Origin of the sequence: Rhizobium mongolense USDA 1844 (assembly GCF_000419765.1) — a bacterium.
GTDB lineage: Bacteria > Pseudomonadota > Alphaproteobacteria > Rhizobiales > Rhizobiaceae > Rhizobium > Rhizobium mongolense.
Genome location: NZ_ATTQ01000001.1, coordinates 504,887 through 562,557 on the forward strand (window position 1 = coordinate 504,887; position 57,671 = coordinate 562,557).

51 protein-coding genes and 4 pseudogenes (1 of these 55 cut by a window edge) are annotated in these 57,671 nt (G+C 59.8%); 38 read left to right on the forward strand and 17 right to left on the reverse strand.

Going from position 1 to position 57,671, the window contains the following annotated elements; all coding sequences use genetic code 11:
- Positions 1-180 precede the first annotated feature (180 nt).
- From A3C3_RS0102775 to A3C3_RS0102785, 3 genes are all read left to right on the forward strand, one after another.
- Positions 181-1,941, forward strand: coding sequence for an ATP-binding protein (locus tag A3C3_RS0102775; protein ID WP_022713094.1), 1,761 nt, complete (start codon positions 181-183; stop codon positions 1,939-1,941).
- Positions 1,942-2,159: 218 nt separating this feature from the next.
- Positions 2,160-2,792 (forward strand): tyrosine-type recombinase/integrase, encoded by a 633-nt coding sequence (locus tag A3C3_RS0102780; RefSeq protein WP_022713095.1) that lies wholly within the window; start codon positions 2,160-2,162, stop codon positions 2,790-2,792.
- 293 nt (positions 2,793-3,085) lie between these two features.
- Positions 3,086-3,619: a GNAT family N-acetyltransferase gene (locus A3C3_RS0102785; protein WP_022713096.1), complete on the forward strand. Its 534-nt coding sequence runs from the start codon at positions 3,086-3,088 to the stop codon at positions 3,617-3,619.
- Positions 3,620-4,358: 739 nt separating this feature from the next.
- On the opposite strand, the pseudogene aptA reads toward A3C3_RS0102785, so the two are convergent.
- Positions 4,359-5,694, reverse strand: a pseudogene (gene aptA / locus A3C3_RS41120) (omega-aminotransferase AptA).
- A 144-nt stretch (positions 5,695-5,838) separates the two neighbouring features.
- Here aptA and A3C3_RS0102795 point away from each other — a divergent pair.
- Complete coding sequence (locus A3C3_RS0102795; protein ID WP_022713097.1) at positions 5,839-6,387, forward strand: cupin domain-containing protein; 549 nt, start codon at positions 5,839-5,841, stop codon at positions 6,385-6,387.
- Here the strand turns inward: A3C3_RS0102795 and A3C3_RS0102800 are convergent.
- Together A3C3_RS0102800 and A3C3_RS0102805 are read right to left on the reverse strand one after the other, a co-directional pair.
- On the reverse strand, positions 6,384-7,169 hold the full coding sequence (locus tag A3C3_RS0102800; RefSeq protein ID WP_022713098.1) for a pyrroline-5-carboxylate reductase: 786 nt from the start codon (positions 7,167-7,169) through the stop codon (positions 6,384-6,386). The genes A3C3_RS0102795 and A3C3_RS0102800 overlap by 4 nt on opposite strands.
- Positions 7,170-7,173: 4 nt before the next feature.
- Positions 7,174-7,893, reverse strand: coding sequence for a GntR family transcriptional regulator (locus A3C3_RS0102805; protein WP_022713099.1), 720 nt, complete (start codon positions 7,891-7,893; stop codon positions 7,174-7,176).
- A 197-nt stretch (positions 7,894-8,090) separates the two neighbouring features.
- Between A3C3_RS0102805 and A3C3_RS0102810 the strand changes: the two genes are divergently transcribed.
- The 10 genes and pseudogenes from A3C3_RS0102810 to A3C3_RS41125 all read left to right on the forward strand — a co-directional run bounded on the left by A3C3_RS0102810 (position 8,091) and on the right by A3C3_RS41125 (position 17,410).
- Positions 8,091-8,924, forward strand: a complete 834-nt coding sequence (locus A3C3_RS0102810; RefSeq protein ID WP_028739347.1) for a substrate-binding periplasmic protein — start codon at positions 8,091-8,093, stop codon at positions 8,922-8,924.
- A gap of 63 nt (positions 8,925-8,987) precedes the next feature.
- Positions 8,988-9,764: an amino acid ABC transporter ATP-binding protein gene (locus tag A3C3_RS0102815; RefSeq protein ID WP_022713101.1), complete on the forward strand. Its 777-nt coding sequence runs from the start codon at positions 8,988-8,990 to the stop codon at positions 9,762-9,764.
- A 10-nt stretch (positions 9,765-9,774) separates the two neighbouring features.
- On the forward strand, positions 9,775-10,437 hold the full coding sequence (locus A3C3_RS0102820) for an amino acid ABC transporter permease (protein ID WP_022713102.1): 663 nt from the start codon (positions 9,775-9,777) through the stop codon (positions 10,435-10,437).
- 10 nt (positions 10,438-10,447) lie between these two features.
- Positions 10,448-11,113, forward strand: coding sequence for an amino acid ABC transporter permease (locus tag A3C3_RS0102825; RefSeq protein WP_033419539.1), 666 nt, complete (start codon positions 10,448-10,450; stop codon positions 11,111-11,113).
- 31 nt (positions 11,114-11,144) lie between these two features.
- Entirely contained in the window at positions 11,145-12,023 is an 879-nt protein-coding gene (locus A3C3_RS0102830; RefSeq protein WP_022713104.1) for a dihydrodipicolinate synthase family protein, read from the forward strand.
- A gap of 53 nt (positions 12,024-12,076) precedes the next feature.
- Entirely contained in the window at positions 12,077-13,315 is a 1,239-nt protein-coding gene (locus A3C3_RS0102835; RefSeq protein ID WP_028739350.1) for an NAD(P)/FAD-dependent oxidoreductase, read from the forward strand.
- A gap of 34 nt (positions 13,316-13,349) precedes the next feature.
- Positions 13,350-14,825 (forward strand): aldehyde dehydrogenase family protein, encoded by a 1,476-nt coding sequence (locus tag A3C3_RS0102840; protein ID WP_022713106.1) that lies wholly within the window; start codon positions 13,350-13,352, stop codon positions 14,823-14,825.
- An 11-nt stretch (positions 14,826-14,836) separates the two neighbouring features.
- A complete protein-coding gene (locus A3C3_RS0102845; protein WP_022713107.1) occupies positions 14,837-15,871 on the forward strand; it encodes a proline racemase family protein in 1,035 nt (344 codons plus the stop codon).
- 9 nt (positions 15,872-15,880) lie between these two features.
- Entirely contained in the window at positions 15,881-16,639 is a 759-nt protein-coding gene (locus A3C3_RS0102850) for an SDR family NAD(P)-dependent oxidoreductase (protein WP_022713108.1), read from the forward strand.
- Between the two features lie 16 nt (positions 16,640-16,655).
- Positions 16,656-17,410, forward strand: a pseudogene (locus A3C3_RS41125) (SDR family NAD(P)-dependent oxidoreductase).
- Positions 17,411-17,713: 303 nt separating this feature from the next.
- On the opposite strand, the gene A3C3_RS37610 reads toward A3C3_RS41125, so the two are convergent.
- Positions 17,714-17,929 (reverse strand): hypothetical protein, encoded by a 216-nt coding sequence (locus A3C3_RS37610; RefSeq protein WP_022713109.1) that lies wholly within the window; start codon positions 17,927-17,929, stop codon positions 17,714-17,716.
- Between the two features lie 302 nt (positions 17,930-18,231).
- On the opposite strand from A3C3_RS37610, the gene A3C3_RS0102865 reads away from it, so the two are divergent.
- Both A3C3_RS0102865 and A3C3_RS0102870 read left to right on the forward strand, forming a co-directional pair.
- Positions 18,232-18,921, forward strand: coding sequence for a winged helix-turn-helix transcriptional regulator (locus tag A3C3_RS0102865; RefSeq protein WP_022713110.1), 690 nt, complete (start codon positions 18,232-18,234; stop codon positions 18,919-18,921).
- Positions 18,922-19,041: 120 nt separating this feature from the next.
- Complete coding sequence (locus tag A3C3_RS0102870; protein WP_022713111.1) at positions 19,042-20,283, forward strand: 8-amino-7-oxononanoate synthase family protein; 1,242 nt, start codon at positions 19,042-19,044, stop codon at positions 20,281-20,283.
- Between the two features lie 34 nt (positions 20,284-20,317).
- On the opposite strand, the gene A3C3_RS0102875 is transcribed toward A3C3_RS0102870, so the two are convergent.
- From A3C3_RS0102875 to A3C3_RS43145, 4 genes and pseudogenes are all read right to left on the reverse strand, one after another.
- A complete protein-coding gene (locus A3C3_RS0102875; protein ID WP_022713112.1) occupies positions 20,318-21,361 on the reverse strand; it encodes an extracellular solute-binding protein in 1,044 nt (347 codons plus the stop codon).
- A 43-nt stretch (positions 21,362-21,404) separates the two neighbouring features.
- Entirely contained in the window at positions 21,405-22,124 is a 720-nt protein-coding gene (locus tag A3C3_RS0102880; protein WP_051154428.1) for an ABC transporter permease, read from the reverse strand.
- Positions 22,125-22,224: 100 nt separating this feature from the next.
- A complete protein-coding gene (locus A3C3_RS0102885) occupies positions 22,225-23,130 on the reverse strand; it encodes an ABC transporter permease (RefSeq protein ID WP_028739354.1) in 906 nt (301 codons plus the stop codon).
- Positions 23,131-23,138: 8 nt separating this feature from the next.
- Positions 23,139-24,235, reverse strand: a pseudogene (locus A3C3_RS43145) (ABC transporter ATP-binding protein).
- A gap of 215 nt (positions 24,236-24,450) precedes the next feature.
- On the opposite strand from A3C3_RS43145, the gene A3C3_RS0102900 reads away from it, so the two are divergent.
- From A3C3_RS0102900 to A3C3_RS0102930, 7 genes are all read left to right on the forward strand, one after another.
- Positions 24,451-25,161 (forward strand): GntR family transcriptional regulator, encoded by a 711-nt coding sequence (locus tag A3C3_RS0102900; RefSeq protein ID WP_022713117.1) that lies wholly within the window; start codon positions 24,451-24,453, stop codon positions 25,159-25,161.
- Positions 25,162-25,250: 89 nt separating this feature from the next.
- Entirely contained in the window at positions 25,251-26,612 is a 1,362-nt protein-coding gene (locus A3C3_RS0102905; protein ID WP_022713118.1) for an aspartate aminotransferase family protein, read from the forward strand.
- Positions 26,609-28,324 (forward strand): acetolactate synthase catalytic subunit, encoded by a 1,716-nt coding sequence (locus tag A3C3_RS0102910; RefSeq protein WP_028739355.1) that lies wholly within the window; start codon positions 26,609-26,611, stop codon positions 28,322-28,324. The genes A3C3_RS0102905 and A3C3_RS0102910 overlap by 4 nt, the downstream gene beginning before the upstream one ends.
- Positions 28,321-29,097 carry an SDR family NAD(P)-dependent oxidoreductase gene (locus A3C3_RS0102915; protein WP_022713120.1) on the forward strand — a complete coding sequence of 259 codons (777 nt, stop codon included), beginning with the start codon at positions 28,321-28,323 and terminating at the stop codon, positions 29,095-29,097. Before A3C3_RS0102910 ends, A3C3_RS0102915 begins: the two co-directional genes overlap by 4 nt.
- A gap of 14 nt (positions 29,098-29,111) precedes the next feature.
- Positions 29,112-29,831, forward strand: a complete 720-nt coding sequence (locus A3C3_RS37615; RefSeq protein WP_022713121.1) for a winged helix-turn-helix domain-containing protein — start codon at positions 29,112-29,114, stop codon at positions 29,829-29,831.
- Between the two features lie 228 nt (positions 29,832-30,059).
- Positions 30,060-30,431, forward strand: coding sequence for a DUF6984 family protein (locus tag A3C3_RS0102925; RefSeq protein WP_022713122.1), 372 nt, complete (start codon positions 30,060-30,062; stop codon positions 30,429-30,431).
- Positions 30,432-30,494: 63 nt separating this feature from the next.
- Positions 30,495-30,776 (forward strand): hypothetical protein, encoded by a 282-nt coding sequence (locus tag A3C3_RS0102930; RefSeq protein ID WP_022713123.1) that lies wholly within the window; start codon positions 30,495-30,497, stop codon positions 30,774-30,776.
- Between the two features lie 165 nt (positions 30,777-30,941).
- Here the strand turns inward: A3C3_RS0102930 and A3C3_RS0102935 are convergent, their stop codons facing one another.
- Complete coding sequence (locus A3C3_RS0102935) at positions 30,942-31,946, reverse strand: inorganic phosphate transporter (RefSeq protein WP_022713124.1); 1,005 nt, start codon at positions 31,944-31,946, stop codon at positions 30,942-30,944.
- Complete coding sequence (locus A3C3_RS0102940; protein WP_028739356.1) at positions 31,946-32,587, reverse strand: DUF47 domain-containing protein; 642 nt, start codon at positions 32,585-32,587, stop codon at positions 31,946-31,948. The genes A3C3_RS0102935 and A3C3_RS0102940 overlap by 1 nt, the downstream gene beginning before the upstream one ends.
- A 917-nt stretch (positions 32,588-33,504) precedes the next feature.
- Between A3C3_RS0102940 and A3C3_RS0102945 the strand changes: the two genes are divergently transcribed.
- Complete coding sequence (locus A3C3_RS0102945; protein ID WP_022713126.1) at positions 33,505-33,711, forward strand: cold-shock protein; 207 nt, start codon at positions 33,505-33,507, stop codon at positions 33,709-33,711.
- A 266-nt stretch (positions 33,712-33,977) separates the two neighbouring features.
- Here A3C3_RS0102945 and A3C3_RS0102950 read toward each other — a convergent pair whose 3' ends face one another.
- Positions 33,978-34,448: a ProQ/FINO family protein gene (locus A3C3_RS0102950; RefSeq protein ID WP_022713127.1), complete on the reverse strand. Its 471-nt coding sequence runs from the start codon at positions 34,446-34,448 to the stop codon at positions 33,978-33,980.
- Between the two features lie 211 nt (positions 34,449-34,659).
- Between A3C3_RS0102950 and A3C3_RS0102955 the strand changes: the two genes are divergently transcribed.
- Complete coding sequence (locus tag A3C3_RS0102955) at positions 34,660-34,926, forward strand: DUF2277 domain-containing protein (protein ID WP_022713128.1); 267 nt, start codon at positions 34,660-34,662, stop codon at positions 34,924-34,926.
- Positions 34,927-35,233: 307 nt separating this feature from the next.
- Here the strand turns inward: A3C3_RS0102955 and A3C3_RS0102965 are convergent, their stop codons facing one another.
- Positions 35,234-35,497, reverse strand: a complete 264-nt coding sequence (locus A3C3_RS0102965) for a hypothetical protein (RefSeq protein WP_145611689.1) — start codon at positions 35,495-35,497, stop codon at positions 35,234-35,236.
- Positions 35,498-35,806: 309 nt separating this feature from the next.
- Here A3C3_RS0102965 and A3C3_RS0102970 point away from each other — a divergent pair, with 309 nt between their 5' ends.
- Complete coding sequence (locus A3C3_RS0102970) at positions 35,807-36,730, forward strand: ArdC family protein (RefSeq protein ID WP_022713130.1); 924 nt, start codon at positions 35,807-35,809, stop codon at positions 36,728-36,730.
- Positions 36,731-37,637: 907 nt separating this feature from the next.
- Here the strand turns inward: A3C3_RS0102970 and A3C3_RS0102985 are convergent.
- Positions 37,638-38,450 carry an oxidoreductase gene (locus tag A3C3_RS0102985; protein ID WP_022713133.1) on the reverse strand — a complete coding sequence of 271 codons (813 nt, stop codon included), beginning with the start codon at positions 38,448-38,450 and terminating at the stop codon, positions 37,638-37,640.
- A 78-nt stretch (positions 38,451-38,528) separates the two neighbouring features.
- On the opposite strand from A3C3_RS0102985, the gene A3C3_RS0102990 reads away from it, so the two are divergent.
- Complete coding sequence (locus A3C3_RS0102990; RefSeq protein WP_028739357.1) at positions 38,529-38,984, forward strand: winged helix-turn-helix transcriptional regulator; 456 nt, start codon at positions 38,529-38,531, stop codon at positions 38,982-38,984.
- A gap of 48 nt (positions 38,985-39,032) precedes the next feature.
- On the opposite strand, the pseudogene A3C3_RS37620 reads toward A3C3_RS0102990, so the two are convergent.
- From A3C3_RS37620 to A3C3_RS0103010, 3 genes and pseudogenes are all read right to left on the reverse strand, one after another.
- Positions 39,033-39,488, reverse strand: a pseudogene (locus A3C3_RS37620) (RpiB/LacA/LacB family sugar-phosphate isomerase); the annotation flags it as partial.
- Positions 39,489-39,628: 140 nt separating this feature from the next.
- A complete protein-coding gene (locus A3C3_RS0103005; protein WP_022713137.1) occupies positions 39,629-41,116 on the reverse strand; it encodes a xylulokinase in 1,488 nt (495 codons plus the stop codon).
- A 104-nt stretch (positions 41,117-41,220) separates the two neighbouring features.
- The gene (locus A3C3_RS0103010) at positions 41,221-42,177 is read right to left on the reverse strand and encodes a sugar-binding transcriptional regulator (protein ID WP_022713138.1); all 957 of its coding nucleotides are present in this window, start codon (positions 42,175-42,177) and stop codon (positions 41,221-41,223) included.
- Between the two features lie 135 nt (positions 42,178-42,312).
- Here A3C3_RS0103010 and A3C3_RS0103015 point away from each other — a divergent pair, with 135 nt between their 5' ends.
- From A3C3_RS0103015 to A3C3_RS0103065, 11 genes are all read left to right on the forward strand, one after another.
- Entirely contained in the window at positions 42,313-43,668 is a 1,356-nt protein-coding gene (locus A3C3_RS0103015) for a sn-glycerol-1-phosphate dehydrogenase (RefSeq protein WP_022713139.1), read from the forward strand.
- A gap of 4 nt (positions 43,669-43,672) precedes the next feature.
- A complete protein-coding gene (locus A3C3_RS0103020; RefSeq protein ID WP_022713140.1) occupies positions 43,673-44,485 on the forward strand; it encodes an HAD-IIB family hydrolase in 813 nt (270 codons plus the stop codon).
- Entirely contained in the window at positions 44,482-46,029 is a 1,548-nt protein-coding gene (gene glpD / locus A3C3_RS0103025) for a glycerol-3-phosphate dehydrogenase (RefSeq protein WP_022713141.1), read from the forward strand. Before A3C3_RS0103020 ends, glpD begins: the two co-directional genes overlap by 4 nt.
- A 166-nt stretch (positions 46,030-46,195) precedes the next feature.
- Positions 46,196-47,083 (forward strand): carbohydrate ABC transporter permease, encoded by an 888-nt coding sequence (locus tag A3C3_RS0103030; RefSeq protein WP_022713142.1) that lies wholly within the window; start codon positions 46,196-46,198, stop codon positions 47,081-47,083.
- A 1-nt stretch (position 47,084) separates the two neighbouring features.
- Positions 47,085-47,966 carry a carbohydrate ABC transporter permease gene (locus A3C3_RS0103035; protein ID WP_028739358.1) on the forward strand — a complete coding sequence of 294 codons (882 nt, stop codon included), beginning with the start codon at positions 47,085-47,087 and terminating at the stop codon, positions 47,964-47,966.
- Positions 47,967-48,158: 192 nt separating this feature from the next.
- A complete protein-coding gene (locus tag A3C3_RS41130) occupies positions 48,159-49,535 on the forward strand; it encodes an ABC transporter substrate-binding protein (RefSeq protein WP_233450572.1) in 1,377 nt (458 codons plus the stop codon).
- 78 nt (positions 49,536-49,613) lie between these two features.
- On the forward strand, positions 49,614-50,339 hold the full coding sequence (locus A3C3_RS0103045) for an SDR family oxidoreductase (RefSeq protein WP_022713144.1): 726 nt from the start codon (positions 49,614-49,616) through the stop codon (positions 50,337-50,339).
- A 58-nt stretch (positions 50,340-50,397) separates the two neighbouring features.
- Complete coding sequence (locus A3C3_RS0103050; RefSeq protein WP_022713145.1) at positions 50,398-51,462, forward strand: ABC transporter ATP-binding protein; 1,065 nt, start codon at positions 50,398-50,400, stop codon at positions 51,460-51,462.
- Positions 51,463-51,532: 70 nt separating this feature from the next.
- Complete coding sequence (locus A3C3_RS0103055) at positions 51,533-53,581, forward strand: bifunctional aldolase/short-chain dehydrogenase (protein WP_022713146.1); 2,049 nt, start codon at positions 51,533-51,535, stop codon at positions 53,579-53,581.
- A gap of 45 nt (positions 53,582-53,626) precedes the next feature.
- On the forward strand, positions 53,627-54,667 hold the full coding sequence (locus A3C3_RS0103060; protein ID WP_022713147.1) for an NAD-dependent glycerol-3-phosphate dehydrogenase: 1,041 nt from the start codon (positions 53,627-53,629) through the stop codon (positions 54,665-54,667).
- A gap of 814 nt (positions 54,668-55,481) precedes the next feature.
- A complete protein-coding gene (locus A3C3_RS0103065; protein WP_022713148.1) occupies positions 55,482-56,918 on the forward strand; it encodes an adenylate/guanylate cyclase domain-containing protein in 1,437 nt (478 codons plus the stop codon).
- Positions 56,919-57,475: 557 nt separating this feature from the next.
- Here A3C3_RS0103065 and A3C3_RS0103070 read toward each other — a convergent pair.
- Positions 57,476-57,671: the 3' portion of a hypothetical protein gene (locus A3C3_RS0103070; RefSeq protein WP_022713149.1), read on the reverse strand. Its footprint extends 26 nt past the window's final position; 196 of the gene's 222 nt are visible here — the last part of the coding sequence; its start codon lies off the right edge, out of view — the gene reads right to left on this strand; its stop codon occupies positions 57,476-57,478.

The window sequence follows — 57,671 nt, forward strand, 5'->3', positions numbered from 1 at the left end:
TCGTCCAGCAGAAAACAGGACGCCCAGTCCAGTTCGAGATAACGGTCGACGTCAGGGTCAATTTACTTGCGTGGCTTAGCCGCGCCGCGCTGTTTCCTGTGGGGGCTTATCGACGAAAGGTTACAGAGACTTATTTCTTCTGCTACCTCTGATTTACATACGGGTTGGGGAACGCGTTTTATGGATGACGTGCATTTTTCGGTTAATACACGACTGACAAGACTTCTGGGTGAAACCTATCGATCGAGCGAAGCAGCCCTAAAGGAACTGGTCGACAACGCATGGGACGCTGACGCCAAAAATGTCTGGATCACATTGCCGACGCCTATGTCGTCTGATCCGATTATCGTCCGCGACGACGGTTCGGGAATGACATCTCTGGAAATGAGGAACGAATACCTGAACATCGCTAGCGATAAGCGAGCACGTACAGGCGAACGGACCCCTCTACTCAAGCGGAAGGTCAAGGGTCGCAAGGGCATCGGTAAGTTCGCTGGCCTGTCATTGGCAAGCCGGATGGATGTTTCAGCGGTCGCCCGAGGTCGGAAATGCAGCCTGACGATCGACAAGCTCGTCCTGGCCGAGAATGAGAATGACCTGGAAGCTGTGCCTCTACCATTCATCGAGGAAGATGCAGGCGAAGCTCATGCAGGCACGAAAATCATCCTGTCCGGTCTTGATAGCCGATTGAATTTCCCTACGCCCGATCGTTTTCGAGAAGTCCTCGTGCACGAATACGGCCGGGAGGATGCCTTCAAGGTATTCGTAAATGAGGCGCAGTTGTCGGTCGACGATGTTCCGGGCGTATTAAGGGAAGTCGAGAAGACCCTTACAGAGAGCGGCTCAGTTCGCTTGAAGTTTACGATTGCAGACGGCAAGAAAGCACCAAAATCACCGGGTATAGTGTTGAAGGTGGACGGGAAGGTCGTCGGGAAGCCGATGATGTTCGGCCTAGATGATGACGAGGAAATTCCCTTCAAGCTGTCGAAACGAGTCTACGGAGAGGTGGAGCTCGAGGGTAACGACCATTTCGTAACTGCCGATTGGGGCGGGGTGGTCGAGAACAGCAAGGCGTTCCAAGAAATCCAATCCTATGTGAAATCGATCGTCAAAGAAGGGCTTAGGGAGAGCCACTCTCGCGATATGAGCCTTCAGCTAGCTCGATTGAAGAAGCAGTTGGACGCTAGGCTGAAAGACCTCCCAGAACACCGCCGACGCTACGCTGAGGAAGCCCTCCACCGGATCCTGCAGCGATTCTATCGGGAAAGCGAAGACCGCATTGCGACGATCGCAGAGGTCGCGCTCGACGCCATGGAGCATGACGCCTACTGGGCCGTACTCGAGCGGATAAATGCCACCGACCGCACAGATGTCAGTTCCTTTGCAGCGGCGCTTGAAGATTTTGGTATGGTTGAGCTCTCTGGGATCGCTGCTCAAGCGACCAGACGAATGAGATTTCTGGACTACCTTGAGGAGCTTATCGACAACGAAGCGACCCTCGAAAAGGACGTCCATAAGGCCTTCGAGACGAATTTGTGGCTTCTTGGCCGCCAATACGCTCTGATGTCATCGAACATCACACTGAAACGGGTCATCGCGAACTATAGTGATAAGAAATTTACGGGCGAGCGGGCCTCGAAACGGCCTGATCTTCTGTTGTCGCAGGATCTAGCTGACAGCTATCTGCTGATTGAGTTCAAACGCCCCAACCATCCGATTTCTCGGGAAGACATTGCTCAAGCCGAGCAATATCGTGATGACTTGTCAGGGACCATCACCTCAAGCAGCCCGTTGAGGATCTTGATGATCGGTAAGGGCTCGGCAGCCTCTATGGACAAGAGATATGGGACGGACATGACGACCGTCAGTTCCTACGCAAGCGTGCTCTCGTCCGCTCGCACGGAACTCGACTGGCTGATTTCATCGCTAACCCGTCCGTAGATCGCCCGTTCGTTGAAGGCTCGGACGGTCAATATGTTAGTAAACCTTATTGCAGTATGGACGAGCTGTTGATCGACAGGGGCCAGCGCACGCCGCTGCTGTTGGCATCGTGTCAGCATACCCATCACCTATTGCCCAAAGCTGCCATTCCGCTCCCGGTCCCCTAAACCTAAAACTGCGCGCTTCCTACGGCCAATGGTGGCCAAAGGAGAACTGAAATGGGTATCGCACAATATGATCCTGCCGCACTGGGCCGACCGGCTAGGAACGCCGGACGACAAGTTGGCGTCAGGAAGCCCCTGAAGCAGCGCCAGATTTGGGCAATCCGCTTCTTCCTAGACCGAGAAGGGCGGATGAGAGATCGTGCGCTGTTCGATCTTGCCATCGACAGCAAGCTCCGCGGCTGCGATCTGGTCAAAATCAAAATCGGGACCCTCGTCACTGGTCAAGAAATTCGAACTCGTGCCATGGTCGTCCAGCAGAAGACTGGACGCCCCGTACAATTCGAGATTACGACCGAGGTCAGGGCGAGCCTGCTTGCCTGGCTTCAGCGAAGGGGAGGAACAGTCGATGACTATGCCTTTCCCAGCCGGGTTGATCATGCCGATCATCTCAGCACTCGCCAATACGCCAGGCTGGTCGATGAGTGGGTCACTGCGACTGGGCTGCGTCGTGAAAATTACGGCACGCACTCCCTTCGGCGCACGAAGGCTGCGATGATGTACAAGGCCACCGGCAACCTTCGCGCGATCCAGATCTTGCTCGGCCACACCAAGATCGAGAACACGGTCAGGTATCTTGGCGTTGACATAGAGGATGCGCTGGAACCGGCAGAGCATACTGAAATCTAAAGAGGTACGGCCCTGCGCAGGATGGGGCCGTGCACTTTGGCACGTGGGGCCTCCCCGAGGCAATCGATTGAGCGACTTTGCGCCCTGATGGCGGCATTCAATCGCTTTTTGCTAGCTCCTAAAATCGGAGATGACCATCGGGGTCTGCAAAGGGGTGGAAAGTTGACGGGCAAGTTTTGGCAGTGGTTGTCTAAAGGCGACCGTAAAAAGCGGGGAGATGGCATGACTGGACTGCGCTGGGCCAGAACGCTAGTACGGTAGCGAGGGTGAGCCCATTCACTTGGAGGGAGTGTATGATCGCGACAGACAGGTTAAAACTCAGGGCCTGGCGAGAGGCGGATAAGCCTCTGTTGGGCGTTATTCACGCCGATCCGGAAGTGATGCAGTTCCTCGGCGGCACGAAGACCACCTCCGAAACCAGCGACTTCGTCGAACATATGATGCGCCTTTCCGAAGCCAGACAGCCGATTTTCTGGGCCGCCGAGCGTGTCGACGACGGGGCGTTGCTTGGCGCGGTCGGCCTGCATCGCCTCGGGACCGATTTCCCTTTCGGCCCCGCCCTGGAGGTGGGTTGGCGGCTTGGTCGCGACCATTGGGGCAAGGGTTATGCGATCGAAGCCGCTCGCGCCGCCCTCGATTATGCATTTGGTAGCTTAAAGGCGCCGCGCGTTTACGCATTCACCGCATTGGCGAACAAACGGTCCGAAACTGTCATGCAGCGGTTGGGGATGAAGAAAATAGAGGGTGGCGAGTTCGCTCACCCTGACCTTCTGCCGACCGATCCGAGCTCAATTCACATGCTGTATGTCGCCGAAAAGACGGTGTAGCAGTCGGACATTTAGTCGAGGCCTGCCGTCCGGTATTAAATGTTATCGCTCACCGTCTAAGTGTCTGGTTTGAGGTTCGCTGGCAGTATCGCCTAAGGGCTGAAACGGGGTCGAGTGCAGCCGTCGCCTAATCTGAAGCCGAATGGCAGCTAATGTCTGGGCTAAAGAATCTGATGCAATTTTTGAAACTGTAACAACAGGGTCGTTGGTTCTGCTCCGTTCAAGGCGAACGCACTTAACTCACTTTGACGGACAATTTTGGATTAAGTTCAGGTGCTTGAGTCAAACGTCACGATGGCTGTCCGTCGCGGATCGCTTGAAGCGCTGCAAGGGGTGAAGTTGCGGCCTTGCTCGCCTCGACTGTAGCCTCCGGAGCGACGTCATATCCATGCGCTGCTAGGCTCATAACATGAAGGGCATTTCAAAACCCGTTCAGGGGTTTCGGGAGCAATGCCGAGCCGCAGTAATTCCGCCAGAATCGATCCAAAAGCCAGCGGACCGTTGGCTTCAGTTTGGCCGTTCCTGAGCAAGCGGGTCTCTCGCTCGATGCGCAGCTTCACGAATCAGTGGGAACTCGCGCGCAAACGCACGTTCAGTCGGTAGGCCCGCTCGCGTCGGTTAACGGAGAGCGGCTGAGAGCAACTGTTGCGCAACGCCCATGGGCTTCGTTGAACCTCGAAGTGCGTATTCAACAATTGCCCCACTCTTGCCTTTGCACCGGCGCCCGCTTTTTTCCGCTCTAAGCGGCGCGCTTGAGGGCGCCTGTCAGCTTCGAGACGATCGTGTCGATGTGCTCGCGCTCGACGACGAGCGGCGGAGAAAGCGCGATGATGTCGCCCGTCACGCGGATGAGCAGTCCCTTCTGGAAGCAATCGACGAAGACGTCATAGGCTCGCGTGCCTGGTGCTCCGTTGCGCGATGTAAGCTCTACGGCGCCGACCAGCCCGAGATTGCGGATGTCGACGACATTGGGCAGGCCTTTCAGCGAATGCAGGGCCTCCTGCCAGTAGTCGGCCAAATCCGCTGCGCGGGTCAGCAGGCCTTCTTCCTCGTAGATTTCCATCGTCGCAAGACCGGCGGCGCAGGCGACCGGATGGCCGGAATAAGTATAGCCGTGGAAGAGTTCGATCGCATTTTCCGGTCCGACCATCAGGCCGTCATAGACCTTGCGGCTGGCAAAGACGGCGCCCATCGGGACCGTACCGTTGGTGATGCCCTTTGCCGTGGTGACGAGGTCGGGCACGACGCCGAAATAGTCCGTCGCGAAGGGTGTGCCCAAGCGTCCAAAACCCGTGATGACCTCATCGAAGATCAAAAGGATGCCATACTTGTCTGCCGTCGCACGCAGTTTTTCCAGATAGCCCTTCGGCGGCAGGATGACGCCCGCCGATCCAGACATGGGTTCGACGATGACGGCGGCAATGGTTTCCGCGCCATGGAGAGCGACCAGGCGTTCCAAATCATCCGCAAGTTCAATGCCGTGCTGGGGGAGCCCTTTGGAAAACGCATTTCGTTCGATATCGAGCGTGTGGCGCATGTGATCGGCTGGAATCTGCGGGAAGACCCGGCGGTTGTTAACAAGGCCGCCGACCGAAATGCCGCCGAAGCCGACGCCGTGGTAGCCCTTCTCGCGTCCGATGATCCGGGTTCGCGTGCCCTGGCCGATGGCGCGCTGATAGGCGATGGCGATCTTGAGCGCCGTATCGACGGATTCGGAACCGGAACCGGTGAAAAACACCCTGTCGAGCTTGGCGTCAGCGCCGCCCGGCGCATTCGCGGCAAGCTTGGCGGCAAAGTCGAAGGCGATCGGATGACCCAATCTGGAAAGTCGGGGCGTAATCCAGAGCCGCGAGCTGGCGTTCGACAGCTTGGGCGATCTTTTTACGGCCGTGACCGGCGTTGCAGCACCAGAGGCCTGCCGTACCGTCCAGAACCTGATTGCCGTCGATATCGGTGTAGTACATGCCGTCGGCGGCGGTCAGCAGGCGGGGTGCGGCTTTGAACTGCCGGTTCGCCGTAAACGGCATCCAGAAATTGTCGAGAACGGGCGCGTTCGTTTTACTGACCTGATCCATGATGGCCACCTCCTTTGGGATGACAATCAGATCAGCGATTTCTTCATTTCAAACAAGTCCTTTTCTTTCTGACGATAACGCATTGAATATTATGAGCGTCAAAGATAACGTTTTCGCTATTTTGGACACAGGAACGATCCGCACATGTCCGTCGACATTGGCAGCCGCCTCCGTCACCTGCGCATTGCGCACAACCTTTCCCAGCGCGAACTCGCCAAGCGCACGGGCGTGCCGAATTCCACGATCTCTCTCATCGAGTCGAATTCCTCGAACCCATCGGTGGGCGCCTTGAAACGGATACTGGATGGCATCCCGATCGGTCTGGCCGAATTTTTCGCCTTCGAGCCCGTAAGTCCCAGGAAGGCGTTCTATGCCGCGGAAGAACTGGTGGAGATCGGCAAGGGCGCTATCTCGTACAGGCAGGTTGGAGAAAACCTGTTCGGACGCAGCCTGCAAATCCTTAAAGAGTGCTACCAGCCAGGCGCGGACACCGGAAAGGTTCCTCTCGTGCACGAAGGAGAGGAGGGCGGGATCGTCCTGACTGGAAGGCTCGAGGTCACGGTCGATGATGAGCGGAAAATCCTCGGGCCGGGCGATGCCTATTATTTCGAAAGCAGGCGACCGCACCGCTTCCGCTGCGTCGGGCCGGTGCCCTGCGAGGTCATCAGTGCCTGCACGCCGCCGACCTTCTAGGTCGTACGGCCCTCGATGCGGGCAAGCACGCCGTCGAGTGCGATGGTCAGCGCGGCAAGGCCGCCCTTCTTTTCGAAGTCGGAAAGAACCTGCTCGTTCAGTCCGCCCTTGGTCGCGAATTCGCGGCTGAGCGTGCTGAACGGCTCGGCGCCGGGCCCGCTCGCCTTCTGAGCAAGGCTTGCAAAGAGAGGGGCGATGTAGGCATGTCCCGTCGCCCTTTCTAGGCCGCTTCTTTCCAGCCAGGCCGCGACCGTTTCCATGATTCCGAAATAGGTCGACATCATCGCGCTCGCCGTCGCAAGAAGATCGTATTCCTTCCTCGACTGGCATTGGACAGCCGTTCCGAGGGTGTCGAACAGCGCTGAGACCGTGTCGTCGGAGGGATAGATGGCGGTTACGCCTTGCCGCCTCGCGACGAAGGGCAGAGGGATCGCCTGGAGGAGATGCACGTCGGCGCCGATCCAGTCGAGCAGGGCCTGGCGCTCCGTCGCCGCGACGACGCTGACGACCGTCTGCCCGTCCCTGAACGAAAGCTTCCGCACAACCTCCTCGGCGACCTGCGGCCGTATCGCCAGGAAGACGATGTCGCTGCGCTCGACGACATCCTGGTTATCCCGGGCAATTCGGACGGCGGCGAATTCGGCTGCCAGTGTCGCGGCGATGTGAGCGCTTCGAGGGGAAACGTGAATCTCGGAGGCATAGGTCGGCTCAGTGAGAAGCCCGCGAACCATCGCCTCGGTGATAACGCCAGTTCCGACGAATCCGATGCTTTTGACTTTCACCTGATCACTCCGCAGCTCGCAGCCGGCCCAGCGCCACGTCCGTCGTGTAGTTCTCGCGCATGAAGTTGATGAAATTGTCCTGGAACTGGCGCGTATGGGCGTGGGCGAGCTCATCGGCCAGGTCCACGTTCTTGTCCCGGATGGCGTCGAGCATGAGCGTATGCTCGTCGGTCAAAAGATAGCCCTCGTGGGTCCGCTCCAGATATTCGAAATGCAGATGGAGCATGCGCTGGCCCTGCGACAGCAGCTTTTCGTAGAACGAGGCCAGGTACTGGTTCTTGCCTGCATGGGCGATTGCCATATGGAATTCCTTGTTGGCTTCCGACATGGCCAGATGATTGCCGGTCTTGACTGCCGCCTCGAACTGTTTTTGGCGCTTGGCGATGATCTTCAGGTCGGTGTCCGTCCGCAGAGCGGCGGCCAGGCGCGTATTCATGCGCTGCGCGATGTCGAGCGCCTCCACGTATTTGGGGAACGTCGCGATCTCGATCGGAGCAACGATCGTGCTGCGGTTGGAAAGCGTCACGACCAGTTCGTCCGCGCCAAGTCGGATCAGCGCCTCACGCACCGGGGAGCGGGACATGTCGAAACGTTCTGCCAGCGTCATCTCATCGAGAAGCTGGCCGGGCGCCAGAGTGAGGGCCAGGATCTCATTGCGGAGCGTCTCGTAGACGTTTTTCCAGCCGGTACCCCGGGTTCGTTTCACTTCCGATTCTTCAGACACTTAGGTCCCTTTCTCTCGACGCGGCAGCATTGGGCCAGAAAAACAGCGTGTCGGCAACGTAATTTTTCCGCTTGACTTTGTCGACACGCTGTTGACAGTTATTAGCCAGTCGACATGTAGCCGACAGAAAAATCACAGAAACGGCTAAAGCCGACGAGTGGAACCGCGCGCTTCGCGCACAGCAAAGAGGAATGCCGATGCTTTCGAAGATGTTAACGTCCGCCTTGCGGGCGCTGCCCGCGCTCGCCCTCATGGGAGGTCTTTCCGTAACCGCCGCTCACGCCCAGACGGCCGAAGGATACTGGAAAGGAGTCCAGAAAGCGGGCGTCCTGCGTTGCGGCGCAGCAGTCGCGCCGCCCTATGTCATGCGCGATCCGGCGACCGGCGAGTACTCCGGTTTCTTCGCGGATCTCTGCAAGGAGTTCGCCGACGCATTGAAGGTGAAGCCTGAGTTCGTCGATACGACCTGGGACAACATCGTCGCTGGCCTGCAGGCCGGCAAATGGGACGTGTCCCTCGCCCTAAACCGCACGCCGGCGCGAGCCATGGCCGTACAGTTCTCGATCCCGGCGATGGAGTATCAGATCTCGCTCGCCTACAACAAGAATAACCCCAAAATTCCGGCGAGTGCCGCTGCCGTTGCAGATATTGACAAGGGCGGCGTGACGATCGCGGTGATGTCCGGCACAGCCCAGGACAAGGCGATCTCGGCGGCGGTGAAGAATGCCACGGTCTTGCGCCTTCCCGGCAACGACGAGACCCGCCTGGCGGTGACCTCCAAGCGCGCGGACATCCTGGTCGACGCCTCCGACACCAACCAGCTCTTTACGCAATCCAATCCAGACTGGGCGGTAGCATTGAACCCGACGCCCGCTCTTGCCAAGCAGGGCGTGGCATTCGGCCTGCCGCACAATCTTTCGGCCGCAGACGTCGAAGTCGTCAATATCTTCCTGGAAGAGAAGGTCGCCACCGGTCATGTGGACGAGTTGATCCGCAAGGCCGTCGACGAAGTCCTCAAGGGCGCGAAGTAAAGCCGCTGGCGTCGGCGCTTTGTCGTCGACGCCTCCTTTCGCTGCTACGAACCGAGCTCGGCCATGACCATGTCTCTCAGCCTTCCCCTCGTGAAAATGCAGAAGCTCCATAAGAGCTACGGTCCTATCCAGGTGCTCAAAGGCATCGACATCGAAATGAAGCCCGGCGAACGCGTCGTCGTCATCGGCCCCAGCGGCGGCGGCAAGAGCACGCTTCTTCGGGTGATGATGGGTCTCGAGAAGATCGACAGCGGGTCGATCAGCTTCGAGGGCAACTCCTACATCTCGTCGGAGGCCGCCGACCGGAAGACCCTGATCGACACCGAGGTCCGCCGGTCGATCGGGATGGTCTTTCAGCATTATACACTGTTCCCGCACCTGAACGTCCTGCAGAACCTCGTTCTCGCCCCTTGCAAGGTTCGAGGAGAGCCGAAGGCGAAGGCCGAAGCACGCGCTGAGGCTCTTCTCGATCGATTCGGCCTCGGCGCGAAAGCGAAAGCCTATCCGGCCCAGCTCTCCGGCGGACAAAAGCAGCGCGTTGCCATCGCCCGAGCGCTCATGCTGGATCCAAAGCTGATGCTGTTCGACGAGGTGACATCTGCGCTGGATCCTGAACTTGTCAGCGAAGTCGAGCACGTCATCCTGCAGCTTGCCGCTCAGAACATGCCGATGATGATCGTCACGCATGACATGTGGTTCGCAAAGAACATCGCGTCTCGCGTCATCTTCTGCGCCGGCGGTGTGGTGGTCGAGGACGGCCCTCCCGAACAGGTGCTCGGCGCGCCTCGAGAGGAGCGTACGAAGGAGTTCATCGATCGCGTCTTCCATATCAAGCAGTAGGGAGGGGATCGTGAACTATACCTTCGATTTCAACGCAATTTCCTTCGCGCCGCTGCTACAGGGGCTGTGGGTATCGCTGGAGTTGACGGTCGCGGCGAATGCCATAGGCATCGTCTTCGGCTTCGTGCTGGCACTCCTCATCATGAGCCCCATCAAGATCGTGCGGCTGCCGTTCATGCTGTTCGTGGAGTTCTTCCGCTGCACGCCGGCCATCGTCCAGATCGTCTGGATTTTCTACTGCGTGCCGATGCTGTTTGACGTCTTTCTCGACCCGATGACGATGGGGATATTGGCATTGGGGTTGAATCTCACGGCGTTTAACGCCGAGGCCTATCGGGCATCCATCCAGGCGGTTCCGCGCGAACAGCTCGACGCCGGGATCGCGCTCGGCCTCAACCCGCTCCAACGCGTTCTCTATATCGTCCTTCCCACCGCGTTCCGTGCGTCGATCCCGGTCCTCCTGACCAATGGTATCGGCATCTTTCAGCAGAGCGCCTTGGTGGCGATCGTCGCCCTGCAGGATCTCATGTACCAGGGCAAGTCGCTAGCGACTGAAACCTACCGGCCCATCGAGACCTTCACCGTGGTCGCGCTGATCTATTTCGCAGTCTCGTTCCCGATAACCCAGATCGTCGGCTTTCTTGAACGTCGACGCCAATTGCTCGTCAGTTAGGAGGCAGATCATGGAGCTCGATTTTTCGATCCTACTTCGTTTCCAGAACGCTCTGCTGCTCGGCCTCTGGATGACGATCAAGCTGACGGTGATCTGCGTCGTGCTCGGCTGCGCACTGGGCTTTCTCGTCGGACTTGCCCGGACGTCCCGCAGTGTAACTCTGCGTGCGGTCTCAAGCATTTATGTCGAATTCTTTCGCGGCACGCCGGTCCTGATCCAGCTATTCTGGATATTCTTCTGCCTGCCACTCATCCTCGGTGTCGAACTCTCGAATCTGACATCGGGCGTGATCGCGCTAACCCTTTATATGGGCGCGATCACCAGCGAGACCTTCCGGGCCAGTCTCAAGTCGATCGGTCCCGAGCAGTTGGATGCCTGTATCGCGCTCGGTCTGCCGTGGAATATCCAGGTGACCAACGTCGTGCTGCCTCAAGCCGTACTGCGCGCGATCCCGACGCTGCTTTCGAACTGCATCAGCCTGTTCAAGGAAAGCGCATTGGTGTCTGCCGTCGGCATGGCCGATCTCATGTTCGTTGGTCAAAACATCTCGAACAACACGGCAAGGCCCGTCGAGGTGCTGACGGTCGTCGCCCTGATCTACTTCGTGATCGCCTTTCCGCTGACGCGGGCGGTCTCCGTCATCGAGGGGCGGATCCTCAAGAAACTCGCGATCTAAAGAAATCAAATCCCAAGACAGGAGACATTCCATGAAACTCTCTGGCGTCATGCCCGCGCTCATTACTCCGTTCGACGCGAACAACAAGATCGATTTCAAGGCGTTCGAAAAGCACCTGACCGCGCTCAGGGCCGCGGGCGTCACCGGCTGGGTGCCGATGGGATCGACAGGCGAATACTTCTCCCTTTCGAACGCGGAGCGCGATGAGGTCCTGAGGTTCGTGAAGGACTTCGCCAATAAGGATGAAATCCTGATCGCCGGTACCAACGCGCCGGCGACCCGCGAGGTCATCGAGAACACCCTGCGCGCCAAGGAGATCGGATACAATACGGTCCTGCTGGCGACCCCATTCTACACGCGGCCAACCCAGGAGGAACTGCTGGCGCATTACCGGGCCGTTCTCGATGCCACCGATGTCAACCTCATCATGTACAACTACCCGCCGAAGGACGGCATCGAGATTTCCTTCGAGCTCATGGATGCGCTCGCCGACGATCCGCGGGTCATCGGCATCAAGGAAAGTTCGGGCGTCCTGCAACGTGCCGTGGATATCCACGCCCGTTACAAAGGCCGTATCGACCTCGTCTCGGGTTCGGACGATATCGCCCTCGATTTCATGTTCTGGGGCGCCGACTCCTGGATCTGCGGACCGGCCAACTGCATGGCAAAGGCCTGCGTCGATCTCGACCGCACATTCCGTTCCGGCGAGCTCGCAAAGGCGCGTGAAAAGATGACGGTCCTCTACCGCGCCATGAACATTCTGGAAAGCGGCAAGTTCGTCCAGAAGATCAAATATGGCTGCGAGCTCCAGGGCACGCCGGTTGGTGTCTGCCGCGCTCCGCTCGGCGAGCTCGCGTTTGAGGAAAAGGCCGATTTCAGGGCGGCCATGCAGCCGATCCTCAACTGGTGAATGGCTACGGGCGGCCGGGCCGCCCCGGCAAATTTCGAATTTACGAGGTCTTCGTGACATCCACTGTGGTCGTTGGTGCCGGAATTATCGGCATCGCAATCGCCTATGAACTTCAGCGTCGTGGCGATGCCGTCATACTGCTAGACAAGGATGCACCCGGCATGGGCGCATCCTATGGAAATATGGCAAGCATAGCGGTGACGGAGTTCATGCCGGCCTCGCGTCCCGGCATCTGGGCGCAAATGCCGAAATGGCTGCTCGACCCGGAGGGCCCGGTGCGCATCCGTCCCGGATACCTGCCGAAGCTGGCGCCATGGTTTCTGCGGTTCATTGCTGCAAGCCGGCCCTCGAAACTCAGGGAACTGGAAGCTGCAGGCGCCGTCCTTTGCGGCCGTGCTCTCGAAGACCTCAATGCGCTCCTGAAGGAGACCGGCCTTGCGCATATGCTGAGCGCCGAGGGCTGCCTTAGCCTGTATACAGACGAGGCCGAGTTCCGAGCCGACCGGGAGCACCTCGAGGTCCTGGAACGTTTCGATTTGCGCCACGAGGTGCTCGGCACGAACGCTATCCGAGACCTGGAGCCTGCGTTAACGACCAAGATCGGCAGGGCCGTCCTTTTCCCGGACAACCGTTCGCTCGCCGATCCATATAAGCTCGTCGTCGCGCTATCGGAGAAGTTCCAGGGATTGGGCGGGCGTATCGAGGAGGGCGACGTCTCCGGTTTCGAGCACCGTGAGGAAGGGGTTGCCGCGCTTCGGCTGGCGGACGGGCGCAGCCTTGCGGCAGACAGGGTGGTGCTTGCGGCCGGCGCCTTCACCGCCCGGCTTTCCGCGCTGCTGCGGGAACATATCCCCCTCGAAACCGAACGCGGCTACCACACCCAGATCATGGAGCCCGGCATCTCGATGCGTCATTCGATCATCTGGCCGGCGCGCGCCTTCATGGTCACACCGACGGCGGGCGGCATCCGGGTCGGCGGCACGATCGAGATGGCCGGTCTCGACGCGCCGCCGGACTACCGGCGCGCGAAGGTCCTGGTGAAGAGGGCTCAGGAGGCGTTGCCGGATCTAAAGGCCCGGCAGGCGACGCAGTGGATGGGGCATCGCCCGGCGCTGCCTGACACCGTCCCGGTCATGGGCCAATCCGCCAAGCGCCGCAACGTGTGGTACGCGACCGGCCACGGACATCTCGGCCTCACATATGCGGCTACGACAGGCCGCCTGATGGCTGATCTCATAACGGGCATCGAACCGCCCGTGGACATGAAACCCTATCGCGTCGACCGCTTCTAAGTGCGGTGTCGGCGCAAGCCGAAAGGGAGTGAATATGCGCAGCGAACTATACATCGACGGACAATGGGTTAAGCCGATCAAGGGCGGAACCTGCGAGGTGATCAATCCTGCAACCGAGGAGACTATCCAGACGATAGGCGCCGCAACGGCGGAAGACGTCGATGTCGCCGTCAAAGCCGCTCGTCGCGCCTTTGACAAGGATGGCTGGCCGAAGCTCTCGGGCGCTCAGCGCGCGAAGTACCTACGCGCTATCGCAAATGGCATTCGCGCGCGCCAGTCTGAGATCGCCCGGCTGGAGGTGCTGGACAACGGCAAGCCGTTTCCGGAGGCTGATTGGGACATCGCCGACGCTGCCGGTTGCTTCGACTTCTATGCAGGACTTGCCGAGCAGCTCGACAACAATCCGCAGGAGACGATCGTTCTTTCCGACGATCGCTTCATCTCCAAAGCGGTAAAAGAGCCCATCGGCGTTGCCGGTGCGATCATTCCTTGGAACTATCCGTTGCTCATGGCGGCCTGGAAGGTCGCACCGGCCCTTGCGGCAGGGTGCACGGTCGTCCTAAAGCCAGCGGAATTGACGTCGCTCACTGCGCTTGAGCTTGCCGCTGTCGCCGACGAGGCGGGATTGCCTGCCGGTGTCCTGAACATCGTCACCGGTGCGGGATCAGTGGCGGGTCAGGCGATCATCGATCACCAACAAGTCGACAAGCTGGCTTTCACGGGGTCCGGTCCGGTCGGCTCCAAGATCATGGCCGCGGCGGCCCGCGACATCAAGCGGGTCAGCCTCGAGCTCGGGGGCAAGTCGCCGTTCGTGGTGTTTGAAGACGCCGATATCGACGAGGCGGTCGAATGGGTCATGTTCGGTATCTTCTGGAATCAGGGCCAGGTCTGCTCGGCGACATCCCGCGTCCTCGTGCACGAGGCCATTTACGATCGGCTACTGGCGCGCCTGATCGAGGAGACGAACAAGATCAAGATCGGCAATGGCCTGGAGGAGGGCGTTCTTCTCGGACCATTGGTGTCGAAGCGTCAGTACGAACAGGTCATCGCAGCGATCGAGGGCGCGCGGAAAGCCGGAGCAACGGTCGCCTGCGGTGGTAGACGGCCGGACGGCTTCGACAAAGGCTATTATCTGCGCCCGGCGGTGCTGACCGATGTGCCGCTCGACAGCGACGCCTGGGTCGAGGAAATATTCGGACCGGTCGTCTGCGTCCGGCCCTTCAAGACTGAGGAAGAGGCGATTAAGCTTGCAAACGACAGTCGCTTCGGGCTTGCCGCAGCGGTCATGTCGAAGGACGATGTTCGCGTCGAGCGGGTGGCCGCGGCCTTCAGGGCCGGGATCGTCTGGATCAACTGCTCGCAACCGACCTTCACGGAAGCGCCCTGGGGCGGATACAAGGAATCCGGCATCGGCCGCGAGCTCGGCCGCTGGGGGCTGGAAAACTACCTCGAGACCAAGCAGATCACCAGGTACATCACCGACAAGCCGTGGGGCTGGTACATCAAATGAGGGGTGGCGATGTGCGCTTCGAAAGATCCCTCGACTTGCTTCTCGTCCACTGCCAGGGCGAACTTGGGCATGTGCTCGTCAGCGGTGCGCCGGAAATTCCCGGCGCGACGATGCTCGAAAAGATGAACTACATTAACACGGTCGACGACAGCCTGCGCCGCTTCATCACCTTCGAGCCACGGGCGAACGTAGCGATGTCGGTCAACCTGCTGATCGCGCCGACACGAAAAGACGCCGATGCCGGGTTTATCGTACTGCAGGCAGACCGGGCTCACCCGATGTCAGGCAGCAACTGCATCTGCGTTGTTACAGGACTTCTGGAAAGCGGGCGCGTTCCAATACAGGAGCCGGAAACCACGGTCCGGCTGGATACGCCGGCCGGGCTTATCGTTGCCCGCGCGCAATGCGAGAACGGTCGTTGCGTCGCGGTCAGCCTCGATAACGTCCCAAGCTTCGCCGAATTGCTCGACCACGAGATCGACACTGCACCGTGGGGAGCGATCAAGGTCGATGTCGCCTTCGGCGGCGTCTACTACGCGCTGGTGGACGTCAGTCAGATTGGATTGACGATCGAACCGGGTAACGCCCGCGAACTCCCCGAAGCGGGTATAGAACTCAAGCGGCTCCTTGCGGAGCAGGTCAGGGTCAAGCATCCCACGCTGCCGGGCGTCGACGAGATCGCCTATGTCATGTTCCGCGACAAGGAGCCGGACGGCGCTGTTCGGACCTGCACCACGCTCCAGCCCGGAAGGGTGGACCGTTCGCCTTGCGGTACCGGCAGCTCCGCCAATCTGGCGACGCTTTTCGCCCGCGGCCTGGTCGCAGTTGGCGACGTCCGTACGTCACGATCGATCATTGGCGGTGAGTTCCATGCCGAGGCGATCGGTGAGACGGAGATCGGCGGACGCAAAGCGGTCCTTCCTCGCATTACCGGACGCGGATATGTCTATGGACGCTCGCAGCTGCGTCTGTCCGAGAACGATCCTTTCATGACGGGCTTTGTGCTCTCCGATACCTGGGGGCCGCAGGTCGGCTTGTTGACGTGAGGAAACAGCATGAGCAAATCGCTTGAAGGACAGACTATTCTGGTCACGGGGGCGTCCGGCGGCATCGGGGCGGCGATCGTCGAAAGACTTGCTGCCGAAGGCGCTAAGCCGATCATCCACTTCGGCCACGACCGGAAGCGCGCCGAGGATCTGCTTGCCGGTATCGGCGGGCGAGGGTGGATCGCGCAGGCCGATTTGTCCACGTCAGAGGGACCGTTCGAGCTTTGGCGGCGTTCCCTAGAGGCGGCAGGACATGTGCATGGTCTTGTAAACAATGCGGGTATTCGCAGCGAGATCTCTATCGAGGCTTCCGAAGTGGACTGGAAAGCGGCCTGGCAGAAGGAGTTCCAGATCAACTTCTTCGCGGCGGCCGATCTAAGCAAGGAGGCCATCCGACACTTCAAGGCGAATGGCGGCGGTCGCATCGTCAATATGGCGAGCCGTGCCGGACAGCGCGGATACGCGGCGGATGCGATGCCATACGGCGCCACGAAGGCCGCTCTCGTCAATCTCACCAAGTCCATAGCCCGTAGCTTTGGAGCGGACGGGGTAACGGCGATCGCGATCGCTCCTGGATGGGTGAGAACAGAGATGGCGGAAGAATTTATCGCAGCCCACGGCAAGGCCTCGGCTGTCGCGGACATTCCGATCGGCGAGATGGCGCTGCCGACCGAGGTGGCCGAACTGGTCGCGTTCGTTCTGCGGCCAACACAGGTTTCTCTCAACGGCGCGACGCTCGACGTCAATGGCGGAAGCTACACTCGATAAACACAGGAACGTTGTCATGAAGCGGTTTGAAGGAAAAGTTGCGGTCGTCACCGGCGCGGGCGGCGGTATTGGTTCGGCGATCGCGCGACGCCTTTCGGCGGAAGGCGCTCTTGTCGTCGTCACCGATGTGAACACAGAGGCAGCCGCGGAAGTCGTGAGCGGCATCGAAGCGGAGGGTGGCAGGGCGGCCGCCATGACCGCGGACATCTCGAACAAGGCGGCATGCTTCGGACTTATCGAGCAGGCGTTCGCACTGCGCGGCCGCCTGGATGTCCTGGTCAATAACGCTGGCATCAACAGACGAGGCAATCTGCTATCCCTGTCGGACGAAGACTGGGACGTAAGCTTCGCTGTCAACTTGGACTCAATGTTCCATCTGTGCCGCGCCGTGCTTCCCCTTATGATCGCGGCCGGGGGCGGTGCGATCGTCAATACCGCCTCGCAATGGGCCTTTATCCGGCCCCCAACCACATTGCCTACAACACGACCAAAGCTGCGGTTGCCGCCTTCACGCAGAACCTCGCACGCGACTATGCGCCGGACAGGGTCCGCGTGAACGCCGTTTGCCCAGGCGAGATCCATACACCGATGCTCGAGGCGAGCGTCAAGCGTTCCGGACGTACGATCGCAGATCTCGATGAGCTTGTTCCGTTCGGCCGCATCGGCAAGCCGGACGAAGTTGCAGCCTTGGTCGCGTTTCTGGCGTCGGACGAAGCTGCATTCATGTGCGGATCTCTGGTTGAGATCACGGGCGCGCAGGCAGTGGCATAAGTTGATACCAGTCCCTACCGCCAATGAGTAAAATGCGAATGGGGAGGCTACGCGTCATATTGAGCGATGGACAACGGTGCCGTTATGCTGCGGGTCTCCGATAGCGGGGATCGTGGTTCTCAGGCGAGGCCATTCAAAGCGCCCCACCCTTCTTAAGCCGGCGAGATACCAGACGACCGGCGCCGGTCGTGCAATCGATTGCGCTCCTTCCCCCGAACACTCCGTCAAAGCAGCCCGTCATGGTGCGCATGCCGCTGCGGAAATTGGCTTTCACTCTCTACGATCCTCCAGGAGAACTTGGCGTTAGCCGTCGTCGCCAAGGTGGCGAAACACCCGGACCCAGAAGGCGAAATCGCCTCTGCGCCCATCACTGCGCGCGTGGATGGCGCACCAGGCGACAGCCGTTTTCGCGCAGGCGCCGTAGAGTGAGGCGGCGGCCGCCGCCGCGGCTTCGATTGTAATACCGGCGCCCAGCGCCGCTTCAAAACAACGTTGTTGCTTCAGAATCTTGTCACGCATCCACTCGTCCCGTCACCGTCCGGCGCGGGTTGATCGAAAGACGATTGCCGGACGTCAATCCCTGCGGGCCACGATCACGTGCCGTCCTTGGCAATCAGCTACGAGTGCTTGCGTTCAAGTAACGCGGCTCACATTATGTTGTAACATAAACAGAAGATCAAGCCTTTATGAATCACGTAAAACGTGTTTACTGGACCAGAATCTCGTTTATACGCCTATTGGAGGTGGTTTTGCCCCTGTCGTCCCTATATGATGTAACATCAAAAATGGCTTTTCATCGCAGGACGTCCGCGAGGGACCAAATGACACCCCGTATCGCAATCCTATCGACGGATGCGGACTACTACCTCATGCTGTCCCACGTTCTCTTGGCCGCAGGCTATTCGACAGTTCTGGCCGATGGATCCGAGGCAGCACTGGCATTGATCACCGAGAAAAAGATCGAAGTGCTGCTGATCGACTGCCAGCCGGCGTCCTCCATCCTTTCAGATATTACCGACCGGCTGAAGACGTCAGGTCATTCAACAGACGTGCTTCTCGTCGCGCTCGTTGCCGAAGGAGTTCCCTATATCGATATCCTCAAGGCTGAGGTCGATGAGAGTTTCATCCGCCCGATGAAGCCAGAATGGCTGCTATCTTACCTTCATGGCCGTCTTAAAGCAGGCCCCAATGACGCTGCCGGTCGCGCCGCCATTTCCGGTCCAGACGATCTTCGGCTCGATGCCGGAGCAAGACGCGCGCTTGCAAACGGCAAGCCGGTAGGCCTCAGCCCGATCGAATTCCGGATACTCAGCACTTTGATGAGCACACCCGGGCGGGTGTTTGGTCGGCCCGAATTGATCGAGGCAGTCTGGCCAAAGGCGAATTTCGTGGACCCGCGAACCGTCGACGTGCATGTGGCGAGATTGCGCCGCTCCTTGCACGAGGCTCTCGGCCGCGAGGTCATCCGGACCGTTCGCGGCGAGGGATATGCTGTCGAAACGAAGGAATGAACGTATCCAAGCCTTTCGGATCGTCACAGAATCTTAAGGAAAAATTCGGGCTGGCTTCGTTGTATGAAGGTGGGGCTCCTCCTTACGCTTAAGGGATCAGAAGCGCGCTGGGAGGGTCCCATGCAGAACGAACAACAGCACAATGCGCTGATGCCCACGCGGCATCGCAACACCGCGAGTCTCATCCATACCTCGGCGCCGCATTTTACCGCGGCACATTCGAAGGGCCTTATGGCGCTCTATGCGAGGCCGCTCGCAGGGCGAAAGGCCGAGATACGATCGGCAAAAGGCAAGACGAGAATTGTCACCGATTTCGTGCGGTGTTCCTATCTCGGGCTCGACAACCATCCGGTGATCGCGGCCGGTGCGATGGCAGCAGTCCTGGACTACGGGACCCTTCACTGGTCCTGCGCGCGAACGCGACTGAATTTTGCCGCGCTCGGCACCCTCGAGGAAGCCCTATCGGATCTGTTCGGTGCGCGTATCATTACATACACGACGGTGCTTGCCGCCAACATGAGTGCATTGCCACTGATCGCCTCGGGCGCGCTGACAGAGGGTGTGAAGCCCGTCATGGTTTTCGATCGTCTTGCCCATGCAACGCTCGCCTTTAACAAACCGGTCGTCGCCGAAGAGACAGATGTCCGCACGATCGCTCATAACGACCTTGCCGCGCTCGAAGAGATCTGCGAGGCACACCCATGCGTCGCCTATGTCTGCGACGGCGTCTATTCGATGGGTGGCAATGCGCCCATCGCCGAGCTTCTGGAACTCCAGCGGCGCTATGGATTGTTCCTTTATATCGACGATGCCCATGGCGTTTCGATCTTCGGCGAGAAGGGCGCGGGTTTTGCCCGTTCGCAGATGCCAGGTGGCCTTGGCGACCGGACAATCATTGCAGCCTCTCTCGGCAAGGGCTTCGGAGCTTCTGGCGGCGTCCTGATGCTCGGTACGGCGCCACAGGAGGAGATCTTTCGCCGTTTCGCCATTGCCCATGCCTTTTCGGCTTCGATCAATGTTGCCGCAATCGGGGCTGCCATGGCCTCTCAGAGGCTCCATCGCACGGATGAGCTCGGGCAGCGGCAGCAGAGGCTTGCAGCAAACATCGCACTCTTCGACGAACTGGTGCCGACCGCCCAGTCCGGATCGACACTCCCGATCCGCACCGTTCTCATCGGCGATGAATTGGCTGCGATCAACGCCGCAAGACGTGTTCTGGTCGCGGGCAGCTATGTGTCGGCCATCTTCTTTCCGACAGTTGCTTCCGGGCGGGCCGGCCTGCGCGTCTGCCCGACCGCCGATCATACTGTCGATGAGATCAGGGCGCTTGCCCTGGCAATCGACATGGCACTGGAGCTGTAGGGAAGCAAGCCGGATCTTTCGACCCGACACATCTTCACCGTATCCAGGCGTTCCAGCGCTCCAGCAGCAAGGCGGCATTGGCGTTGATCCATGCGGCGTCCGGGATGACGATATGGTCCCGGATGTCTTCCTCGCTCGGAAGCGCTGCACGGGCCGCCGGCGACATCGCCGTGATCGCCTTGCTGCTTGGCGGCGTGCACAGTAGCTCCTCGCAGACGTGCGCCTGCGCGTCCGGGCTGTTCAGCCAGAAGGCGATCAGCTTCAGGGCATTTTCCTTATTCGGCGCTCCCTTGATGACGGTCAGACGATCGCCGACCAGGAAGGACGCTTGATTGGACCAGCCGATGGCGCGACCCTCGGCCTTCAACGCATTGGCTCGCGTCAGCCAGATCTGGCCGATGCTGTAGTCGCCGTTGCGGAAGCCCTGGACACTCTGGTCGCCCGTCTTCCACCAGACGGAGATGTCGCCGCGAATGGTCTCGAGCTTGGCGAGCGCTCGATCGATATCGAGCGGGAAGAGCCTCTCCCGCGTTACACCGTCGGCAAGCAGGGCAGCCGCCATAACGCGCCAGGGATCGTCGAAATTCGGAAAGGCCCGCCCGCCCGCAAAGCGTTTCGTGTCCCACATGTCCGCCCATGTCGTCGGCGTTCCATCGGGGAACGCGTCGGATTTATAGGCCATCAACGTTGCCGTCGAAAAAAGCCTGGCACCGGCACCTGTGCAGGCGTCCTCAACGAGGTCCGGCCGATCCTTGAACGCCTCGCAGAACACAGCGAGGTCTTCCGATGTCGCCTTGTGATTGTCGGAATCCGCCTGGATTTCTCCATCGGGATAAAGATCCCAGGTCACATTGCCGGTTTTGACCATGGCCGTTGCCTTGGCGCGCATCTCGGCATTGGTCGCAGCCACCGAAACGACCTTGATCCCGGTGCTCGCGGTGAACGGATCGAACCAGAACTTCCTCAACGCAGCGTCATAAGAGCCACCCGTCGTTGCCACGACAACGCGCTCCTCGGCAACTGCCGGCGAAACAACGGCGAACTGCAGGGCAGCCATGCAGGCGGCGATAAATGTCATTGACCTCTTCATGTCTTTCCTCACGTGATGAAAGTTCGACCGCCTACTCCTCCCGGCGGCCCTTCAGGAGTTCGACCGAGCCCATCAACAAAAGCGAGATTGCGACCATGACGGTCGAGACCGCGGCTATGACGGGCGTCAGGTTGAAATCGATGTCTTCGAACATCTTCCGGCTGATCGTCTTGCCTCCCGTATCCGAGATGAAGAAGGCGACCGTCGCCTCGTCGAAGGAGGCGAGGAAGGCGAAGACGGCGGCCACTGCCACGGCAGGCGCGATGTTCGGCAGGACCACGCTGAAAAATGCCCGAGTTCGCGAAGCGCCGCAGCTGAGCGCCGCACGCTCGAGCGCCGGATCGAAACGTTCGAGTGCTGCGCTGACGGTAATCACCACATAGGGGATCGACAGGACGCAATGGGCAATCAGAAAGCCGCTGAAGTTGCCGGTCAGCCCGACCGGCGAGAAGACGAGATAAAGCGCGACGCCGAAGACAACATGGGGAACGATCATCGGGGCCATCGCCAACGCCTTCAGAGCGTCCCGGCCGGGCAGGCTCCCGCGCACGATCGCAAGCGACGCCAGCGTGCCTGTCGCAGTGGCTGCGACAGCGGTCGAAAGCGCAATCTTCAGACTGAAGATGGTGGCTGCCCGCCAGTCCGGATCGGCGAGATAATCGAAGTACCATTGCAGCGTCAGCCCGCGGGGCGGCAACTCGATATAGGCCGTTCCGTTGAGCGACATTGGAACGATGAGAAGCGTCGGCATCAGCAGGAAGAACAGGATGGCGCCGATTCCGACACCGCCCGCGAGCCGAACGATTGTCGTGCGGAGCGGATGGCCAATGGTTCTTGCTGCGACAGATTGATCAGGCGACACTGTTTATTCCTTTGCTGATCGAAAGTGCGCGGCGGAAGACGAGGACAAAGAGCAGCGTTACCAGGAGCAGGACGCTCGAAAGAGCTGCTGCAAACGGCCAGTCGAGAACGACCGTCGTCTGCTGGGCAATGAGGGTCGCCATGGTCATGGCTTCCGGTCCGCCGACGAGTGCTGGAGTGATGTAGAAGCCGATCGCCAGGATGAAACACATGACGCAGCCGGCAAACACGCCCGGCAGCGAGAGCGGCAGGACGACGCGCAGGAAAGTCGCAAGCGCACCGGCGCCAAGACTGCGGGCCGCGAGCGCATAGTCAGGGGAGATCGAGCGCAACGCATTGGCGATGGGCAGGATCATGAACGGCATCAATACATGCGTCATGGCCAGGATGACCGCGCCGTCGGTATAAAGCAATTTCAGCGGTGCGGCGATGAAACCGCTCTCGACCAGAAAGGCGTTGACCAGGCCGCTGCGCTGCAAGAGTACGATCCAGGCATAGGAGCGCACGAGCACCGACGTCCACAATGGAACGAGAACCGCCGCGGCAATGACGAGCGCCAGGCGGCCCCGCGCTTTGGACATCGCCAGAGCGACTGGATAGCCGAACATCAGGGCAAGCAGCGTGACGATAGCGGCAGTCGAGATCGTGCGCGACAAGACGCCGAGGTAAAGCGGTGTCGCAAAGATGCGCCGGTATTGCTCGAGATCCGGAGCGGCGTCGCCGAAGCTCATGATCACGAGACACGCAATCGGATAGAGGAAGCCGATCGAAAACAGGACCATCAACGGCATCAGGAGAACGAGTGTCAATGTTGGCCCGTAGCGCCCAGCCGGTGTCGCTGCTCGAAGGCGCAGCGCCGGTCTGAAGAGGCGTCCAGCTGTTGGTGCGGCCGACATGTCCATGCTCACGACCCTTGCCTTTCGAACACATGCAGACTGTCGCGGTCTGCCACGATGTCGACCCGCGCACCGGCATTGAGACGACCGGTCTTCTATCGTCGGACGTCTGGATCTGGATAAGCGGACGGCCATCGGTCTCGGCGCGCACCAGATGCAGGTCGCAGGCTCCGGTAAACACACTCGCTTCAAGCGTTCCGGGAATGACGTTCCTTCCGCCTTTGCCGCGTTCCGTCAGGCACAGCTTTTCCGGGCGCATGGCAAGCTTCAGCCGCGCGCCTGGACGGATCGTGCCGTTGACGCTGCTTGCCTGCAGCACAACGGTCTCGCCAAGCCTTACCGCATGGGAACCCTCATGAAGGCCAAGATAGATCCCCTCGGCAAAGCTCATTCGGCCGATGAAATCGGCAACGAATGCGGTTTGCGGCTGCCGGTAAAGCGTTGCAGGGCTTCCCACTTGGACAATCTCGCCGGCAGCCATGACCGCGACCCGATCCGACATGGTGAGCGCCTCCTCCTGATCGTGCGTGACATAGATCACCGTCGCGCCAAGGCGTTGCTGAAGCTGCTTGATCTCCAATTGCATGGCCTCTCGCAGCTTCTTGTCGAGCGCGCCGAGCGGCTCGTCCATGAGGAGCACCGGTGGCTCGAAGACAATGGCACGGGCAACCGCGACGCGCTGCTGCTGGCCGCCTGACAGTTGATGGGGATAGCGGCCAGCAAGGTCACCGAGCTGCACGAGTTCGAGCGTCTCGGCCACCTTGTGTTCCCGTTCGTTTCGCGGCAGGTGGCGCATCTTCAGCGGAAAAGCGATGTTTTCGGCTACAGTCATGTGCGGAAAGAGCGCGTAGCGCTGGAACACCATGCCGATGTCGCGCCGGTTAGGCGCGAGCTGCGTGACGTCCCGCCCGCCGATGACGATGCGCCCGGCGCTTGGCGTCTCAAAGCCGGCTACCATGGTCAGAAGCGTCGTCTTTCCCGAGCCAGAGGGCCCAAGGATCGAAACGAATTCTCCAGCTTCGACCTCAAGCGTCACGCTTCCAACCGCGGTATGGGCGCCATACTGCTTACATGCGCCGTCGATGAATATGGGGGCACCGATCAAGTTTACTCCTCCTACAGAATTTGAGCCGTCCGTACGGTCTGAAGAGATGGCTTTGCCGCTCCGGCGGCGGGTTCTTCCCTCCCAAGCCGCAATCTCCGCCCTGACGTTGCGGATGTTCACAATCTCGTTATGCTGTTACATTAAATCGTAATATTCCTGTAATATGTGTTTTGTTGCAACAAAAAAGCGCCATGTCAATGCCAGGGGGAGAAAAAATGGACGAAAGTACAACTGCGGGTGCTTCTGGTTCGGAAGGACACCAGGGGCGGCTCAGCGATTATGTCTATGAATCGCTCAAGGATCAGCTCACCCGAGGCGCTTACAGCCCCGGCAAAAAGCTGCCGATCCGCACTGTCGCCGAGACTTTGGGCGTCGGATCTACGCCGGCGCGCGAGGCGATCAATCGACTGGTCTTCGAAGGCGCCTTGGTGATGTCGGGTCCGAAGACCGTCATCGTGCCCTATCTCGATCTTGCGGGGCTTTATGAGGTGACACAGATGCGGCTCGCCCTCGAAGGGCTTGCGGCCGAAAAAGGTGCCGCCAACGCAACCGGCGAAACCGTCGAAACTCTATTGAAACTACAGGAGAAAATTAGCCTTTCCCTCGACGAGAAGCGCTACCGCGATGCGCTTCACGTCAATAAAGAGTTCCATTTTACCATCTATCGTCTTTGTGGCATGCCGCATCTTCTGTCGACGATCGAAGCTTTATGGCTGCGTGTCGGATCATCCTTCCACGATCTCTATCCGGAATTTGCCGAGCAGCGATACGGCGTCCACAACCACATGGTCGCCATCGAGGCGCTGGCCGAGGGTGAAGCGTCTTTCGTGCGAGCGGCCATGGAAAATGACATTCGCGACGGCTACAGGCGCCTCAAGAAAGCGGCCATGTCGCGCGTCGGACATCGCGCCGCACCGTCCGGTTGATCTTTTTTGTTGCAACTTCTTCGGCATTGTGATTTTTGTTGTAACATAATTGCAATGTTCGGACGCAGGGTGCGTCCCGGAGGAAGAAGATGCTTCATACACGTGACATTTCCGGGGACCGGCCACTGTCGCGCGCCCGGTCCCATCATTTTTTCAACAGAGGGCGGAAGATCTTTCCCTCGGGCGTGACGCGGGTGACCGTCGAGCGTCAACCGGTGCCGCTCTACATTGCCCGCGGCGAAGGGGCTTACGTGCTCGACGTCGACGGCAACCGGTTCTTGGATCTCAACAATAATTTTACGACCTTGATCCACGGCCACGGTTTCCTGCCGGTCGCCGACGCCGTTGCCGACCTCCTTCACCGCGGAACCTGCTTTTCCAATCCGACGGAACACGAAATCGCCCTTGCCGAACTCCTCGCCGAGCGCATTCCGGCGATCGAACACGTTCGCTTCGTCAACAGCGGGACGGAAGCCGTGATGTTTGCGATCAAGGCGGCGCGTGCCTATACGGCCCGGACCGGCATCGTCCGCGTCGAGGGCGCCTATCATGGCGCCTATGACTGGGCCGAGGCCGGTCAGTCGAGTTCACCGACGCGTTGGGGGGACGGGTCGAAACCCAATGCGATTCCCGCCTATCGCGGGACGCCCCCGTCGGTCGCCGACGATGTTGCCGTCATTCGCTTCAATGATGTCGAGGGCGTCGAACACCGGATGGCAGACCTTGGCGCAAGAACGGCCTGCGTCCTGATCGATCCCATGCCCAGCCGTGCGGGGCTGATCGAGCCGAAGGCGGACTTTCTGGAGGCGTTGCAGGCTGCCGCGCGCAAGCATGGCGTTCTCCTCGTCGCCGATGAAGTGCTCAATCTGCGGCAGTCCTACCGCGGCGCCTCGGCCCGCTATGGCCTTGAACCGGATCTGATTGCCTGCGGCAAGATCATCGGCGGCGGCTTTCCCGTAGGCGCTGTCGGTGGACGGGCAAACGTCATGAGCGTCTTCGCCAACGACAAGGGAAAGCCGCTCCTGCCGCAGGGCGGAACATTTTCGGCAAACCCCGTGTCGATGGTGGCCGGCCGTGTTGCGATGGAGGCGATGACCGAGGAGGCGTTCCATGGCCTGGAGCGCCTTGGAGATCACGTCCGGTCCGGATTGCAGGACGCAATCGATCGCACCGGCGCGCCCTTCAGTGTCAGCGGCGCCGCCTCCTTGTTTCGCATCCATCCGAAGAAGCAGCCGCCCAGCGACTATCGAAGCGGCTATCCGACACAGGCCGAAAACGACATCAACACCGCGCTTTCCGATTATTTCCTTCACCGCGGCATCCTGCTGCCGAACGGCGCCGCCGCCTGCCTGTCGACCGCAATGACGGCCTACGACGCCGATGCGGTCGTCACGACCTTCTCAGACTTCCTCTCGACCCCTGCCGCTCAAGAATTCGAGGCCTCCCGATGACACATTCCCCTGACATGTTGACGGTCGCAGAGCGTATTGCGCTCAGCTTGAAGCGGCACGACGTTTCAATGATCTTTGCCCAAAGCCTTCCGTCCGCCGTCATTCTCGCAGCCGAAGCGATCGGCATCCGGCAGGTTGCCTACCGGCAGGAAAACATGGGCGGCACGATGGCCGATGGCTATGCGCGGCGTTCGGGAAAGGTCGGGGTCGTCGCCGCCCAGAACGGTCCGGCGGCAACTCTTCTCGTTCCGCCGCTCGCCGAAGCCCTGAAGGCCTCCGTGCCGATCGTTGCCCTCGTTCAGGACGTCGAACGCGATCAGGCGGATCGCAACGCGTTCCAGGAACTCGACCATCTGGCGCTCTTCCAGTCCTGCACAAAATGGGTGCGGAAGGTGATCGTTCCCGAACGCATCGACGACTATGTCGACGCCGCGTTCACCGCCGCGGTATCGGGGCGGCCAGGGCCCGTCGCCCTGCTGCTTCCCGCCGACCTCCTGCGCGCCGAGATCGAGGCGCCGGTGCTGCGCCGGTCGGTGAGCCTGGGACGATGGCCGCTTGACCGCAACCGTCCGGCGGACACAGACATCGCGCGGGCTGCGGCAATGATCGCTGCGGCACGGGCGCCCGTCGTCATCGCCGGCGGCGGCGTGCATGCGAGCCGCGCCGCTCAGTCGCTCGCAAAGCTTCAGGAGGAAGCATGCCTCCCCGTATTGACGACCAATATGGGCAAGGGTGCCGTCGACGAACATCATCCATTATCGGCTGGTGTCCTGGGCGCGCTGGTCGGTCCAAGATCGCTCGGTCGTCACACGCTTGCCCTTGTCCAGGAGGCGGATGTCGTTCTCCTCGTCGGAACGAGAACCAATCAGAACGGCACCGACAGCTGGCGACAGATTGACCCGGCCTCGACCGTCATCCATATCGACGTCGACCCTTCGGAAATCGGACGCACCTATGAAGCCGTCAGGCTAGCAGGGGATGCGACCGAGACCATTGACGCGTTACGGGCAGCCCTTGCGACGCGCGATCTGTCGAAACGTCACGCCGCGCGTGCGGAACTGGTCGAACGCATCGCCAACTGCTGGGGCATGTTTGACGCCGAACGGCAAGGGGTCAGTCATTCAGGTGCAACTCCGATCCGGCCGGAACGGATCATGCGCGAGCTGCAATCGCAATTGACAGCGGATACGACGGTCGTCGCAGACGCGAGCTACTCCTCAATGTGGGTTGCAGGACAGCTCCGGTCGCTTTCAGCCGGGATGCGTTTTTTGACGCCGCGCGGTCTTGCGGGTCTCGGTTGGGGACTGCCGCTTGCGCTGGGCGCAAAGCTTGCCGATCCGGACAAGCCCGTTGTCGTGCTCGTCGGCGACGGCGGTTTTGCCCACAGCTGGGCGGAGCTCGAGACAATGGTCCGAAGCAACATCCCCGTGCTGATCATCGTTCTCAACAACGGTATCCTGGGGTTTCAGCGCGATGCAGAGACCGTAAAGTTCGGACGCTTCACCAGCGCCTGCCATTTTGTCGATGTCGATCACAGCCAAATCGCTGCAGCGTGCGGATGCCAGGCCGTCCGCGTCAGCGTCGCCGACGGGCTTGCCGAACATATCCGCACGGGGCTATCCGGCAACAAACCCTTGATGATCGAGGTCTTGACCGATCCCGAGGCCCATCCGCCGCTGTCACTTTTTGCCGCAATGGACGAGGCGGCATGAGCACCGGCGGGACGGGGCGGGTTGCCGTCATCAGCGGCGGGACCACTGGCATCGGCCTTGCAACTGCCCGTCGGTTCCTGAGGGACGGCTATCGCGTCGGCGTCTTCGGGCATAGCGCCGAGAGCGTCAAGCAAGCCGGCGCCAGTCTTGCCGAGAGCGTCGAAGCGGGTCGCGCGGTCGCCTCGCAGGTCGATCTTCGCGAGCCCGAAGCCGTTCAGAGCTTCTTCAATGACATCCGTGCTCGCTTTGGTGCGCCGTCCGTCCTGGTCTGCTGCGCCGGGGTCTCACCGAAAGGCAACAATGGCCCGTCACTGGTCGGCACCATTGTGCGCGGGGAATGGGATGACGTGCTTTCCATCAATCTGACAGGTGCCATGCTGTGCTGCCAGTGCGTTTTGCCCGATATGCAGAACCACCGGTTCGGGCGCATCATCTTCGTAGGATCGCTCGCTGGCCGGACGCGACCATTGATTGCCGGGCCGGCCTATGCGGTCTCGAAGGCGGCTCTTGCCGGATTGTCACGTTCGCTTGTAACCCAATACGGACGCTTCGGTATCACCGCCAATGTTGTTGCGCCCGGCCGAATTCTGACCGGGATGACGGGTCCGGCTTCAAGCGATGTCAATCGTGAGGCAATTACGCGAATTCCGGCCGGCCGCTTGGGGACAACCGACGAGGTCTCGGCCGCCATCGTGTTTCTCGCGTCCGACGAGGCAGGCTTCGTCAATGGCGCGATACTCGACGTCAATGGCGGCGAGTTTACGCCAAGCTGAGAGGAGGGGCTGCGATGGAAAATCGGGTGCTGATCTGCACAGAGGATCCGGAGCTCTATCTTCTCTTAAACCACATCCTGTCCGTAGAGGGCTTTCCGAGCCAGCTCGCCGACAGTGACGTCGATGTCGAATGTTGTCTGCAGAAAGGCGGGCTGCTTGCCGTCATCTTCGATGGTGTTGCGTGGCGCGGCGATATCGTCGCCCTTTGCAGCCTGTCAAAACAGGCCGGTCTTGCCGTTGGCGCGTTGATCGCCGGCGACATGCGAACCACGCATCTGCAGATGATCAAGGCCGGGCTTGATGACGGCATCATGCGACCGCTTGCCCCCGAACGCCTGCTTGCCTTTCTCCGGCACGCACGTCGTGCGGCCGGTAATCCGTCTGCCTTTGGTGAAGTCTCGCCGTCAGCTTTGCCCACCGATATATCGGTTTCGTCCAATTCACAGCACATCACGATCAGGGGAAGGCATCTGGCATTAACCTCCATCGAAGGTCGCATCCTTGAGACACTCATTCGCCACGGCAACAGGACCTGCTCCCGGGGCGATCTGCTGGCTGCCGTCTGGCGAGAGCCGCACGACGTTGGCGCCCGCACCGTGGATGTCCATATCGCTCGCCTTCGAAAGGCTCTGTCGGCCTGTCATGACGTTCGGATCAAGACGGTCTATGGCGAAGGATATGCGCTTGTTTCAACGAGAAAGGGCGAGGAGCTAAGCGCCGCGGCGAGGCGATAATGTCGTTGTCAACCCTAAGAAAGTCTAGGAACTCAATGGCTTAAGTTGGTCGAGGCTCGCCTGCAAGCTCACAGATGTAGTCGCCGTCGACGCCGGTGTTCGGTCGTTCTCGTCTCTCACCGCCGTGAACTTTGTGCCACTTTCCCCGAGAATTTAGGGATTTGCCTCCGACTTCTTTATGGCAAGGTTGGTGTTTGGAGCGGTCGTCGAAGAACGGGAACCAGTGGTATGTCGACCAGTACCGAAAGCTGGCGTGCACTCTCCGAAGCGGAAATATCGATCATTGGAAAGCTTCTGTCTCGGGATTTTCCCGGACGCCATGAGCTGCGGATGCAATTGCTGTCGGCCCGTGTCAGTCCGATTGATCGTCAGGGAAGCTTGCAATTTCGGGTCGTTGGTCCCGCTGCACCGGTCGAGACCCGCGTTCCAACCGAAGCACATTATTTTGATGGACCCGACAGAAACGGCGGACCAGCTGTTCATCTGCTCATTCACGTTGTCGAAGGCAAATTGCATGAGCTCGAAGTCTACAAAGACGACGGCACTGCAATTACCGCTCTTCCTGCCGATATGGACCTAACGAAACTGCATCTTTTTTAGTCTGCCAACTTTTGTAGTCCTGCCATCTTCATCACTCAAATCGTCACGGGAGGCGAGCACATTATGAAAATCGATCCAGTTTATGCGTTCGAGCTGGATGCCGGAAGCGACGAGCTCCTCGGATATGAAGCGACCGAAGAGGATGCGCGCAAAGCTGCCCTGGCGCATCTCCGCGAACTGCGGGTGAGGGATAGAATAAAAATCAAGGTCCCGACGGCGATCTACAAGGTTTGGTTGAAACCAATCGACACGTCGCTGCTTCTCGAAATCATGAATTTCACGGACGAACGTGCGGATTGGCGGCTCGTAGAACGCAAGGAGCGCATCGCGGTCGTAACGGAATGATGGCGACGATCCCAGCATACTGCTGTCGCGACACCTTACCGCTTGTTTGGGCACACCAGAGCCCTCTCGTATTGATGAGCCTGCTTCGATGATGTCCGTGGCGCATTGGACGAGTGCGCGCGTCCAGCCGTTCGTCGGGCACAGCCCTCGGTTCTGCTGCGGTCTCTATTCAAACAAACCGGAACTCCAGTAGAAGAGAGCCGAGATGAGGGCCGCGGCCGGAAGCGTGATAACCCAGGCAATGACGATGTTTCCGGCCAGCCCCCAGCGCACCGCCGAAACCCGTCTTGCCGCACCGACACCGATGATCGCCCCGGTGATCGTATGCGTGGTCGAGACGGGAATACCGAGCCATGTGGCGCCGAAAAGCGTCAACGCGCCGCCCGTTTCGGCGCAAAATCCCTGCATCGGATTGAGGCGAGTAATCTTGGAGCCCATCGTATGGACGATGCGCCAGCCGCCGAAAAGCGTTCCGAGCGCCATTGCCGCCTGGCAGGAGAGCACCACCCAAAACGGCACATGAAAACTTTGGCCGAGATAGCCTTGCGAATAAAGCAGGACTGCAATGATGCCCATCGTCTTCTGCGCATCATTGCCACCGTGGCCAAGCGAATAGAGCGAGGCCGAGACAAATTGCATGACACGAAAAGTGCGATCGACGGCAAAGGGCGTCTGACGTACAAAAAGCCACGAGACGACGAGGACCAGAACGAGCGCGAGGAAAAAGCCAATCATAGGCGACATGACGATGGCGCCCGCGGTCTTGAGCAGACCGCTCCAGACGATCGAGCTCAAGCCTGTCTTGGCAAGTCCGGCGCCAACCAGCCCGCCGACAAGGGCGTGAGAGGAGCTGGAGGGAATGCCGAACATCCATGTGACAATGTTCCAGATGATCGCTCCCATCAGCGCCGCAAAGATCACCTGCGGCGTGACAATGCCCGGATTGATGATGCCGGTTCCAAGGGTCTCTGCGACATGCAGCCCGAAAAACAGGAATGCTATGAAATTGAAGAAAGCTGCCCAAAAGACAGCATAGTGCGGTCGCAGCACGCGGGTCGAAACGATGGTTGCGATCGAATTGGCCGCGTCGTGCAGGCCGTTCAGAAAATCAAAGAACAGCGCGATCCCGATAAGGCCCACAAGCAGGGGGAAGGCAAGTGTAACCTCCATCAGACGTTCTCGATCACGATACCGCTGATCTCGTTGGCGACGTCCTCGAAGCGATCGACGACCTTCTCCAGCTCACCATAGATCTCGCTGCCGATGATATAGGCCATTGGATTCGAGGTGCCGTAGCGGCTGAAGAGATCCTTGAGACCCTGGTCATGCAGATCGTCCGAATGACCTTCGACCCGAGTGACCTCTTCGGCGATGGCGGAAAGCCGAGGCGCATTGGATCCTATCCGGTCGAGCAGGGGGATCGCTTCGGCTATCAGATGCGCCGCCTGGACGATTGCCGCCCCCATCTCCTGCATGCCCGGATCGAACGAATTCTGCTGAAACAGACGGATGGTCTTGACCGTCTTTTGCATCATATCGATCGCGTCATCCATCGATTGGATAAGATCCTTGATGTCGCCGCGATCGAAGGGGGTGATGAAGCTTCTTCTGATGGCAAGCAGCACCTCGCGCGTTATTTCGTCAGCTTCATTCTCAAGACGAACGATCGTCTCGCAATGGCGCTCGATCTCGCTGCCAGCTAACAACTGGTTCAAGGCTTCGGCAGCTCCGACAACGGTGCGCGAATGTTGAGCGAAGAGATCGAAGAAGCGATCTTCACGCGGCATGAGTCTACGAAACCAGCTGATCATCGACATCCCATTTGCTTGTCACAAATCTGTCATAATGGAGCGATGCCGCGGTGAAAAGCACCCGATGTCCTTGTTTCACGGATAGTCGCAAACGGGTTACACATTTTTTTCATCGCGTTGGCGCAAGCCTGCGCGGGACCACGATGGGCCATCGAAATCGGCAACAATGCGACGCAGGGACAATCCGTCCATCCCTCAGTGATCTCGCTCGCCGCCTTACTGAGCGATGTTTACATCGAAATTTTGGACAGTTTGCCCGCTTCACGACATTTCGTCCCTCTGAAAATCCGAAGTCCGTTCGCGATACCCATCCATGATCGATCCTGCGCGCAGCGCGATCGGTTTCGGGAAAGAAGGGCAATCAACTTCAGGCGGTCACCTTCCTCATTTATTATCGCCGCTCAGATCGCGGTTTTCGCAAAACAGGCCATTCTGAGGGATCGACGGTTCGTTTCTTATCGCGGCCGGACAGTCGGATCTTCGATATCACAGACGCATGGTCGGCGGAGGTGCTGGGGGTGCTGCGGATATGTTTAGCGCGTTGGGAATTTCCGCCCTCGCCAGACGCCAATTAAATTTGCCATTGCTTGGCGGGCGGCATTGGGATTGCCCATTTGAATTGCGTCGAGACATCATGATGCTTCTGAATTGCTTGCGCATGAGACTGGCTCGCTCGATTGGTATGGCGAAATCTTTGCAAAGCAGCCGGGAATTGCCTGAGCATTGTCTTCGAGGAAAGCAGCGCTGCGGCAGACAACCCAGGGAAGCCGTAAGACTTTAACGCTCTGAATGGGCAGTGTGATGCCGCAAACCGGATTTTTGCCTTTGCCTTGCATTCAGAAGCGTCTATTTATGTCGCCGCAAGTTCTGATTGCCGCACCAGGGTGCGGCAGGTTTAAAGATCAAAGGAAGACGCTATGGCGACGGGTACCGTGAAGTGGTTCAATGCAACAAAAGGGTTTGGCTTCATCCAGCCCGATGACGGCAGCGGCGATGTCTTCGTACACATTTCCGCGGTGGAGCGGGCCGGCCTGCGTGGTCTCAACGACGGCCAGAAGATTACCTATGAGCTGGTCAAGGATCGCAAGTCCGGCAAGATGTCGGCGGACAACCTGCAGGCCTGAGGCCGATTGATCCGACAGTACGAAGGCCGGGTTCGCCCGGCCTTTTCGCTTGCAGAAGTTTCGGATATCGAAGCAGCTCTGTTACCGCGCGTTTGGGCGGCAACCTCAAACGCAGGCGCAATTCGACCTTGTTAAGCGCCTGACGCGGGGCCGGGGACGGAGTTCTTGTCGGCTCGCTCTGTGCGCACTCGCTCTTCATCGAAAGATTCTTCACGCACAGACCGATCGTGGGAGATCTGCCCACCAAGCCGAGATCGATGGCGCCGTTAGGTCTGCCGATCCCGTCTGAGAAGGGCGGCGCGGATTTGCTCAGTCTTGCTCGGGGGAGCTGGGGAAGCGGCCGGCTCGATACGAGAGGCGCTATTCTCGTCGTTGCTTCGTTTCAGGCTGAGAAAGCGGCGCTGTGCAACAAGTCGGTCTTCGGTCGAAAGTGGTTCCGCGGGCTTGCCATCGATGTCATGGCGCATCGAGCCAGGTTGGGCGCTCGCGAAATAGTACCGTTTTGAGTGGACAAAGGAGCCAACGGCTCGACGCAACGCCGTCGCTTTGACATCAGGCTTTGCCAGCGCGCGGATATCGTTGAAGAGGCCGAGCGCGAAGGGACGGATCGGATCGCCTGGCTTATTGGGGAGTATGCCGATCGGACGGATCAGCAGTGCGCTGATCGCCTCTGCCTTTTGAACATCGAACTCTGTTGCTGCGATCGGTCCGTGGCTGGCGGTCCAGGGTTTGTCCATGAGCTCCTACCTTGCGCTTCTTTTCACTACGGACCGATTGTGAAGAGACGTTGACAGCAAGTCTATTTCTAGATTTCCGCTGGCGGCGCTTTATCTAGACGTACACGAGCACTTCGCAATAGCCCCCGGCGCCCCTTAAGCGGCCGCCCCGCCCTTAAAGGCGGAAGGAGATGAAGATGAAGATGAAGATGAAGATGACTGGGAGCAAGTCATGTGCCGAAACATAAGAACACTGTTCAATTTCGATCCGCCGGCGACGGACGAGGAAATCCATGACGCTGCGCTGCAGTTCGTGCGAAAGCTGAGCGGAACGACCAAACCGGCGAAACGCAATGAAGCGGCGTTCGACCGCGCGGTCGGTTCGATCGCGGCATGTGCCCGCGAACTGCTCGATTCGCTCGAAACGTCGCAACAGCCCCGCAACCGCGAGGAAGAAGCCGAAAAAGCGCGCGCGAGAACGCTGACCCGATTCGCATGATTGTGCCGACGGTCGGGCGTGCCGCCGCAAGCTCGGTTCGGCCCTCCGGGCAGGGGAGAGGCAGGCTCTCACAAGCGCGGTCCGGCCCGCATGACACGTCGACTTCCGCGTAAAAGTGAGGGGGCACCCTCGGTGCCTCTCGCGGACAGCTTGCCGGGCGCAGTCGGTGAAAAATTCCAGTTCCAAATGGCCTCATTTAACGGGTCACGTCACCGCACCGATCGCCAAGGCATACAGGATCGCTAACCTGGACGATGCCCAGCGCCCCATCATCGGCGTCCTCGCATCCCCGAAGGACAACGGCATGTCAGACGTCTGCGGCCTTCCTAAGACAAATCGCTCTCCGTACTGAACCCCGATTGCCGGGCTGTCGTACGATGAAAACATCCATTGATCCTTCGGCCGGCGCGGCAGCTTTGCGACGGTTCTGCACCAAAATGGACAGCTTGATCTGCCCAACCGCGCCTTTGAGCTGAAGGTGGTGCGGGGAATCGACTTCAAGATCGGGCATGGGTTGCCTGGAAAGATCCACCGCATCGCACGACGACATCATCGACATCCGCACGGTCATGCGCACGACCGGGGCTCTGACGAGGTCACCGCGGCGTTCTCATCATCACGATCTTGCGAGGTCGTTCTTCGAGCCTTCGGATCTGGCAGCGTGTTGCCCCCGCCCAGCCGTCGAACAATCCCTGCGGTGCTGCGACCATCGCGTCCTGCCCCGGCTTTAGGTCCTGCCGGGCCCGCGCCGCCCCGCAACGGCTTTGCCGTCCTTCACGTCCGTTCCGGCCCGATCGGGTGCTGGCCTGCGCTTGAAGCCCGGCATTCGGACCGCCGTAGCAGGTCGCGATGGTCGCGGCCTCAAAACGGAGGTTCCGACATGAGCAGGCAACAAACTCACCAACGATCCGACATCTACAGCCGCATCACCGACAAGATCATCGCCGAGCTCGAACAGGGAGTGCGGCCCTGGATTAAGCCCTGGAGCTCAGCACATGCGGACGACCGGATCACCCGGCCCTTGCGCCACAACGGCCAACCCTATTCGGGCATCAACGTCCTGCTTCTGTGGTCAGAGGCGATCGCCCGCGGCTTCACCTCGCCGACCTGGATGACGTTTCGCCAGGCCCGCGAACTGGGAGCTGCGGTCCGCAAGGGCGAGACCGGCACGTTGATCGTCTTCGCCAGTTCCTTCATCCTTACCGAAACCAACGACATGGGCGAAGACGTTGAGCGCAATATCCCGTTTCTCAAGCCGTACACGGTCTTCAATGTCGATCAGATTGCCGGACTGGATGCTCGCTTCCATCAGGTCACACCGGTTGAGGATCCAATTGTCCGTATCGGACATGCCGATCGCTTCTTTGCAAACACCGGCGCACTGATCCGGCACGGCGGATCGGCGGCATACTATGCCCCAGCCCGTGATTACATCCAGATGCCAGCCTTCGAAGCCTTCAGGGACGCTGCGTCCTATGTTGCGATCCTCAGTCACGAACTGACCCACTGGACGGCGGCACCGCATCGACTCGATCGCGATCTCAGCCGCTATGCCAGGGATCAAAGCGAACGCGCCCGCGAGGAACTGATCGCCGAGCTCGGCAGTTGCTTCCTTTGCGCTGATCTCGGCATCGCTCCCGAACTCGAGCCGCGACCTGATCATGCGAGCTATCTTGACTCCTGGCTCAAGGTTCTCGCCAGCGACAAGCGTGCAATTTTTGTCGCGGCCGGTCATGCGCAGCGCGCTGTCAGCTACCTGCACCATTTGCAACCAGATCAGATAGACGAAGGGGAGGCGGTGTAAGCCGCCTTTCCCACTCCGTCCGACCACCGATGCTTGCCGCGCGAATAAGCGCGGCGGCGCTTCGATCATTGTCGACGCCCAAGACCGGCAGAGGCCCGAGTTCGGCAAAACGCAATGGCATGAAACCTATGGCATGCATATCCGCCAGGCGCTACGCCCGGTCCGCGCTGTCCATCGCGGACGGATCGACCGCACCCGATGATGACGCGGGGATATCCGCGCCTCGCGGTGGGGCCGAACCTTTGGCCGCCAGCGATCGCGGCCTTTCCTTCCGGGGTTTCGAGAGGAGCGAGGCACTATCCTGGTAGAGGGGCGAATGCGACGCCGTGATCCTGAACCACACTTCCGAACTGAGTCGGGGCAGCCAGTTGTACGCGGTGGCCCCCCTCGATCAATCCCAATGCCGAGGCGATATAGGCTAAACGCCTCGTGTACCGTGCCTATGAATGGCAGCTGCGTGAAGTGCCATCACCTTTCTGGCCAACGTTTGTGAGCTTCAAGGGTTTAATTCTTGCGGCTCCGTGGTGACCGACAGCATGTCCGACTTGCGCTTTACACCCATTACAATGATCGATGCGAAAATCGCGTAGGCACAACAGCTTAGCTTGCCATGAGAGTGGATCCCGGCGTCGATCAGCAGACCCATCATGATTGACGACGCGCCGCGTGCAATCACGGTCCCGGCTTCGATTGCCTATCGAACTCTCGCCAACTCCTTCGCGCCGAACAGGTCCCCAGAGTCTGTCGCAAGCGTTGAGCCGAGTGACACCGAGATTGCCATGCGCCGCTTGTAGATCGGAGCGTCGACAAGGCCAAGAAGCAGCAGCCCGATGGCGTGCACAGCCGCACTGACACCGAATTGCTTGACGTGTTTTTGAGGACAGCGATGCGCTTGGTGGTGCTTAGTTTAGGCAGGTATCTCGTTGACCTTGTGCAGAATTCTGTCGACCAGTCGCTCCGGCATGAAACGACGAAGGGAGCGAACCTGGCGCGACTGCTTGCCTGCGGAATAGCGCAGCTTAGGCTTCTTCGCGGTTGCGGCCTTCACAACCACGTCTGCGACGACTTGCGGCGCATCGCCGGCTTCTACCCATTTGCGCATGAGAGCTTCGCTTCGGGCGCGCTCCGCGTCGTAGACCGGAAGAGGTTGATCGGCCCGTGCCAGGTTCTCTTCGAAGGATGTTCGAGTTACACCGGGCTGCACCAGCACGACACGGATGCCGAAGTTGCGCACTTCATGATCGAGCGATTCCGAGTAGCCTTCGATGGCGTGCTTGGTCGAAGCATAGAACGCATTGTACGGAGATGGGATGAGCCCGAGGATTGAGCTCATGTTGACGATCCGGCCGCTCTGCTGCTTGCGCATGACCGGAAGCACGGCATTGACGACCCGCGCCACCCCGAAAACGTTGACGTCGAACAGGCGCTTGGCCTGGGCGATGGAAGATTCTTCCGCGCCCCCGAGAAGGCCGATGCCGGCATTATTGACCACGAGGTCGATCCGGCCTGCCTGCTGGAGAATCTCGGCGATGAGCGCCTGCACCGAGCCTTCATCCGTCACGTCGCAGATCAGCATGGCGATGCCAGGCTTGCCGGCAACCTTTTTGCGGCTCGTCCCAAATACGTAGTAGCCGGCTTTTGCCAGGGATTGGGCTGTGACAAGGCCAATACCGGAGGAAGCACCCGTGACCAGGGCAATCTTTTTGTTTCTGTCGATCATGTTGTCGGCTTTTACTCCGGTGGATCATCGTGTGACCCTGTGTTACTATCTTTTCGATATCGTGTCACTATCGAAAAGATAGTAAATGAAAATTATTCAGTTCCACGGCGCCCGGTCGCCCGTGGCCTTAACTCTGTAGGCGATGCGTGGAGTATTCTGGTTTTGCGGGATGCACATGCTGGCCTCACCCGGTTCGACCAGTTCAGGAAGAGCCTAGGTATCGTGCCAACCATGCTCACAAAGCGTCTAAAGGCGCTGGCGGAAGACGGGTTGCTGGAAAAGCGCCTCTATTCCAAACGGCCTCCCCGCGAGGAGTATGTCCTCACGGATGCAGGTCGGGATTTCCTGCCGGTACTCATGATGATCGGAGCGTGGGCGCACCGTCATTGCGGCGGCGATCTCGCCCGCTATATCGATGTCGAGTCAGGCGCAGAGATTGAGCCGATCGGAGTAGACGCCATCACGGGTGCAAGGCTCGGAACTCGGGCAATACGCTTGAGTTCGGATCAGGAACACGAGTCCCGCAACCTATAAAGGCGGCTAGGACGGATGCAGCTTTCTCCATTCGGACCCCGATGTGGATTAGCGAAACGACGCACTATATTTTACATCGACCTCGTTGATCGCCTTGACGTTTTCACCAGAACGGCCGTTCTCGTCGAAGGCCCGGCCGAGGAAGGCGTCTGCTATCGACTTTGCAAGTTCCGGCCCGATGACGCGCGAGCCCATGGTGATGATCTGCGCATTGTTGAGCGCCGCGCGTTCAGCGGAATAAGTGTCATGGGTCAATGCGGCGCGAATGCCGGACACCTTGTTGGCGGCGATGCAGACGCCGATGCCGGTGCCGCATACGTGGATCGCGCGGTCATAATCGGCCCTGAGCACGGCCGAGCCGACGCGGTCGGCGAGATGGGCGTAAAAGGCGTCAGGACCGGCATCAGTGCGGAATACTTCATGTACCTCGTGGCGGTCCTTGAGGTAATCGGCGAGGATCTTTGCCAGGCCTTCGCCTGCGCTATCGCCGGCTACAGCGAGTTTCCTTGTCGTGTCCTTTTAAATCGTTGGGGCGCAGGGCGCTAGGATGTCGAGTTCAGGCCCGGCTGATATGGTTGTGCCCCTCAATGTGTGACCATCCAAGTGCTGCCAGCCGATCGCGCATGGCAATGCCGATAAGGTTTTTAGAATTCTCCACAGTTGTTGAGATAGACGCGGGCCTGCCGTTTGGATAGGCCGGACCAATCGCCATGGGCGGCAAGGTCGGGGGCTGTCGCCTCTGTCGTTTTGGACATGGCGCGAGCCGCATCCTGGAAGGTCCTGAACCAACCGCTTCCGACGGCTGCCGACATGCCGGCGCCAAGCGCGGAGGCTTCGTTGGACAGGCTTCGGTGAACGGGAAGGCCGGTCGCGTCCGCGACCATCTTGCGCCAAAGCGCACTTGAGGCACCACCTCCGATCACGAAGATGCGATGAGTGGCCAGGCCCTTTGCCTGCATCTGTTCGAGGGCGCGGGTGAATTCCAGGGTGATGGCCTCCAGGGATGCGCGATAGAGATGTCCCATGCCGTGGTCAGATCCGAAACCTGTAAAGGTCGCGTGGGCGTTTCCATCCCAATGCGGATCCATGCAGCCCACCAGATAAGGGCAGACTGTCAGCCCGTCGGAGCCGACCGGCAGCCGCATGGCCTCGGATTCCAGCCGTTGGAACACGGTGGGATCGGCCCGTCCGCCGGCAAAAGTATCGAGCAGCCAGTTGATGAAAAAGGCGCCGCTGCGCTGCACGCTTTCCAGCACGTAGCCTTCACCGGTCGGGGACACCAGCGTTCGCCAATAGGAACTGAGTTCGGGAGTGGCAGACCAGACCCCCCCAACCACGGCTGTGCCGAGATTGAGATAGACCGTTCCCGGTTCAATTGCGCCAACCCCCAGGCCCGCACAATGGCCGTCTCCACCGGCGGCGTAAATCGGTGTTCCCGCTCCGAGGCCCGTCGCAATGGCGGCTTCCTGCGAAATCACGCCTATCCGGGACGCAGGTGGGTTCAGCGGTGGAAGCTTGTCCTCGCTGATTTTCAGGTGATCGAGGAGCTTGCGCGACCAGGTCTTGGTGACGATGTCGAAAATGCCGAACGGATCGGCGCTGGTCCACGTTGCCTGGGGTTGCCCGCTCAGCCGCATGAGCAGGTAGTCGTGGACGGAGAGGATATAGGCGGCTCTGTCGAGCAGGTCCGGTTGGTGGCCGCGCAACCAGCGCAGGCGATAGATGCAGGGGATAACATCCACCGGCTTGCCAGAAATCGAATGCAGCGTTTCCGCGCCTATTTCGTCAGAGAGAACGGTGGTCATGTCACGGGCGCGACGGTCGAGCCAGATCGTTGCGGGCGCAAGCGGACGTCGATCGGCCCCCAGCAAGGCCATGGTTTCGCGCTGGTTTGAGATCGCAACGCCATCAATGCGGGCGGGATCGATCGCATCCGTTACAGCCTTGAGCGCTATCGTCGCCGCACTCCACCATTCGTCGGGGTCCTGTTCGGACCTATAGGCATCCGGGCTTGAGAGTGTATGGGGTGCACGCCCCTCGAATCGAGGCTCGCCTTCGCGCGTCCAGGCAATCGCCTTGACCGATTGCGTCGACGAATCGATGCCGATGACATAGCGTTCGTTCCGGTGCATCAAAGCGGCTCCTCCTTCCGCTGACCGACTATCGAGCGGCACGCCGAATCCGGTCTGTTCTATTCTCCGCAACCGACGCCCGCATCGGCCACCGGTTTTGCATGTTAAGCCGCCAGCAAGGCCTCTCCCGTAGCCAAATCGGTGACGAAATGTGTGGCATAGCCGCCCTGGAGCGTTGCGGTGATCGCTTCGATCTTTCCGGATCCGCCGGCCACGCAGATCCTGTTGGGAGTCTGCTTCAATTCCTCGAGCGCAATGCCCACCATGCGCTCGTCGTGGTCTCCGCCGACAGCCCGGCCGTGCGCATCGATGAAGCGGCCGATAATGACCGCTACCGCGCCATCCTCGACATATTTGTCGATTTCCGCCTGGCTTGCGATGCCCGACGCCCGAACAGTGCTTTTCGTACCGACGTCGCCGACACCAAAAAGGATGCGGTTGGTGGAGTGGATCAGATCGAACTGCTTCTTCAGGATCGGTTCGTCGAGCAGCATCGTTCGCAATTCCTTGGTCGAAAGAACCGCCGGCGCAAGAAGGTTGACGCAGCGCGCGCCGATCCTGCTCGACAGCAGCGACGTGCAGAGTTCGGGTGAAAAATCCGGTTCGCCGGTAGAACTTCCTGAGACCTGGACCACCGTGAGATTCTGCACAGCTTCGGGCAGCGAAATCTGGTCCGCGACCGACAAGACGGTGCGTCCCCATGCGACACCGATCACGTCACCCGCCACGATCTGCTCGGCAAGGACGCGCGCACCGGCATCGCCCAGGCGAGAGACCAGGTCGCGATCCTCGGCGTGCGGGATCACCAGCGCGCCGCGCAAGCCGAATTTCTCTACCAGGCCCCTTGCGACCCGTGTACGCCCACTCGCATTCGTGTTGATGCGGATCGAGACGATACCCCGATCGCGCGCCTCTTGAAGATAATTGACGATGGTCGCACGCGATACACGTAGCGTTTTGGCAATTTCGCTCTGGGTCATCTCATCGGCGTAGTAGAGCCATGCAGCCCATGTGACGGCGTCGTCGAATTCCATGGGCAGGGGGACGCCCGCATCAAGCATGTGATTCCTCGATTTCGTTGTTCTGGCGCATCTGACGGCATCTTATGACAAATGTCAACGTGCGTTGTCTTATGTGTTGACAAGTGTCACCACATGTTGTCACTTGTACAAATCGAGTGAAATACGGATTGTAGAATGGAAACGGCAAAGAACCGGGGTGGCGCGACAAGCGCTCCCACGGGCGGCTGGACCGCGCTTATTGATGACATCGTGGCAGGCCGCTGGACGAACCCGGAGACTGGAAAGCCCGCTGTCGTGCCATATGAATCCATCGTTATCGCCGAGAGCCTCGAAGGGCGCGAGGCGGAGCTGGTTTCAAGCCTTGGTCTGGGCGACACCTTTACCGTCGTTGCCGATAAAGCGACCTGGGACGCGATGGGCGCGCGGGTTGCCCGCGCGCTGGAAAAGCTCGGCCCGGTTAAGACGATCATTCTCGATCATCCGCATGCCGACATGGCAACCATCGCGCTCGTGACCGAAAAATTGAAGGGTGCTGAAGGCGTGGTGGCGGTGGGTTCCGGTACAATCAACGACCTCGTCAAATATGTGACGGGACTTGATGGACGCCGGTATTGTGTCTTCGCCACCGCGGCATCGATGAATGGGTATACATCCACCACAGCCTCGATCACCCTCGACAGCGGGTTGAAAGTCTCGCTGCCATCCCACGCGCCGGCGGGGTTTTTCGTCGATCTCTCGGTGTCGGCGGCCGCGCCGACCTACCTCTCGGCTGCCGGATTCGCCGACTGCCTGGTGCGCTCCGTCGCCCAAATAGACTGGTGGCTGTCGCACCGGCTGTTTGGAACCCTCTACTCCGATGCGCCCTATATCATCCAGGCCGAGGACGAGATCGCGCTCAACCGGAATGCCGCCGGGATCGGCAGCGGTGATATTGGCGCGCATGGCTATCTATACCGCGTGCTGACCGAATGCGGCCTTGGCGTCTCCTTCACCGGCATGTCCAACCATGGCTCGATGGGCGAGCACCAGATTTCGCATTACATCGACTGCTTTGCGGGGGACAGGCACCCCGGGACGCTGCATGGTCAGCAGGTGGGCGTCGGCGTGCTGACAATGGGCCGGTTGCAGCGCCACTATCTGAACAGCGCGGCAGCCCCAAAATTGAACGCGACGAAGATCAGCTTCGATGGCATGGTCCGGCGAATGGGACCAAGCATTGCCAGGCAGTGTTTTGACGAGATCCAGCCGAAAATTTTCAATGACAAGGCAATCGGCGCGCTAAACGAAAAAATCGCCGATCTCTGGCCGGTGCTGCGGGAAGAATTGAAAAGCTTCGTCGTTCCGGTCGACGAAATGACGCGGTTGCTGAAAGCGGCAGGTGGTCCGACGACAGCACGGGAGCTGGGCCTACCCGTCGACTTTTACCGGGAGGCAGTTGTTCACTCGCGCGAGATGCGCAATCGGTACTCCTTCCTCGATATTGCCGCAGACGCCGGCATCCTCGAGGATTTCGCGAGCGAGGAGATCTGAGGCCATGCGCGCGATTTCCGACATGCCGGCAGACGCTGCAAGCAGGATCACCACGTTGTTTGCCGATATAGACGATACGCTGACCAATGACGGTCGTCTGCCCGCGTGCGCCTACGAAGCACTCGAGAGGCTGCTTGTCGCGGGCATCGCGGTGGCGCCGATCACCGGCCGTCCGGCGGGCTGGTGCGACATGATCGCGCGAATGTGGCCGGTCTCGGGTGTCGTCGGCGAAAACGGCGCATTCTATTTCTCCTATCATCAGGACGGCCGGCGGATGCGCCGTGTGTTTGCGATCAATGATGGCCAGCGCGCCGATGACCGAAAAAAGCTGGAAATTGTGCGAGCGCGCATTCTCACTGAGGTCCCTGGCGCCGCCATTTCAGCCGACCAGCACTATCGCGAGGCAGATCTCGCTATCGACTTCTGCGAGGATGTGCCGCCATTGCCGACCGGCGAGGTGGAGCGCATCAAGCAGATTTTCGAAGAGGAGGGCGCGGTCGCCAAGGTGTCCTCCATTCACGTCAACGGCTGGTATGGCACCTACGACAAACTGACGATGACGCGGCGGTTTGCGTCCGATGTACTCGGGTTGGATATCGATGTGGAGAAAGAGAAGATCGTCTTCGTTGGCGACAGCCCCAACGACGCGCCGATGTTCCGTTTCTTTCCGAATGCCTGCGGTGTGGCAAACGTCGTGCAGTTCCAGGGACGCATCGAGGCTGAGCCGACCTATGTGACACGCGCTGAAGGTGGACATGGCTTCGTCGAGGTCGCCAATCGCATTCTCGTTGCGCGCAGAAAAAGAGCTGTCGCATGACCGACCGGGTATACGATCTAGCCATTATCGGCGGCGGCATCAACGGGGCGGGTATTGCCCGCGATGCGGCAGGGCGCGGGTTGAGCGTGTTTCTCTGCGAAAAATCGGATCTCGGTTCCGGCACGTCGTCGGCGTCGACCAAACTGATCCATGGTGGTTTGCGTTATCTGGAGCATTACGAATTCAAGCTCGTACGCCATGCACTGCGCGAAAGGGAAATTCTCTGGCGGATCGCGCCGCATATCATCTGGCCGTTGCGGTTCGTTTTGCCGCATCGCAAGGGACTGCGTCCGGCGTGGGTGCTTCGGCTCGGTCTCTTCATCTACGACCACCTTGGGGGGCGGCAGACACTGCCGGGCACGAAGACGCTGAGATTGTTACGCGATCCTGCCGGCGAACCGCTTCGCGACGTGTCAACGGTCGGGTTCGAATATTCCGACTGCTGGGTGCAGGACAATCGCCTCGTGGTGTTGAACGCCCGGGATGCCGAAGCCCATGGTGCACACATCCACACCCATGTGCGATGCACCGGCGCCGTGCGTGAAAACGGTCTCTGGCACGTCACCATCGAAGAGGTGGAAACAGGAAGACGTCAGGCCATCCGTGCGCGTGCATTGGTCAATGCTGCCGGTCCGTGGGTCGATCAGGTGCTGGCAACAGTGAGCGGTCGCAAAGCCGCGGGACAAATCCGGCTGGTCAAGGGATCGCATATCATTGTGCCGCGCCTCTACGAGCACGACCGATGCTATATTTTCCAGAACTCCGATGGGCGCATTGTCTTTGCCATACCCTATGAGGACGATTTCACGCTGATCGGCACGACTGACGTCGACTACAAGGACCAGCCGGAAAAAGCATCGATCTCGGCAAGCGAGTCTGCGTATCTTTGCGAGGCAGCATCGTCATATTTCAAGCGGCCCGTGGCACCGACCGATATTGTCTGGACCTATTCCGGCGTTCGGCCTCTCTACGATGATGGCGCCGCCAACGCGCAGGAAACCACACGCGACTATGTGTTGACAATCGATGCAGCGACCGGCGAGGCCCCTCTTCTTTGCGTCTTCGGCGGGAAAATCACCACATATCGCTGCCTTGCGGAGGACGCGCTGCGTAAACTGTCGGCTCATTTTCCGCAGTGGATGATCAGTGCGGGATGGACCGGACGAACACCCCTGCCGGGCGGCAATTTTGAAGCGGGCGCCGCCGATCGGCTCGCGCATGATCTGGGCAAGGAATACCCGTTTCTCAGTGCACGCGCCGCCCGGCGGCTTGTCCGGCATTATGGCGTCGATGCACGCAAAATCCTGGCCGGTGCGCGCAGCATGTCCGAGCTTGGGCGCAGCTTCGGCCCCGATCTCAGCGAAGCTGAAGTTCGCTTCCTCATGCGGCACGAATATGCACGGGCCGCCGAAGACGTGGTGTTTCGGCGGACAAAGGCCGGAATTCGCATGCGCAAGGAAGAGATATCCGAACTGGACACATGGATGGCACGGGAGCGCGCCGCTCAAGAAAATGAAGAGAAGGGGATCGCCAGAGTGGGATAGCTGCATCGGCGCCCAGACGCATGGATGAGCCGGGTTCGCCGGCGACGAAGAGAAACAGAGTGGAGAATGATCCGGACAGGCAGAGGAGTGCCGGGCCGGATCGGGAGAAGGTCAAAACGCCGGAGCGAGGCGTCAACGCCGTCGCCCGCTCCAGGGAGGAATACGAATGTCCGTCACACAGGTGAAGCGTATAGCGATCTCGGATTCGCCGTGGCCGTGGCTTCTGCCGCTGGTCAGTCTGCTGGTCGTCTTTACGATCTATCCGCTAATCTACAATATCTGGCTGAGTTTTCACGAGTTCATGCCGCGCAAGCGTGCACTTGTCTTCGTAGGTTTCGCCAACTGGGTGCAGCTTTGGCACGATACGCGCTTCTGGGGCGCGCTCGGCGTGACCTTCGTCTATTTCACCATCGCACTTGCCTGCGAGATCGTGCTGGGCATGGCGGTCGCCCTGCTGCTGGATGCGGAACTGCCCGGATTTGGCGCATTGCGTGCCGTCTTGTCGATGACGCTAGTTATACCGCCGGCCATCGCTGGCATGATGTTCCTGTTGATGGAAGATCCGCAATTCGGCGTGCTCACCTATCTTCTTAACATGCTGGGCCTGCTGGACAAGGCAACGCCAATCCTTGCCACATCCTCACTGGCGCTCGCGGGCGTGCTGGTGGCCGAGATCTGGCAATGGACGCCCTTCATGGTGCTGATCTTCATGGCCGGGCTGCGGTCGCTGCCGCCCGAGCCCTACGAAGCGGCGATGATCGACGGTGCCTCCTCGCTGCAAATGTTCCGGCGCCTGACGCTTCCGATGATGTCGCGCGTCATCGCAGTCGCGGTCCTGTTGCGCGGCATCGATCTGTTCCGCGTCTTCGACTACGTCTTCGTCATGACCTCGGGCGGGCCGGGCACATCGACCTACAGCCTCAGTCTATACGCTTGGCAGCAGACCTTCAGCTTCTTGAAATGGGGGTATGGCGCAACGCTGAGCCTGGTCAGCCTGGCGATCGTGATGATCCTCGCCAATCTCTTCATCCGGGCCTTCAAGGTAAGGTGGTAACATGCCGCAAAGCAAATCCATGCGGATTTTCAGAACGCTCGCCGGCTGGCTCGTCGTTGCCTTCTTCTTCTTCCCGATTTTCTTTTGGACTTCGGTCGCCTTCCGCGACGCCAAGGATATTTTCTCGTGGCCGCCGAAGTTCTTCGAGTTCGAGCCGACGGTCAGAAATTTCGAGCAGGTTTTCGGCATCTCGCTTGGGTTCGGCTTCGGCACACAGGAGACGGTCAATCCGGGTGGCGGCAATTTCTACATGGCGCCTCGCCTCTGGGACTCGATCGTCGTCGCCTCGATGTCGACGGTGCTTGCGATCATGGTGGCGACGCTGGCAGCCTATTGCCTGTCGCGCATGCAATTCCGTGGGCGGCACGAGTTCGTCAATTGGGTTCTGTCGACCCGCATGATGCCGCCGGTTGCCGTCGCCATTCCGATGTTCTTCATTTTCAAGCAGCTGAACCTGCTCGATACCTATCTGGGCCTGATCCTCGTGCATGGACTGATGAACCTGCCGTTGGCCGTATTGCTGCTGAAGAGCTTCTTCGACGACATTCCCGCTGAGATCGATGAAAGCGCGTTGCTCGACGGCGCGTCCCGCTGGACGATTTTCCGGCGCATCGTCCTACCCATGGCCAAGGGGGGCATCGCCGCATCCGCCGTGCTCTGCTTCATCTTCAGTTGGACGGAGTTTCTATTCGCGCTGACATTGACGCAGACCGGCATCAAGACTGTCCCGGTCGTGTCCTCGACATTCGTCACGTCCATCGGCACGGCCTGGGGCAATATGGCTGCCCTGGGAGCGGCAGCCATCGTTCCCGCCTTCATCGTCGTCTTGCTCGTGCAGCGCCATCTGGTTCGTGGCCTGACGATGGGTTCGCTGAAGCAATAGGAGGGTGCGCCAGCGGCGCATCTGGAGCATCCGGACGGCGATCCCGTCGGCCGATTTAGAGGAGGAGAAGTTGATGAAAGACAGTGTGAAAAAACATTACCTCGCGTCGATCAGTTCGTCCGGGGTCAATTGGGGCGGCGGGAGTTCCTGCGAGCCGCTGGAAAGCTTGGCCTTGGGGCAGGTGCCCTCGGGATGGGCTTCGGCCATCGTCCGTTTGGTGCGTTTTCCAGTGCCAGGGCAGCCGAGGAACTAACCCCCAACCCTGAGATCCTCAAATGGCTCGCGGATGTCGGCAAGCCTTTTGCCGGGACGACATTGAAGCTTGCGACGGAATCAACCCCGCCATCGAATGCCATCAACGGCCAGCTGAAGAAGTATTTCGAGGAAGCCACCGGCATCAAGGTCGAGATCGAGGTGCTTCCGCTTGAGCAGGTGCTGCAGAAGCTGACGCTCGACGTGGCGTCCAATCTGGGAACCTACGATCTCTACTACATCGACCAAAGCTGGGCGGCGAGCTTCAGCCAGGATGTCTTCGATCCGCGCGAACAATATTCAGCCAAGGCTGACCTTGCCATGCCGAACTACAATCTCAACGACTTCCTCCCCGCCCTGGTCGACGGCATCGCCAAATACGCGGATCGATGGGTCGGCGTGCCCTACGATATCCCGATCTTCATCATGATCTACCGCAAGGACATCTACGACAAGTTCAGCCTCAAGGCACCAGAAACGATTGAGGAGCTCTACACCAACTCCAAGATCATCACTGATGAGATGGGGCCGAAGGTCTACGGCACGACGGGCCAGATGAAGTCCGGCCATTACAGCCTGGAATGCGACTGGACGGCATGGCTGTGGGGGCATGGCGGTTCCATCTTCGGACCGGATGGCAAGTTTACCGGCAATGATGAGAAGGGCGTTGCAGCGCTGGAATACTGGACGAAGCTCAAGGCAACGATGCCTCCGGGTGTCGACGGCTGGACCTGGGACGGCCAGGGTCAGTCGGTGGCGCAGGGTGTCGCTGCGTCCATGCTGTCCTGGGGCGAGTTCTTCCCGTATTTCGACGATCCGACTCAGACGAAGGTCTCCGGCCTTTGCGAAGTCGCCGTCCCGCCGCGGGCCATATCGCTTCGCACCGTCAAGGAAACCGGTTATGGCGAAATCCCCGGCGTCGGTCACCAAGGCGGTTCATCGCTTGCGGTTTCCCGCTATTCGAAGAGCCCGGATGCTGCCTGGATCTTCATGCAATGGGCGACCTGCGCCGATACCCAGGCCCTGATCACAACGCTCGGCGGCGGCACGGGCCCGACGCGGGCCAGCGTCTACGATGATCCGCGCGTGCTGGCGCAGGCCCGTGTCGGCGCCGGCACCACACGGCACCTGCCGGTTGTCCGCGAAACCATCGCGAAACATATGGGCTCCGAGCCGGATCTTCCGGAATGGGCGCAATTGTCGAGCGACACGATCCCGGTGTCGTTGGGCAAGTATTTTGCAGGCAGCTACGGTTCTCCCAAGGAAGCACTCGATGACATCGCCACGCAGGTGGGCGAGGTTCTCAAGGCTGACTGACCGCGTGGCGACGATCGTGGCGTCTGCCACGATCGTCGCCGCAAGGATTGCCGTACCTCTGGATTTGGAGTTTTAGGAATGAGCAGCAAGTCCCTGATTGCGATCACCGGTGCCAGTTCCGGTATCGGCGAAGCCACGGCGCGGGCCTTTTCCGCAGCCGGCCATCCGCTTCTTCTGATGGCGCGCCGTATGGACCGGCTGGAGGCGCTCGATCTCCCCGACGCGGTTCTGAAAAACGTCGATGTCCGCGATCGCGCGCCGATTGCCGAGGCCGTCGCCGAAGCCGAAGCCCGGTTCGGGCCGGTCGGGATGATGTTTGCCAATGCCGGTATTGCCCGGCTGGGGGATATTGCCACGCAGCCGCCTGAGGAATGGGACGAGATGATCGACATCAACACCAAGGGCGTGATGAACAGCGTCCATGCGGTGTTGAACGGCATGATTGCGCGCCGATCGGGGACCCTGATGATGATGAGCTCGATTGCCGGTCGCAAAACCTATCCGGACCACACCGTTTATTGCGGCACCAAGTTTTTCGTCCACGCGATTTCCGAGAGCCTGCGCGAATATCTTGCTCCGCATGATGTGCGGGTCATCGTCTTGTCGCCCGGTATCGTCGAAACCGAGGTGTTGGATCACGTGAAGGATCCGGCGACGCTCGCCAACTACAAGGCCAACAAGGCCGCGATCGGCGGCGGGATTACCGCTGACATCGTCGCCGACCTGATCTTGAACGCCTATCAGCTTCCGCAAGCGGCGATCGTGCAGGAAATCGTCATCACGCCGACCCGGCAGAAATACTGAGCGCGGATGTGCATAGCCCAGATGCGCGGCCGATATAAAACAGAGAGTGGAATCTGCAATGGCAACCGTTGAATACAAGCATATCGGCAAGGCCTTCGGCGCCTTCACCATCATGCGCGACATTTCCTTCCTGATCGAGGACCATGAGTTTGTCGTTCTGCTGGGGCCGTCAGGCTGTGGCAAGACAACCCTTTTGCGCATGACGGCCGGGCTCGAGAGCGTGACTGCCGGCGACCTTATGATCTCGGGACGCCGCGTCAACGACGTACATCCGCGCGACCGCGATATCGCCATGGTGTTCCAGAATTATGCACTTTACCCGACGATGAAGGTCTATGAAAATATCGCCTTCAGCCTAGAGGTGGCCAAGCTGCCGCCCGCCGAAATCAAGAGGCGGGTGGAACACGCTGCAGAGATTCTCAATCTCACGCCTTATCTGCAGCGCTACCCGAAGGAGCTTTCCGGCGGCCAGCGCCAGCGTGTTGCGATGGGGCGCGCCATGGTGCGTGAAGCGGCGGTGTTTCTTTTCGACGAACCGCTTTCCAATCTAGATGCCAAGTTGCGCGCCCATATGCGCACCGAAATCCGCCAGTTGCACAATCGCCTGAAGACGACGACGATCTACGTTACCCATGACCAGATCGAAGCGATGACCATGGCCGACAAGATAGTCGTCATGCGTGCGGGCAAGATCGAGCAGATCGGCACGCCTGACGATGTCTACGACCGGCCGGCCAGCAAATATGTCGCCGACTTCATCGGCTCGTCGGCGATCAATTTCCTCGGCGGCGTGGTTGTCGCCGATCAGGGCGTACCGGCGGCTCAAACCAGTGCCGGCCTCATTCGTCTCGACCCGGCGCTCAAAGTATCTGTGGGGCAAAAGGTGATTTGCGGCATCCGCCCGACCGATGTCCTGGTCGACCCGAATGGCTCTGTTGCGGCGCGTTCCCTGCTGATTGAGCGCATGGGACACGAAGCCCAGCTTTGCTGCCAAGGACCGGAAGGCCAGTTTCTGGCCATTGTCGACAAGTCGGCACGATTTGACGAGGGGGCCGAAGTCCGTTTCTCGGTCGCTTCAGAGAAAGTCCACGTTTTCGACGCGGCAACGGAAGATCGCATCTGACCCGCCACTGCGGCTCATTCAACATACTTTGACCCGCTCCAGAAGGATGCGGGAATGAAAGGTGATACCGATGAAATCAAGATGGAACGACGGCGAACTTGCCTCCTTGCTCAATGCCTACGTGGCCAAGGGCATCAACCGCGATCTGGCGATCAGGACATATACGACACGTCTTCTCGGTCAGGATCCAGAATTGGTCCTGCACGGCGGTGGCAATACGTCGGTCAAGACCGCGTTTATCGATCGCGATGGGTCGACGGTGGATGTTCTCTGTGTCAAGGGCAGCGGCTGGGACATGGGCACAATCGAGCCACAGGGGCTGCCGGCCGTACGGCTCGACCCGCTGAAGGCGATGGTAGGCTACGACGCACTGACCGACGACGAGATGGTGATGCTGCAGCGACGGCTGCTCATGGACCCAAATGCGCCGAATCCATCGGTGGAAGCGATACTGCATGCGATCCTGCCCTTCAGGCACATCGATCACACGCATGCCAATGCGATCGTCTCTCTGACCAACCAGCCGCATGGTGAGGACCTTGTGCGGGAGTTGTTTCCCAATTCGATTATCGTCCCTTATGTGATGCCCGGGTTCGTCCTGGCGAAGGCCTGCGACGCGGCGTTACGCGCCAATCCCACGGGCGACGGCATGATCCTTCTGAAACATGGGATTTTCACCTGGTCGAATGATCCGCGCGAAGCCTATGAAGATATGATCGCCAAGATCGATCAGGCTGAACGGCGTCTGGCACGCGGCCGCGCGAAGCCTTTCGTGCCGGTCGCCATTCCGCAGGAGATCGCGGCAGCGAAGGACATCGCGCCAATCCTGAGGGGTGCCATTGCCATCGATACGGGGATAGAGGGCGCGCCAAAACGCCTCATTCTCGAACACCGCAGCAGTGAAAAAATCCTCGATTTCTGCAATGCAGAAACGGTCGAAAGCCTCGTGCAGCGCGGCAATGCCACCCCGGAGCATGTCATTCACATCAAGCGCTTGGGCATCGCTCTGCCGGCGCCGGAGGCCGGACGTCTTGCCGAATGGGGTGACACGGTGCGGGCTGCCGTTAAGGCTTATCAGGAGGACTACAGGGCGTATTTCCAGCGCAACAACGATCGCGCTGGCGGCGGCAAGACCATGCTGGATCCGATGCCGCGCGTCTTCTATGTGGCGGGCGTCGGACTGTTTGCAGCAGGGGCCACACGGAAGAATGCGCTTGTCGGCGCTGATGTGGCCGAAGCGACGATCGCGGTCATCACCAACGCAGAAGGGATTTCGTCGTTCGAGGCGCTGCCGGAAGCGGACCTCTTCGATATCGAATACTGGTCTCTGGAACAGGTCAAACTTACCAAGCAGGTGGAAAAGCCGCTGACGCGCCAGGTGGCGATCGTCACGGGTGCTGCCGGCGGACTCGGCCTGGCGATTGCCGAAGCCCTGCGTGCCGAAGGTGCGGAGGTGGCGTTGATCGACATTGCCGAAGACAGTGTGACTCGCGAGGCAAAAAGGCTGGGCGGGCTGGGTGTCGCTTGCGACGTCACCGATCCCGCCCAGGTGGACGCGGCCATCGCCAGGGTGGTGCAGCATTTCGGGGGTGTGGACATTCTGATCTCCAATGCAGGCGCTGCCTTCCAAGGACGACTGCTCGAGGTATCGGAGGACGTTTTCAGGAAGGCGTTCGATCTCAACTTCTGGAGCCACCACTATGTCGCGCGGGCGGTTGTCCGAGTGATGGAAAAGCAGAGAAGCGGCGGCGCCATCGTTTTCAACGTGTCCAAACAGGCCGTCAATCCCGGCGCCGATTTCGGACCTTACGGCACATCGAAGGCTGCGCTCATGGCGCTGATGCGGCAATATGCCGTTGAGCATGGCCCATCGGGCATCACGGCGAACGCGGTCAATGCCGACCGGATACGCACCGGCCTGATGACGGATCAGATGGTGGTCGAGAGAAGCCGGGCGCGTGGCCTGACGCCGGAGGCCTATATGCGCGGCAACCTTATCGGCCGCGAAGTGACCGGTGCGGACGTTGCAGCGGCCTTCATTCATCTTGCCAAGGCACGCACCAGCACTGGCGCGGTGATCACCGTCGATGGCGGCAATGTCGCTGCCATGATGCGGTAAATTGGGCTTCCGCTCAGTGTCGAAGAGAGCCAAAGGATCAGGATCGTGGCGAAAATAGTAATTCTCGGTGCCGGTGTGATGGGGACAGCGCTGACAGTGCCGGCAACGGACAACGGCCATAACGTTCTGCTTGTCGGCACGCCGCTGGACCGCAAAGTTATCGCCGAAATGCACCGTCGCGGTGGTAGCCATCCGAAGCTTGACGAGCCCTGTTCACGGCTTGTCACAGCGATACCGGTTGACGATTTGGGATCGGAGCATCTGGAGGGTGCGGACATTGTCATTGTCGGTGTCAGCAGCCCGGGCATAGGGTGGGCGGTCGATCTCCTGAACAATCTGATGGTCAATCGTCTGCCGGTGGCGTTCGTGACCAAGGGGCTCGCTGTCCGGGGCAAGGGGTTGGCGACCTATGCCGAAACGCTTCCTCCACAATTGCGCCAAATGTATGCCTTCATCGGGATCGGTGGTCCTTGCATTGCGCGCGAACTCGCCAACCGCCAGCCGACGGCCAGCATCTATGGCTGCAAGGACCTGCAGGTTGCCGAACGTTTCGCTGCCTTGATGCGGACCGACTATTATCGGCTGTCGATTACCACCGATGATACCGGTGTCGAAGCCTGCGCCGCCCTCAAAAACTTCTTTGCGATTGGCGTCAGCGCCATGCAGACACGATACCCCGACAAAAAACGCGGGGGTGGACAATCGAAGAATCCAACGGCGGCCGCTTTTACCCAGGCAACACTTGAGATGGCGAGACTGTGCGAAAGGCTGGGGGGACATCCCGCCACCGCGTTCGGCCTTGCCGGACTGGGCGATCTGCATGTCACCGTCGGCGGCGGGCGCAACAGCCGGCTTGGCCACGGTCTGGGCCGCAACCAAACCATCATGGACCTCATGTCCAACGAACTGGCGGGCGAAACGGTGGAAGGCGTGGACACGGCCCGCGCCTTAGCACCGATGATTTTGGGCAATGCGGCTATTAAGATGGAAAGTGACGACTATTTTCCGCTCACTTTCGCCATTATGGATTCGATTCTTGAGCAGAAATCGTTTGTGCTGGACTTTGCGAATTTGATTGTGCGGTAAACGGGGCCGAAATCCACTTATTCAAAGAAACGCTTCGAACTTTCCGGACAACCGAGCCACCTCCTTTGAAAGGGCGGTCGATTTTGAACATGGTTTGGAGAAGTTTGCGTACCGCAGTCGCGGAGGATGACACCCCCCCGACGACATAATCCATAGATCGGCAATGACAGCTCCGCACAATTGTCGCCGTCGCATAGTTGCAAAAGACGACTGGCTTGGTCGGCCACCATGATCCGCACACGGTTCGACGGAACGATCATGCCGGAACCGCTCAGCACGCGCGACAGCGACGATCCGGGGGCGACAGACGCGCCTTCTTCTAGACGGAAAGTGACAGAACCGACGATGATCCGATGATCTCGGGGCGACTGACTTTTTTATAGGTGGCTCCGAAACGAGCGGATCGATGATCACCGCTGCAAACTCCATCGTGTCCTCTGGTGCGAGCAGAACCAGCTTGCCCTGCCGAGCCATCGTCCGCCAAGTGGAGAGGTGGTTCGGCTTCAGGCCATGCCGCACTGCGACCTTATTCACCATCGCGCCGGGCCGAATTTTCAGCCATTCGAGCAACCTCGGCGATTTTCTGAAAGCTGCCGGTCCGCTTGACCCATCCCGATGTCGACAAGTGGGTGGGTCGGCGGAAGGCTCGTCGGCGCCAACTCCTGCACGTCCCGGGATCCTGGGGGCTTCCCACTACAATGAAGCCTTTCGCTATGGTAGACCTAGAATGCTGCGAACATGTAGAACCGCTGATGGTGGACGATCAACCGAACTCGTTCGGTTGACAATAGCGCAGTCCGGGGAGGAGGTCGCCATGGCATCGATCGACGAGAAGAACCTGGAAGAGAAGCTGACGGCGCTAGAGTCGGCCCGGACCTGGAGTGCGCGGCTCGTATCCAAGCTCGAGAGCAACATCCGTTCGGCAAGCGACGCCGAGCTCTTCCGCATCAATCCGATCAAATTCGCCGCCGACAAGAGCCTCAACGAGGAGGAGACGATTGTTCTCTTCCTGCACGCCACCGCCCTAGGTCTCTTCGATATGACCTGGATTCTGATCTGTCCGGTCTGCTCCTGTGTCATCGATAGCTTCCGGGCTCTCAAGAATGTCCGCAGTCACTGCCGCTGCACCCACTGCCATCTGGATTTCGTGGCGGCTCTCGACGACATGATCGCGATAACCTTCACCGTGAACCCGGCCATTCGCCGCATCTCCTATCACGATCCGCAGACGCTGACGGTGGAGGATTATCTTTTCCGCTACAGCTCGACGAATGAGGGCTTGATCCCGGACGGAACGCCTTTCGTCCACCTGAGGGAGATGCTGAGCCGCGGATTAGCCTATATCGAGCCGGGCGAGACGACCGCTTTTGAGATAATCGCAGAGGCTGGCATATTACATGGCAGCAGCTCCGACAGCGACGCAGGTATCACATTCATTGTCGATCCCGCGCTTCCGACTGGCGAACAGCGCATTGCAATCCGTCTTGACCTCGAGTCCAGAACGCCGGACGCGGGCACCATCGCGGCCGGCAAGGTGATTTTCGAGATGTCCAATGTCGCGGACAAACGCATCGAGTTCGGGATCCTTCAACTGCCGCCCGGCGTCGACAGGCCGCCGCCGCTCCACTTCGCGCCGTTCCTCTCAGGGAAGCGGCTGCTCACGACCCAGACGTTCCGCGACCTCTTTCGCTCCGAGGTGATCCGCAGCCACGAAGGGCTCGGCGTCACGGACATCGCTCTCCTTTTCACCGACCTGAAGGGCTCGACTGCACTTTATGACCGGATCGGAGACCTGAATGCCTTTGCACTTGTGCAGCAGCATTTTGAGCGGCTGCAGGACGTGACGGTCCGCCACAACGGCGCGATCATCAAGACGATCGGCGATGCGGTGATGGCAGCGTTCCTGAGGCCTGCCGATGCCGTGCGCGCGGCGCTCGACATGCGCAGCGAAATCGCCTCGTTCAACAAGCGGCAGCCAGACAAGGCTCTGATCCTCAAGATCGGCGTTCACAGAGGCGCGGCAATTGCGGTCACGCTGAACGAGCGCCTCGACTATTTCGGCCAGACCGTGAACATTGCTGCGCGCGTCCAAGGCCTTGCCGACGCCGACGAGATTTTTGTCAGCCAGGACGTTTACGACGCGACCGGGGTTCGCGACGGACTGGCGGCTTTTGCGGTCGACCCGAGAACTGCACATCTTCGAGGCGTGCGGCAGGAACTGCCGGTGTTTCGGGTGGGAGGGGCCGTTTAAGGCGAGTTGAGCGATTGGCCCACGGGACCATGCGTCAGAAAAGCAGTGTGTGTGTGTGTGTGTGTGTGTGTGTCGAACTCCCGATCACCGAAAACTCCCGAGGGAATTGGTTCGACCCGCTCTGTTGCCAACGCGACTTCGTTCGGGGAGGTCAAAGTGGCCAAGGTCAGCGCTGCGATCTATCTCAGCCCACCTGTGACGATGTTGTGGGGTTGGATGCTGTTTTCCGAACCGCTGACAACAGCGATGTTCGCGGGGCCGCACCTCCCAGAACGATTTTCCGTGTTTCCAAGTTAAGCGGTCGGCTATACGCCGTCATGGCAGCCGTTGGACACAGACTTATTCGATCCCGTAAGCAGGCGTTCGGACATTGTAGCCGCACGAGTTGCGCCCGCACCTTTCGGCTCCGCCATGCTCGTTGACATGACTTTCGTCGCCTAGCCGCTGCCGGGCCAGTTCGGCGAGTTCAATCGCCTCAACTTCAAGGTAAGTATGGCCCAAATGGCAACGCAACAGCCCGTCTACCGACTTGGAATCCTGAGGCCTCTCCAGGGGCGCTACGACCCCTTCTTGACGTCTGGAAGGTTCGTCGCGCCATCCGCGAGTGCGCGCGCAAACGCCCGCAGTGTTGCCGTGTAATTGGTGAAGCGCTTCTTATCGAGCTTGATGGGATCGCCCTCCTTGAGCGCGATATTGCGCCCTGCCGCCGTCGTTACTCGAGTCATCGCCTTGCGGTTGAGCACCGTGATGCCG

Coding starts and splice junctions, on each gene's coding strand:
- A3C3_RS0102880 (WP_051154428.1), bottom strand. CDS start 22,124: ATGCCGACGCTTCTCATCGTTCCAATGTCGCTCAACGGAACGGCCTAT.
- A3C3_RS0102830 (WP_022713104.1), top strand. CDS start 11,145: ATGAAACTCTCTGGCGTCATGCCCGCGCTCATTACTCCGTTCGACGCG.
- A3C3_RS0102935 (WP_022713124.1), bottom strand. CDS start 31,946: ATGGAGGTTACACTTGCCTTCCCCCTGCTTGTGGGCCTTATCGGGATC.
- A3C3_RS0102870 (WP_022713111.1), top strand. CDS start 19,042: ATGCAGAACGAACAACAGCACAATGCGCTGATGCCCACGCGGCATCGC.
- A3C3_RS0102885 (WP_028739354.1), bottom strand. CDS start 23,130: ATGTCGGCCGCACCAACAGCTGGACGCCTCTTCAGACCGGCGCTGCGC.
- A3C3_RS0102785 (WP_022713096.1), top strand. CDS start 3,086: ATGATCGCGACAGACAGGTTAAAACTCAGGGCCTGGCGAGAGGCGGAT.
- A3C3_RS0102865 (WP_022713110.1), top strand. CDS start 18,232: ATGACACCCCGTATCGCAATCCTATCGACGGATGCGGACTACTACCTC.
- A3C3_RS0102910 (WP_028739355.1), top strand. CDS start 26,609: ATGACACATTCCCCTGACATGTTGACGGTCGCAGAGCGTATTGCGCTC.
- A3C3_RS0102985 (WP_022713133.1), bottom strand. CDS start 38,450: ATGATCGACAGAAACAAAAAGATTGCCCTGGTCACGGGTGCTTCCTCC.
- A3C3_RS0103055 (WP_022713146.1), top strand. CDS start 51,533: ATGAAATCAAGATGGAACGACGGCGAACTTGCCTCCTTGCTCAATGCC.
- A3C3_RS0102940 (WP_028739356.1), bottom strand. CDS start 32,587: ATGATCAGCTGGTTTCGTAGACTCATGCCGCGTGAAGATCGCTTCTTC.
- A3C3_RS0102900 (WP_022713117.1), top strand. CDS start 24,451: ATGGACGAAAGTACAACTGCGGGTGCTTCTGGTTCGGAAGGACACCAG.
- A3C3_RS0103010 (WP_022713138.1), bottom strand. CDS start 42,177: ATGCTTGATGCGGGCGTCCCCCTGCCCATGGAATTCGACGACGCCGTC.
- A3C3_RS0102955 (WP_022713128.1), top strand. CDS start 34,660: ATGTGCCGAAACATAAGAACACTGTTCAATTTCGATCCGCCGGCGACG.
- A3C3_RS0102930 (WP_022713123.1), top strand. CDS start 30,495: ATGAAAATCGATCCAGTTTATGCGTTCGAGCTGGATGCCGGAAGCGAC.
- A3C3_RS0102825 (WP_033419539.1), top strand. CDS start 10,448: ATGGAGCTCGATTTTTCGATCCTACTTCGTTTCCAGAACGCTCTGCTG.
- A3C3_RS0102925 (WP_022713122.1), top strand. CDS start 30,060: ATGTCGACCAGTACCGAAAGCTGGCGTGCACTCTCCGAAGCGGAAATA.
- A3C3_RS0103015 (WP_022713139.1), top strand. CDS start 42,313: ATGGAAACGGCAAAGAACCGGGGTGGCGCGACAAGCGCTCCCACGGGC.
- A3C3_RS41130 (WP_233450572.1), top strand. CDS start 48,159: ATGGGCTTCGGCCATCGTCCGTTTGGTGCGTTTTCCAGTGCCAGGGCA.
- A3C3_RS0103045 (WP_022713144.1), top strand. CDS start 49,614: ATGAGCAGCAAGTCCCTGATTGCGATCACCGGTGCCAGTTCCGGTATC.
- A3C3_RS0102875 (WP_022713112.1), bottom strand. CDS start 21,361: ATGACATTTATCGCCGCCTGCATGGCTGCCCTGCAGTTCGCCGTTGTT.
- A3C3_RS0102810 (WP_028739347.1), top strand. CDS start 8,091: ATGCTTTCGAAGATGTTAACGTCCGCCTTGCGGGCGCTGCCCGCGCTC.
- A3C3_RS0103035 (WP_028739358.1), top strand. CDS start 47,085: ATGCCGCAAAGCAAATCCATGCGGATTTTCAGAACGCTCGCCGGCTGG.
- A3C3_RS0102815 (WP_022713101.1), top strand. CDS start 8,988: ATGACCATGTCTCTCAGCCTTCCCCTCGTGAAAATGCAGAAGCTCCAT.
- A3C3_RS0102945 (WP_022713126.1), top strand. CDS start 33,505: ATGGCGACGGGTACCGTGAAGTGGTTCAATGCAACAAAAGGGTTTGGC.
- A3C3_RS0102915 (WP_022713120.1), top strand. CDS start 28,321: ATGAGCACCGGCGGGACGGGGCGGGTTGCCGTCATCAGCGGCGGGACC.
- glpD (WP_022713141.1), top strand. CDS start 44,482: ATGACCGACCGGGTATACGATCTAGCCATTATCGGCGGCGGCATCAAC.
- A3C3_RS0102840 (WP_022713106.1), top strand. CDS start 13,350: ATGCGCAGCGAACTATACATCGACGGACAATGGGTTAAGCCGATCAAG.
- A3C3_RS0102950 (WP_022713127.1), bottom strand. CDS start 34,448: ATGGACAAACCCTGGACCGCCAGCCACGGACCGATCGCAGCAACAGAG.
- A3C3_RS0103050 (WP_022713145.1), top strand. CDS start 50,398: ATGGCAACCGTTGAATACAAGCATATCGGCAAGGCCTTCGGCGCCTTC.
- A3C3_RS0102905 (WP_022713118.1), top strand. CDS start 25,251: ATGCTTCATACACGTGACATTTCCGGGGACCGGCCACTGTCGCGCGCC.
- A3C3_RS0102970 (WP_022713130.1), top strand. CDS start 35,807: ATGAGCAGGCAACAAACTCACCAACGATCCGACATCTACAGCCGCATC.
- A3C3_RS0102795 (WP_022713097.1), top strand. CDS start 5,839: ATGTCCGTCGACATTGGCAGCCGCCTCCGTCACCTGCGCATTGCGCAC.
- A3C3_RS0103005 (WP_022713137.1), bottom strand. CDS start 41,116: ATGCACCGGAACGAACGCTATGTCATCGGCATCGATTCGTCGACGCAA.
- A3C3_RS0102775 (WP_022713094.1), top strand. CDS start 181: ATGGATGACGTGCATTTTTCGGTTAATACACGACTGACAAGACTTCTG.
- A3C3_RS0103020 (WP_022713140.1), top strand. CDS start 43,673: ATGCGCGCGATTTCCGACATGCCGGCAGACGCTGCAAGCAGGATCACC.
- A3C3_RS0102850 (WP_022713108.1), top strand. CDS start 15,881: ATGAGCAAATCGCTTGAAGGACAGACTATTCTGGTCACGGGGGCGTCC.
- A3C3_RS0102965 (WP_145611689.1), bottom strand. CDS start 35,497: ATGACCGTGCGGATGTCGATGATGTCGTCGTGCGATGCGGTGGATCTT.
- A3C3_RS0103065 (WP_022713148.1), top strand. CDS start 55,482: ATGGCATCGATCGACGAGAAGAACCTGGAAGAGAAGCTGACGGCGCTA.
- A3C3_RS0103030 (WP_022713142.1), top strand. CDS start 46,196: ATGTCCGTCACACAGGTGAAGCGTATAGCGATCTCGGATTCGCCGTGG.
- A3C3_RS37615 (WP_022713121.1), top strand. CDS start 29,112: ATGGAAAATCGGGTGCTGATCTGCACAGAGGATCCGGAGCTCTATCTT.
- A3C3_RS37610 (WP_022713109.1), bottom strand. CDS start 17,929: ATGCGTGACAAGATTCTGAAGCAACAACGTTGTTTTGAAGCGGCGCTG.
- A3C3_RS0102780 (WP_022713095.1), top strand. CDS start 2,160: ATGGGTATCGCACAATATGATCCTGCCGCACTGGGCCGACCGGCTAGG.